Below are 57,325 nucleotides of genomic sequence, written 5' to 3'. Positions count from 1 at the left end.
GCTCTCGGATATGTTCTTTAAAGAAGAAGCAGAATATGAAGAAGATGCTAAAGAGGTATTACGAGGAGAAACAGTTCCTGAAGTACTTAGGGCATTTTCACAAGAGCTGGAGAAACTAGATCTCTTTAAGGCTGATGGAATTAAGTCAGCAATGAAGGCCGTTCAAAAATCTACTGGCCAAAAGGGGAAAAATCTCTTTATGCCAATCCGTGCAGCTGTTTCAGGGCAAACACATGGTCCAGATTTGCCTCAGGCTATTGAGCTTTTAGGAAAAGCTAAAGTTCTAAATAGAATTCAAAAACTTATTGGTTAACATTTGACCAAATATGTAATATAGTAAAGAATATATATTCTATATAAGTTAAAGTGTTGAAGAGGAAAAGTAGAATATGATGCTTTAAAAGAGAAAACCATCACCGGCTGAAAGTGGTTTAAGCCTCTCATATTTGAACATGCACCTCCGAGTCCCATTTCGAAAGAATGTCTTAAGTAGATTTGGGCGGAACCTTTCCGTTAACAGGTAGAGTGAGGCCAATATAAGCTTGAGGTATAAGCTTAATGGTCTAATCAGAGTGGAACCGCGCCAAAGCGCCTCTGTCGTTATGACAGGGGCGTTTTTTATTTTCTATAAACAAAAGGAACGACAAAGGGAGACAATTTTAGGCGATTGCAAGAGATTACTTAACAATTAAGGGGGAAATGAAAAATGTTCAAAAGGTTGAAGGAGGATATTGAAGTTGTTTTTGAACAAGATCCTGCAGCAAGAAGTTACCTAGAAGTGATCTTGACGTACTCAGGTTTACATGCAATTTGGGCTCACCGTATTGCCCATGCTTTTTTTAAACGGAAATTATACTTTCTTGCAAGGGTAATTTCTCAAATCAGCCGCTTCTTCACAGGTATTGAAATTCATCCTGGTGCAAAAATAGGCAGGAGATTTTTTATTGACCACGGCATGGGGGTCGTAATTGGGGAAACGTGTGAAATTGGTGATAATGTTACGGTGTTTCAAGGTGTGACTCTTGGAGGAACAGGGAAAGAGAAAGGTAAGCGGCATCCAACAATAAAGGACAATGCATTAATTGCAACCGGAGCTAAGGTGCTGGGCTCCATTACCATCGGAGAAAATTCAAAGATTGGTGCAGGATCTGTTGTGTTAAAGGAAGTACCGCCTAATTCAACAGTTGTTGGTGTTCCGGGCAGGGTAGTGATTCAAGACGGAAAGAAAATTACCAGAGATTTAGACCACAGTAACCTTCCTGACCCAATTGCCGATCGAATGAGAGAGATGCAGATTGAACTGAGTGATTTAAGGGAAGAGTTAAGTGAATTGAAAAAAGAAAGGACTAAAGTAAATGGCCATTCAGCTTTATAATACATTAACCCGAAGAAAAGAAGAGTTCATCCCCCTTGAAGAAGGGAAAGTAAAAATGTATGTTTGCGGCCCGACTGTCTATAATTATATTCATATTGGTAATGCACGGCCGGCTATTGTATTCGACACCGTTCGCCGCTATTTTGAGTACCGTGGATATGACATACAGTATGTATCGAATTTTACAGATGTAGATGATAAATTAATCCGTGCTGCTAATCAGCTTGGGGAAGATGTTCCGGCCATCGCAGATCGTTTTATTCAAGCGTATTTTGAAGATGTGACAGCACTAGGCTGCAAAAAAGCGGATATTCATCCGAGGGTAATGGAAAACATGGATATAATCATTGATTTTATTGCAAAGTTAATTGAAAAAGGGTTTGCATATGAATCAGAAGGTGATGTCTATTTCAGAACAAGAAGCTTTAATGAGTACGGTAAACTGTCACATCAATCCATAGATGATCTTCAGATTGGTGCAAGAATTGAAATTGGTGAAAAGAAGCAGGATGAACTGGATTTTGCATTATGGAAAGCTGCAAAAGAAGGCGAAATCTATTGGGATAGCCCTTGGGGAATAGGACGTCCAGGCTGGCATATTGAGTGCTCGGCAATGGCGAAGAAATACCTGGGTGAAACAATTGATATTCACGCTGGGGGACAGGATTTAACTTTCCCGCATCACGAAAATGAGATTGCTCAATCTGAGGCACTTACTGGAAAGACCTTTGCCCGCTACTGGATGCATAACGGATATATCAATATTGACAATGAAAAGATGTCAAAATCGCTTGGGAACTTTGTTCTTGTCCATGATATTATAAAGGCGCATAATCCACAGGTGCTGCGATTTTTTATGCTGTCAGTTCATTATCGCAATCCTATCAACTATAGTGAGGAGTTACTTGAAAGCACAAAGGCTGCCTTTGAACGCTTAACAACCTCTTATCAAAATTTAAAACATCGTAAGGAATCCAGTACGGATTTAACAAATAATAATCAGGAATGGCTAGAGAAAATAGCCGGCCAAAAAGATGAGTTTACTAAAGCGATGGATGATGACTTCAATACGGCTAAAGCGATTTCTGTTATGTTTGACCTTTCAAAGCTGGCTAACTATTATCTTTTGGAAAAGAATACAGCAGTGGAAGTAATTGATGCATTTACGAAACAATTTGAAGAGTTATTTAATGTCTTAGGGTTGACGCTAGAACAAAGTACAGAAATGTTAGATGAAGAAATTGATGCTTTGATAGAGAAGAGAATTCAGGCTAGAAAAGAACGAAATTTTCAGCTTTCTGACCAAATTAGAGATCAATTAAAGGAAATGAATATTATTTTAGAAGATACTCCACAGGGTACAAGATGGAAAAGAGGCTAATTCATGCTTGATTATCAAGAAAAGGTTAACGCTAATCAATTGAACAGTCTTGCACTTGCTTATATGGGTGACGCTGTCTATGAAATTTATGTCAGACGTCACCTCCTGCAAAGCGGGAAGGTAAAGCCAAACAGTCTTCACCGAGAGGGGACAACCTATGTATCCGCAAAGGCTCAGTGCCAGGTGCTGTTTCGAATGATGGATGAAAACCTCCTTACAGAAGAGGAGCTGGCGGTAGTTAAGCGCGGACGAAACGCTAAATCAGGTACTGTGCCAAAAAACACAGACGTCCAAACATATCATTACAGTACGGCATTTGAATCGTTACTAGGATTTTTATATTTATCTGAAAACAAGGAACGACTAGAAGAACTTATCTTAAAATCTTTTGAATATGTGGAAGAAAAGAAAGGAGGAAAAAGCGAGTGAGCGAAAATCAGGACTTTATCGTTGGAAAAAACCCAGTATTAGAAGCATTGAGATCGGAACGAGATATCAATAAAATTTTGATTGCAGAATCCTCCCAGCGAGGTCAAATGCAGTCATTAATTCAATTAGCAAAAGAAGCAAATGTTATTGTTCAATTTGTTCCAAAGAAGAAAATTGACCAGATAACAGATCAAAACCACCAAGGTGTTCTTGCCTACATTGCAGCATACCAGTATGCAGAAATAGATGATTTGTTTCAGGCTGCAGAAAAAAAGAATGAACCTCCATTCTTTTTATTATTAGATGAAATTGAAGATCCGCATAATCTGGGGTCCATTATGCGTACAGCGGATGCAGTAGGAGCACATGGAATAATCATTCCAAAAAGAAGAGCCGTCGGCTTAACGGCAACAGTCGCAAAAGCCTCAACAGGAGCCATCGAGCACATTCCGGTAGTCCGTGTGACCAATATGGCAAGAACCATTGATGAATTAAAGGAACGTGGTATCTGGATTGCCGGCACTGATGCAAGCGGAAAACAAGATTATCGTCAATTTGATGGGACGATGCCGCTGGGGCTTGTAATTGGGAGTGAAGGAAAAGGAATGGGCCGTCTTGTTAGAGATAAATGTGACTTCCTCATTAACCTGCCGATGGCTGGAAAGGTAACATCATTAAATGCTTCTGTTGCAGCAGCATTATTAATGTATGAGGTATACCGCAGGCGGCATCCTCTTGAGGGATAACAATGGATATTCTGCTTGTCGATGGATATAACATCATTGGGGCTTGGCCGGAATTAAGGGCATTAAAGGACCTTGACCTGCCTGCTGCAAGGGACCGTTTAGTAGAAAGAATGGCTGAATACCAAGCATATTCAGGTTATCGTGTGATTGTCGTCTTTGATGCTTATTATGTACAAGGAACGGAGAAGAAGTATCGGAATCATAAGGTTGAGGTTATTTTTACAAAGGAAAATGAAACGGCAGATGAGCGGATTGAGAAATTGGCCATTGCTTTAAACAATCGAAGAACACAAATTCATGTGGCGACTTCGGATTATACAGAGCAATGGGCTATTTTCGGGCAGGGAGCACTAAGGAAATCTGCGCGGGAATTACTTATAGAAATGTCTTCAATCGAAAAGGGAATCGAGAAAAAAGTGAAAAAAATTCAAGAAAAAAGACCGGTCTCAAAAATACCAATTAGCAGTGAAGTGGCAGAAATTTTTGAAAAATGGCGCAGAGGTCAAAAGTAAGCGTTGAATTCAAAAGTCACGGACAGTATAATAATACTATCTATGCTTGTACGGTGGAGGGGGATCTTAAATTGAGCACAGACTTCGGGGAAAAAAGCAACGAGCTATTTTTATCAATGGAAGACGAGGAAATTGTAGATCTAGTGCACCAAGGTAATAGTGAGGCTTTGGATTATTTAATCCACAAATATCGAAATTTTGTACGTGCAAAGGCAAGGTCCTACTTCTTAATCGGTGCAGATAAAGAAGATATTGTTCAAGAGGGTATGATTGGGCTCTATAAAGCAATCCGTGATTTCAGGGAGGACAAGCTTACCTCTTTCAAAGCATTTGCTGAATTGTGTATCACCCGGCAAATAATCACCGCAATTAAAACAGCAACAAGACAAAAGCATATTCCTTTAAATTCTTATGTGTCATTAGATAAACCTATCTATGATGAAGAATCGGACCGGACTTTAATGGATGTCCTATCTGGCGCAAAGGTTCTTGACCCTGAGGAATTAATTATTAATCAGGAAGAATTTGACCACATTGAGGTAAAAATGACAGAATTGTTGAGTGACTTAGAACGTAAGGTACTGGCATTATACCTTGATGGGCAATCCTATCAAGAGATTTCAGAAGAATTGAATCGACATGTTAAATCAATCGACAATGCCCTGCAGCGTGTCAAAAGAAAATTAGAACGGTACTTAGAAATTAGGGAATTTAGTCTCTGATTTTTGAAAACGTTGACATTCAGATGAACAGTGTTACAGATGCGGTTGACAATAATTAGGGGTCATGTTACATTTTTAAGGATATAAAAGATGGATATTGTAGGTGTCGAAATATGAGTAAAAAAGTTATTCTGGCCTGTACTGACTGTGGATCCCGCAATTATACGACCAATGCGAATCCGTTGCAATCAGAACGATTGGAATTAAAAAAATATTGCAAAACTTGCGCCACCCATACGATCCACAAAGAAACAAAGTGATTTTTATTCATACTAGCAATGTTATTCCGATAGTTGGAGGGTTACAGATATGCAACGCTTAAAGAATTTCTTCAGTGATATTTTCCGTGAAATGAGAAAAGTTAGCTGGCCAAAACGCAAGGAACTAACTCGCTATACCATTACTGTTATTACAACGGTTGCTTTTTTTGCAATCTTCTTTGGTGTAATTGATTTAGGAATTTCGGAATTGATTCGAGTTATCCTTGAATAATAAAAGGTATTTCATGGTATAATGGTGAATACTAAAACAAATTCTTGTGTAAAGCCCGTTTAACGGGTTTTTTCATTTGTCTTGGAAAAGCGAAAGCGCTTTGGCGCTTTCAGCTAGACAAACTATGTTTTCTACGAATGTACGGGGAGGGATGGACGTTTAGTCCTCTTGAATGGAAAAGAATTGGTATGTATTACATACTTACTCAGGTTATGAAAATAAGGTTAAAGCAAATCTAGAAAAACGCGTTGAATCAATGGGTATGACCGATAAAATCTTTCGTGTCGTAGTACCGGAGGAAGAAGAGACCGAACTAAAGAACGGCAAAAAGAAAGTAGTGAAGAAAAAGGTATTTCCTGGATATGTACTTGTTGAAATCGTCATGACAGATGATTCCTGGTACGTTGTCCGGAATACTCCAGGTGTAACGGGATTCGTTGGTTCTGCAGGTGCAGGTTCTAAACCAACTCCGCTTCTGCCTGAAGAAGTTGCTGTTATCCTAAAACGCATGGGTGTAGATGAGAAGCGCATTGATGTAAACTATGAAATTGGTGAGACAGTACGAGTTAAAGAAGGTCCATTTATGAACTTTACAGGAACAGTAGAAGAAATGGATAAAGACAAATCCAAACTTAAAGTTCTTGTTAATATGTTTGGCCGGGATACCCCGGTAGAACTAGAATTTACGCAGATAGAGAAGCTATAATTTCAAGAAATATTAATAGTAATTTGAAAAAAACTTGAAATCATATTTAAAAAGTGGTAATATTTCATAGGTCAGTATGTCTCATTGAGAGACAAGACTTTTGCTAAGCTCTTTATCTTTATATAAAGACAGATACCTGAGTGGGAGGGTAAAAACCCTATTACCACATCACGGACTTTAAGGAGGTGTGTCTCGTGGCTAAAAAAGTAATTAAAGTTGTTAAATTACAAATCCCTGCTGGTAAAGCAAATCCTGCACCGCCAGTTGGTCCTGCACTAGGTCAAGCCGGTGTTAATATCATGGGATTCTGTAAGGAATTTAACGCTCGTACAGCAGATCAAGCTGGATTGATCATCCCTGTTGAAATCACGGTTTTTGAAGACCGTTCATTTACATTTATTACGAAAACTCCTCCTGCTGCAGTTCTTTTGAAAGTAGCAGCTGGAATACAGTCTGGTTCTGGTGAACCAAACCGTAATAAGGTAGCAACAGTTAAGCGTAATACAGTACGCGAGATTGCGGAACAGAAAATGCCTGACCTAAACGCAGCAAGCGTTGAAGCAGCAATGCGTATGGTTGAAGGTACTGCTCGCAGCATGGGTATCACAATCGAAGATTAATCCATGTAAACTGTTTTTTGTAATGAAGGGGGTTGCGTTACTTACGCAACCTTTATTCGTGGGAGTTAGTTATTTGAACAACGTTAAAACCACAATCTAGGAGGAAATAAAAATGGCTAAAAAAGGTAAGAAGTATTTAGAAGCTGCTAAGCTTGTTGATAACACAAAAGCTTATCCAGTTACTGAAGCAATCGAACTTGCAAAACAAACAAACTATGCTAAATTTGATGCAACTCTTGAAGTGGCATTCCGTTTAGGTGTTGACCCTAAGAAAGCGGACCAACAAATTCGTGGTGCAGTTGTACTTCCAAACGGAACTGGTAAAACTCAACGCGTTTTAGTTTTCGCTAAGGGTGAAAAAGTGAAAGAAGCAGAAGCTGCTGGTGCAGATTATGTTGGCGATGCAGAATACATCAACAAAATTCAACAAGGTTGGTTTGACTTTGATGTAATCGTAGCAACTCCTGATATGATGGGTGAAGTTGGTAAGCTTGGTCGTACATTAGGACCAAAAGGTTTAATGCCAAACCCTAAAACTGGTACTGTAACATTTGATGTAACTAGAGCTATTAACGAAATTAAAGCAGGTAAAGTTGAATACCGTGTAGATAAAGCTGGAAATATCCACGTACCTATCGGTAAATCATCTTTCGAAAACGAAAAACTTGTTGAGAACTTCCAAACTGTATTCGAAACAATGTTAAAAGTTAAGCCTGCAGCTGCAAAGGGAACTTACATGAAGAACGTAACTGTTACTTCAACTATGGGCCCTGGTGTTAAGGTTGATCCATCAACTGTTAACGCTAAGTAATTTTTTACCAATTGACAATTATAGATACATTTTATATAATCTATTTTGTTGTTTAAATAAAACATTTGTACTGAAGACAGCAGGTGCGAAATATTCGCTTAATTTCCTGCCGAGGTAATGCGATAGAATTGGCTGAAAATCTTCGGCTATTGTATGCACCTCCATGTCTTACTCTTGATGTGGAGGTTTTACTTTGCCTGGTATAAATGTAGAGAATCTACAGGAGGTGTAAAGATGAGCAGCGCAATCCAACAAAAGGTTCAAATCGTTGATGAAATTACAGCTAAGTTAAAAGCCAGTGTTTCAACGATCGTAGTTGACTACCGTGGTCTTACTGTTGCTGAAGTAACTGAACTTCGTAAGCAGCTTCGTGAAGCAGGTGTCGACTTCAAAGTTTACAAAAACTCAATGGCTCGCCGTGCAGCTGATGCTGCTGAACTTTCTGAGTTAAACGCAGCATTAACTGGTCCGAACGCAATCGCGTTCAGCACAGAAGATGTAGTAGCACCTGCAAAAATTCTTAACGACTTTGCTAAAAAGCATGATGCACTAGAAATTAAAGCTGGTGTAATCGAAGGCAATGTAGCAACAGTTGAAGAGGTTAAAGCACTTGCAGAACTTCCATCACGCGAAGGCTTGCTTTCTATGCTACTCAGCGTACTACAAGCTCCAATCCGCAACCTTGCTCTTGCTACAAAAGCAGTTGCAGAACAAAAAGAAGAACAAGGCGCGTAAGTTGATCGAAAAGCGGAAGCTGGACAAACTTATCGCTTAACAAATAACGGAATGAAAACTAAGGAGGAAAATTAAAATGACTAAAGAACAAATCATTGAAGCAGTTAAATCTATGACTGTTTTAGAACTTAACGATCTAGTAAAAGCTATCGAAGAAGAATTCGGCGTAACTGCTGCTGCTCCTGTAGCAATGGTTGGCGGCGCTGCTGGTGCTGCTGTTGAAGAGCAAACTGAATTTGACGTAATCCTTGCTAGCCCTGGAGATCAAAAAATCAAGGTTATCAAAGTTGTACGTGAAATCACTGGTCTTGGTCTTAAAGAAGCAAAAGACCTTGTTGACAACACTCCAAAGCCAGTTAAAGAAGGCGTATCTAAAGAAGAAGCTGAAGAGCTTAAAGCTAAACTTGCTGAAGTTGGAGCAAACGTTGAAGTTAAGTAATAATCTTATAGAAAAGCTCGCTGTATAAGCGGGCTTTTTTTCGATATCTTAAAAGCGGCGGTGCCTAAGGTTTGCTGCTAGATATAAAGATATTTTCCTCAAGTAACCTCGATTATGAACACTCCTCAGGAGGTGAGCTTATTGTCTGAACATTACTATTCTCGTACCCAAAAGGTTGAAAGTGATCCGAAATTTTGGGACTTTACTTTAAGGAATCAGTTGTTTCGTTTTAAAACGGATAACGGAGTATTCTCAAAGAAAGAAGTAGATTATGGTTCCCGCTTATTAATAGAAGCTTTTGCTTTGCCGAATGTTGAGGGTCCTATTTTGGATGTTGGATGCGGATACGGTCCAATAGGCCTTTCGATCGCTAAGAATTTTCAAGATCGCATTGTACATATGATTGATGTAAATGAACGAGCGATTGAGTTAGCGAAGGTTAATGCCAAACAAAACGGTGTGGAGAATGTTGAAATTTATGAAAGTAATACTTTGATAAATGTGAAGCAATCAGACTTTGCTGCTATATTAACAAACCCGCCTATTAGAGCAGGGAAAAAGACAGTTCATGATATTTTTGAACAGAGTCATAAGCATTTGGTCACTCAAGGTGAACTTTGGGTGGTCATACAAAAGAAACAAGGCGCACCATCCGCTATTGAAAAATTAAAAGAACTATTTACCACGGTAGATACTATTGACAAGTCTAAAGGTTATTTTATTATTAAGGCTATAAAATAGTTGACTTGAATTTGTCAACTATGGTAGCATTATAAAATGCCATCATAATATTTACCGAATTATTCCTGAAAATACTTATTTTATAAGTATAAAACATGTTTAAGTCGGAAATGATGACAAAATAATAGTCAAAATGTGAAAATGTGGTTTTTAAGAAATAAAAACCCTTTTTCTTTTTTTGTCTAATGGAGGAACTTCCTTTGTTCCTTTCATAAGACCAAAATATATGCACTACAAAAACGCTTGATTTGAGGGGTGAATCAGTTGACAGGTCAACTAGTTCAGTATGGACGACACCGCCAACGAAGAAGTTACGCACGAATCAGTGAAGTTTTAGAATTACCAAATCTTATTGAAATCCAAACCTCTTCATATCAATGGTTTCTTGATGAGGGTTTGCGTGAAATGTTCCAGGATATTTCACCGATTGAAGACTTTACTGGTAACCTATCACTAGAATTTATTGATTACAGCCTTGGCGAACCTAAGTATTCTGTTGCGGAATCGAAAGAACGAGATGTTACATATTCTGCACCATTGCGTGTTAAAGTACGTCTTGTAAACAAAGAAACAGGCGAAGTAAAAGACCAAGATGTTTTTATGGGTGATTTCCCACTGATGACGGAAACGGGAACGTTTGTCATAAATGGGGCAGAACGTGTAATCGTTTCACAGTTAGTACGTTCACCGAGCGTTTACTTTAGTGGAAAACTCGATAAAAATGGGAAAAAAGGTTTCACAGCTACTGTCATTCCGAACCGAGGCGCTTGGCTTGAATATGAAACGGACGCCAAAGATGTCGTCTATGTCAGGATAGATCGTACTCGGAAACTGCCCGTTACGGTTCTTTTGCGTGCACTTGGGTTCGGATCTGATCAAGAAATCATTGAATTGATCGGAGACAATGAGTATATTCGAAATACTTTAGAAAAGGACAACACTGAGGGAGTAGAAAAAGCGCTTCTAGAAATTTATGAGCGTCTGCGTCCAGGTGAACCTCCAACCGTAGAAAATGCAAAGAGTTTATTGGTTTCAAGATTCTTTGATCCAAAGAGATATGACCTTGCTAACGTAGGTCGATATAAAATAAATAAAAAGCTTCATATTAAAAATCGCTTATTCAATCAGCGTCTTGCGGAATCACTTGTAGATCCTGAAACAGGTGAAATTATCGCAGAAAAGGGAACAGTATTAGATCGACGTAACCTCGATCGAATCATTCCGGCTTTAGAAAAGGATATCAACTTTAAGGGCTTTAATCCTGTTGGCGGTGTAGTAGAAGAAGAAATTATTCTTCAAGGAATTAAAATCTATGCACCAAATGAAGATGGTGAAAAGGTTATTAATGTGTTGGGCAATGCTTATGTTGCAGAGCCGATTAAAAACATTACACCTGCTGATATCATTTCTTCTATCAGTTATTTCTTTAACTTATTGCATGGTGTCGGCGATACGGATGACATCGACCATTTAGGTAACAGACGTCTTCGTTCTGTTGGTGAATTGCTGCAAAACCAGTTCCGGATTGGTTTGTCTCGTATGGAACGTGTTGTACGTGAGAGAATGTCAATTCAAGATACTGCTACAATTACACCACAGCAGTTGATTAACATTCGTCCAGTCATTGCATCAATTAAAGAGTTCTTCGGAAGCTCACAGTTATCGCAATTCATGGATCAAACGAACCCGCTTGCGGAACTAACCCATAAGCGCCGTTTATCTGCATTAGGACCTGGTGGATTAACGCGAGAACGTGCAGGGTTTGAAGTGCGTGACGTTCACTATTCCCACTATGGCCGTATGTGTCCGATTGAAACGCCAGAGGGACCGAACATTGGTTTGATCAACTCACTTTCATCATTTGCAAAAGTAAACCGTTTTGGCTTTATTGAAACTCCTTACCGACGGATTGATCCGGATACAGGGAAAGTTACAGGCCGAATTGATTACTTGACGGCTGATGAAGAAGATAACTATGTTGTAGCACAGGCGAATTCACGCCTTGGCGATGACGGTACATTTATCGATGAGGATGTTGTTGCCCGTTTCCGTGGTGAGAACACGGTAGTAAAACGTGACCGTATCGACTACATGGATGTATCTCCTAAACAGGTAGTTTCTGCAGCAACAGCTTGTATTCCGTTCTTAGAAAATGATGACTCTAACCGTGCGTTGATGGGAGCGAACATGCAGCGTCAAGCAGTTCCGCTATTGCAGCCGGAAGCACCAAGAGTTGGAACAGGAATGGAGTATGTTTCTGGTAAAGACTCAGGAGCAGCGGTTATCTGTAAGCACGAAGGAATTGTTGAGCATGTTGAGGCGCGCGAGGTTTGGGTGCGTCGAATTAATACAGTCGATGGTCAAGAAGTTAAGGGTGACCTTGATAAATATAAAATGCTGAAATTCATTCGTTCCAATCAAGGAACATGCTATAATCAGCGCCCAATTGTTGCAGTGGGTAACCACGTAACAAAAGGTGAGATTCTAGCGGATGGTCCTTCTATGGAATTGGGTGAATTAGCCTTAGGACGTAACGTTTTAGTTGGCTTTGTTAACTGGGATGGTTACAACTATGAAGATGCGATTATCATGAGTGAGCGTCTTGTAAAAGATGATGTTTACACTTCTATTCATATTGAAGAATATGAGTCAGAATCACGTGATACAAAACTTGGACCAGAAGAAATTACTCGTGACATTCCAAATGTCGGGGAAGATGCCCTCAGGAATTTAGATGAGCGTGGAATTATCCGTACTGGTGCTGAAGTTAAAGATGGTGACCTGCTAGTTGGTAAGGTAACTCCTAAGGGTGTTACTGAGCTAACTGCTGAAGAACGCCTATTGCATGCGATCTTCGGAGAAAAAGCTCGTGAAGTTCGTGATACATCACTAAGAGTACCACACGGCGGAGGCGGTATTGTCCTTGACGTGAAGGTCTTTAATCGTGAAGATGGCGATGAATTACCGCCAGGTGTCAACCAGCTGGTTCGTGTATATATTGTTCAGAAGCGTAAGATTCATGAAGGGGATAAAATGGCGGGCCGACATGGTAATAAAGGGGTTATCTCTCGTATATTACCAGAAGAAGACATGCCTTACTTACCAGATGGCACCCCGATTGATATTATGTTGAATCCTTTAGGGGTTCCTTCGCGTATGAACATCGGTCAGGTGCTTGAGCTTCATTTAGGAATGGCAGCAAGAGCTCTTGGAATTCACGTTGCTTCACCGGTATTTGATGGTGCGCGTGAGGAAGATGTTTGGGGAACAATTGAAGAAGCTGGAATGGCGAATGATGCCAAAACAGTATTATATGATGGACGTACGGGTGAACCGTTTGATAATCGTGTGTCAGTAGGTGTCATGTACATGATTAAACTTGCTCACATGGTTGACGATAAGCTTCACGCACGTTCAACTGGACCTTACTCACTTGTTACGCAGCAGCCGCTTGGCGGTAAAGCGCAGTTCGGCGGACAGCGTTTTGGTGAGATGGAAGTTTGGGCGCTTGAAGCATACGGTGCCGCATACACCCTTCAAGAAATTCTGACAGTAAAATCAGATGACGTAGTGGGTCGTGTGAAAACGTATGAAGCAATTGTAAAAGGTGAAAATGTACCGGAACCAGGAGTTCCTGAATCCTTTAAAGTATTAATAAAAGAACTTCAGAGTCTAGGAATGGATGTAAAAATCCTTTCTGGAGATGAAAAAGAAATTGAAATGCGCGATACGGAAGATGATGATGACTTACAGCAAGTCGACACATTAAACATCGTTCCAGATGCAGAAGCATTTGAATCGGAAAAGGTTGGTTCCAAGGAATAACACTTAGCTGAAAGCGCGCTAGACGCGTTTTCAGCTAATGATTGTCTAGATAGAAAGGGAGGTAGGCCCCTTGCTGGATGTAAATAATTTTGAGTATATGAAAATTGGTCTGGCATCACCAGATAAAATCCGTTCATGGTCTTTTGGAGAAGTAAAAAAGCCAGAAACCATTAACTATCGTACATTAAAGCCTGAAAAGGATGGTTTATTCTGTGAGAGGATTTTTGGTCCTACAAAGGATTGGGAATGTCATTGCGGTAAATATAAACGTGTCCGTTACAAAGGTGTAGTCTGTGACCGATGCGGTGTTGAAGTAACACGAGCAAAGGTCCGTCGTGAACGTATGGGTCATATTGAGCTTGCAGCTCCTGTTTCCCATATATGGTACTTTAAAGGAATCCCTAGCCGTATGGGACTAGTTTTAGATATGTCTCCACGTGCTTTAGAAGAAATTATTTATTTTGCTTCATATGTTGTGACGGAATCAGGAGATACAGCTCTTGATAAGAAGCAGCTTTTATCAGAAAAAGAATATCGTGCATACCGTGAAAAGTACGGAAATAAGTTCCAGGCTGCGATGGGTGCAGAAGCGATTAAAAAGCTTCTTTCTGATATCGATTTAAATAAAGAGGTAGACGCATTAAAAGAAGAATTGAAGTCTGCTCAAGGACAGCGCCGTACTCGTGCGATTAAGCGTCTTGAAGTATTGGAAGCATTCCGTAACTCAGGAAATGAACCTTCATGGATGATTCTTGATGTTCTTCCTGTAATTCCGCCAGAACTTCGTCCGATGGTGCAGTTAGATGGTGGAAGGTTCGCTACTTCTGACTTAAATGATTTATATCGCCGTGTAATCAATCGGAATAACCGTTTGAAGCGCTTGTTGGATCTTGGTGCACCTAGCATTATCGTTCAAAACGAGAAGCGGATGCTTCAAGAAGCAGTAGATGCTTTAATTGATAATGGACGCCGCGGACGTCCGGTAACAGGTCCGGGTAACCGTCCATTAAAGTCACTATCTCATATGTTAAAAGGGAAGCAAGGCCGTTTCCGTCAAAACTTACTTGGTAAGCGTGTTGACTATTCTGGCCGTTCCGTTATCGTTGTTGGTCCAAACCTAAAGATGTACCAATGCGGTCTTCCGAAAGAAATGGCTCTTGAGCTATTCAAGCCATTTGTAATGAAGGAACTTGTTGAAAAAGGATTAGCCCATAATATTAAATCTGCAAAGCGTAAGATTGAAAGAGTATCTCCTGAGGTATGGGATGTACTTGAAGATGTTATTCGTGAGCACCCAGTTTTATTAAACCGTGCCCCAACTCTTCATAGACTTGGAATTCAGGCATTTGAACCTACACTTGTTGAAGGAAGAGCGATTCGTCTTCACCCTCTTGTATGTACTGCATACAATGCGGACTTTGATGGTGACCAAATGGCTGTTCACGTTCCACTTTCATCTGAAGCGCAAGCAGAAGCTAGACTATTAATGCTGGCTGCCCAAAACATTTTGAACCCTAAAGATGGTAAGCCTGTTGTTACACCTTCTCAGGATATGGTATTAGGTAACTATTACTTAACTCTTGAAAGAGAAGGCGCTGTCGGAGAGGGTATGATTTTTAAAGATACGAACGAGGCATTAGTTGCTTATCAAAATGGCTATGTTCATCTGCATACACGTGTTGCTGTCCATGCTGGTTCTTTAGGGAATGAAACGTTAACGGAAGAACAAAACAATAAGTTACTTATCACAACTGTTGGTAAACTTATTTTTAATGAAATTCTTCCTAAGTCTTTCCCATATATCAACGAACCAACTAGACAAAACTTAGAAGTTGAAACACCAGCAAAGTATTTTGTTGAAAAAGGTGAAGATGTTAGAGCCAGAATTAAAGAAATGCCGTTAGTAGATCCGTTTAAGAAGAAAATCCTCGGTAATATCATTGCTGAAGTATTTAAGCGATTCAAAATTACTGAAACGTCTAAAATGCTTGACCGGATGAAGGACTTAGGATTTAGATACTCTACCAAAGCAGGTATTACTGTCGGGGTTGCAGATATCGTGGTTTTACCAGAAAAGCAAGAGATTCTAAAAGAAGCTCAAGCTAAAGTTGATAATGTCATGAAACAGTTCCGTCGTGGTTTAATAACAGAAGACGAACGTTATGATCGCGTCATTGCCATTTGGAGTGCTGCAAAGGATACCATTCAAGGAAAACTGATGCAGTCGTTAAATAAAACGAATCCGATTTTCATGATGAGTGATTCCGGAGCCCGTGGTAACGCATCTAACTTTACTCAGCTTGCAGGTATGCGCGGATTGATGGCCAACCCGGCTGGACGTATCATTGAATTACCAATCAAGTCAAGTTTCCGTGAAGGTCTGACAGTATTAGAGTACTTTATTTCTACACACGGTGCGCGTAAAGGTCTTGCCGATACAGCTCTGAAAACGGCAGACTCTGGTTACTTAACACGTCGTCTCGTTGACGTAGCTCAAGATGTAATCGTCCGTGAAGATGATTGTGGAACAGATCGTGGTTTATTAATCCGTTCACTTAAAGATGGTACAGAGGTTATTGAAGGCTTAGACGAACGTTTAATTGGCCGTTATGCGCGTAACGCAATTAGACATCCAGAAACAAAAGAAGTGTTGGTTCCTGAAAATGGACTTATCACTGAAGACCTTGCTGAAACAATCGTTGGTGCAGGAATCGAAGAAGTTAAAATCCGTTCTGCCTTTACATGTAATACCCGTCATGGAGTATGTAAGAAGTGTTATGGCCGTAACTTGGCTACAGGTCAGGAAGTTGAAGTTGGGGAAGCAGTTGGAATCATAGCCGCCCAATCAATTGGTGAACCTGGTACACAGTTAACGATGCGTACCTTCCATACCGGCGGTGTTGCAGGAGACGATATCACACAAGGTTTACCACGTATTCAAGAAATATTTGAAGCACGTAATCCTAAAGGGGTTGCCGTTATTTCTGAAATTGATGGTGTGGTTGTGGGTATTAATGAAGGCCGTGATCGTCAGCATGAAATTATTGTTCAGGGTGAGATTGAAACACGTACTTATAATGCTCCATATACAGCACGCTTGAAAGTTGCTGTTAACGATTCTATAGAACGTGGTCAGGAATTAACAGAAGGTTCAATTGACCCTAAAGAATTAATCAAGGTAAAAGATGTAAATGCTGTTCAGGAATACTTGCTGCGTGAAGTTCAAAAGGTTTACCGTATGCAGGGTGTTGAGATCGGAGATAAACACGTAGAAGTAATGGTTCGCCAAATGATGCGTAAGGTTCGTGTAAGTGATGCAGGGGAAACAGATGTACTGCCAGGTACACTTCTTGATATCCACCAATTCACAGATGCGAATGAAAAGGCATTGCTTAGCGGAAAGTTACCGGCTACAGGACGTCCAGTATTACTTGGTATTACCAAAGCGTCGCTTGAAACAGATTCATTCTTGTCTGCTGCATCTTTCCAAGAAACAACAAGAGTTCTTACAGATGCCGCGATTAAAGGCAAGCGCGATGAATTACTGGGACTAAAAGAAAATGTTATCATCGGTAAACTGGTTCCAGCAGGAACAGGTATGCAAAGATACCGTAAAGCTGAACCAGTATTAAGGGATACTACATCTGAAGAAACAGTAGCTATTGATTAAAAACATAAGGCGGTACTTGCTTTTAAAGCGAGTACCGCATTTTATGGAAAATTTACTCAAAAAAATAATTTTAAGTTTTGTTGACTTCTAATTTAGAAGATGTTACTATATCAAAGGTGCTCCTATTCACCTGATACTTTGGAGGATATGATAAATGTCTTATGAAAAAGTATACCAGGCAACTAAGATAGTTATAGGAACTAAACAAACAGTAAAGGCACTGAAGGATGGAACAGCAATTGAGCTGATCATTGCGGGTGATGCTGAAGCGAAAGTAACAGCTGCGGTAGTGAAACTAGCTCAGGATATGAACATCCCAATTATCTATGTGGACTCGATGAAAAGACTCGGGAAAGCATGTGGAATAGAAGTTGGTGCTTCAACTGTAGCAATTATCTGTTAAAAACTGTTTTTGTAGATAGATGTTCTGCAAGAACTTTGTTTTTGCACAAAAATGAACCACCTGGATGTGTGGACTTACAAATAACGAAGGGAGGAAACAAAACATGCCTACTATTAACCAATTAGTGCGCAAGCCTCGACAAGCAATCACTGAAAAGTCGAAGTCACCTGCGCTAAATAAGGGCTACAACAGCTTCAAAAAATCACAAACAAATGTATCTTCACCACAAAAACGCGGAGTATGTACTCGTGTTGGTACAATGACTCCAAAGAAACCGAACTCAGCGTTACGTAAATATGCACGTGTACGTTTGACAAACGGTATCGAGGTGACAGCTTACATTCCTGGTATCGGCCACAACCTTCAAGAGCACAGTGTTGTTCTTATCCGTGGAGGACGTGTAAAGGACTTACCAGGGGTACGTTATCACATCGTACGTGGTGCTCTTGATACGGCTGGTGTTAACAACCGTATGCAAGGACGTTCTAAATATGGTACTAAGAGACCAAAAGCAGCTAAGAAGTAATAACATTATAAATAGAATGCTTGTTTGAAAGGAGGAAATAATATGCCACGTAAAGGTCCTGTAGCAAAAAGAGACGTGTTACCAGATCCACTTTACAATTCAAAATTAGTTACTCGTCTAATCAACAAAATGATGGTTGACGGTAAAAGAGGTAAATCACAAGAAATTCTTTATTCTGCATTTGAAACAATCCGTGAACGTTCTGGTAAAGAACCAATGGAAGTTTTTGAAGCAGCAATGAAAAATATCATGCCAGTACTTGAGGTAAGAGCTCGCCGTGTAGGTGGAGCAAACTACCAAGTACCAGTTGAGGTACGTCCTGACCGTCGTACAACTCTAGGTCTTCGCTGGTTAGTAAACTATGCGCGTCTTCGCGGTGAAAAGACGATGGAAGAGCGTTTAGCGAACGAAATCATGGATGCAGCTAATAACAGTGGTGCATCTGTTAAGAAGCGTGAAGATACTCACAAAATGGCAGAAGCAAACAAAGCGTTTGCTCACTATCGCTGGTAGAATTACCTTTAACATAAAAACTTTCATACTAGGAAGGAGAAAGACCCATGGCAAGAGAGTTCTCCTTAGAAAACACTCGTAATATCGGCATCATGGCACACATCGATGCCGGTAAAACGACGACCACTGAGCGCGTACTTTATTACACTGGTAAGATTCATAAAATCGGTGAAACACATGAAGGTGCTTCTCAGATGGACTGGATGGAGCAAGAACAAGAACGCGGAATTACAATTACTTCCGCAGCAACAACTGCATCTTGGAAAGGTCATCGCGTAAACATCATCGATACACCAGGACACGTAGACTTCACAGTTGAAGTAGAACGTTCCCTTCGTGTACTTGATGGTGCAGTAGCGGTACTTGATGCACAGTCTGGTGTTGAACCTCAAACTGAAACAGTTTGGCGTCAAGCAACAACTTACGGTGTACCACGTGTAGTATTTGTAAACAAAATGGACAAAATCGGTGCAGACTTCTTGTATTCTGTAAGAACAATACATGACCGCCTGCAAGCGAATGCCCACCCAATTCAGCTGCCAATCGGTGCTGAAGATGAATTTTCTGCAATCATTGACCTTGTTGAAATGAACGCAGTATTCTACGGTAATGACTTAGGTACTGATATTGAAGTACGTGACATTCCTGAAGAACATCTTCCGCTTGCTGAAGAATGGCGTGAAAAGCTAGTTGAAGCAGTAGCAGAATTAGATGAAGAATTAATGGAAAAATACCTTGGCGGTGAAGAAATCACTAAAGAAGAGCTAAAAGCAGCTATTCGTAAAGGTACTGTTAATGTTGAATTCTATCCTGTAATTTGTGGATCAGCATTCAAAAACAAAGGTGTTCAGTTAATGTTAGACGCAGTTATTGATTATCTTCCGTCTCCACTTGATGTACCTGCAATTAAAGGTCATGCAATTGATGATGAAGAAGAAGTTATTGAACGTCATTCAAGTGACGAAGAGCCATTCTCAGCTCTTGCGTTTAAAGTTATGACTGACCCTTACGTTGGTAAATTAACGTTCTTCCGTGTTTACTCTGGTACTTTAGAGTCTGGATCATATGTTCAGAACTCAACTAAAGGCAAGCGTGAACGTATCGGACGTATCCTGCAAATGCACGCAAACAGCCGTCAAGAAATCTCTAAGGTTTTTGCTGGTGACATCGCTGCTGCTGTAGGTCTAAAAGATACTACTACTGGTGATACTTTATGTGATGACAAGAACCTTGTTATCCTAGAGTCTATGCAATTCCCAGAGCCAGTAATCCAACTTTCTGTTGAACCTAAATCTAAAGCTGACCAAGATAAAATGACAACTGCACTACAAAAACTTCAAGAAGAAGATCCAACATTCCGTGCGCATACTGACCAGGAAACTGGACAAGTAATTATCGCTGGTATGGGGGAACTTCACCTTGATATTATTGTTGACCGTATGCGTCGTGAATTTAAGGTTGAAGCAAACGTTGGTGCTCCACAGGTTGCTTACCGTGAAACTTTCCGTGCTTCTGCACAAGTTGAAGGTAAGTTTGCTCGTCAATCTGGTGGACGTGGACAGTATGGACACGTTTGGATTGAGTTTGCACCGAACGAAGAAGGTAAAGGTTTCGAATTTGAAAATGGTATCGTTGGTGGGGTAGTACCACGTGAATACATTCCAGCTGTTCAAGCGGGTCTTGAAGATGCGTTAGAACGCGGAGTACTTGCTGGTTACCCTCTAGTTGATATTAAAGCAAGATTATTTGATGGATCTTACCATGATGTTGACTCATCTGAAATGGCGTTTAAGATTGCTGCTTCAATGGCACTTAAAAACGCGGCGTCAAAATGTAAGCCTGTTATCCTAGAGCCTATGATGAGGGTTGAAGTTGTAATCCCTGAAGAGTACCTAGGAGATATTATGGGCCAAATTACTGCACGTCGTGGACGCGTTGAAGGTATGGAAGCTCGTGGTAATGCACAGGTAGTTCGTGCACAAGTTCCACTTTCAGAAATGTTTGGTTATGCAACTGCACTTCGTTCTAGCACACAAGGTCGTGGAGTATTCTCTATGCACTTTGATCACTATGAAGAAGTACCAAAATCAGTTTCTGAAGAAATTATCAAAAAAAATAAAGGTGAATAATTGATTTTCACCTTTTAATAAAGTATAACTACTTATGTAACAATGGAAACTGTGAAATTGGGACAACCCCAGTTTACAGTTTCCTAAAATATACTTAACTTTCATATATTAAAGGAGGATTATCCTAATGGGTAAAGCTAAATTCGACCGTTCAAAGCCACACGTTAACATTGGTACAATTGGTCACGTTGACCACGGTAAAACAACTTTAACAGCTGCAATCACTTCTGTACTAGCTAAGTCTGGTAAAGCAGAAGCTCGTGCATATGATCAAATTGATGGTGCTCCAGAAGAAAAAGAGCGTGGAATCACAATCTCAACTGCACACGTTGAGTATGAAACTGACAACCGTCACTACGCACACGTTGACTGCCCAGGACACGCTGACTATGTTAAGAACATGATCACTGGTGCAGCTCAAATGGACGGCGGTATCCTAGTTGTTTCTGCAACTGATGGTCCAATGCCACAAACTCGTGAGCACATTCTTCTTTCTCGCCAAGTAGGTGTACCTTACCTTGTTGTATTCATGAACAAGTGTGACATGGTTGATGACGAAGAACTTCTTGAATTAGTAGAAATGGAAATTCGTGACCTATTAAGCGAATACGATTTCCCTGGCGATGACACTCCAGTTATCAAAGGTTCTGCTCTTAAAGCTTTAGAAGGCGACGCAGCATGGGAAGAAAAAATCTTTGAACTTATGGCTGCTGTTGATGAGTGGATTCCACAACCAACTCGTGACACTGATAAGCCTTTCATGATGCCAGTTGAGGATGTATTCTCAATCACAGGTCGTGGAACAGTTGCTACAGGACGTGTTGAGCGTGGTGTAGTAAGAGTTGGTGACGTAGTTGAAATCGTAGGTTTCACTGAAGAACCAAAATCTACTACTGTAACAGGTGTAGAAATGTTCCGTAAGCTTCTTGACTTTGCTGAAGCTGGAGACAACATCGGTGCACTTCTTCGTGGTGTAGCACGTGAAGAAATCGAGCGTGGACAAGTTTTGGCTAAGCCAAAATCAATCACTCCACACACAAAGTTTAAAGCACAAGTTTACGTTTTATCAAAAGAAGAAGGTGGACGTCACACTCCATTCTTCTCAAACTACCGTCCACAATTCTATTTCCGTACTTCTGACATTACTGGTATTTGTAATCTTCCAGAAGGCGTAGAAATGGTTATGCCTGGTGACCACATCGAAATGACTGTTGAGCTTATCGCTCCAGTTGCAATCGAAGAAGGTACTAAGTTCTCTATCCGTGAAGGCGGACGTACTGTAGGTTCAGGTTCAATCACAACTATCACTGAATAATTAAATTCAGTTATATTAGAAAGCAGGGGGATTACGATCCTCCTGCTTTTTTTACGTTCGGAACTTAGATAACTGTCTAGCTGCAGCGCCTAGGGGCTCGGGTCATAAGCCGATCCGGCAAGAAGGTAAAGAACGACCTTCTCGCCGGCTCGTCTTTTGCCTGTCGCCCCTGGTCAAGGCGCTTCCGCTTTTCCGTGTTTCTTCTATATAATAGAACTCATATAATTTTCAGTTAATAAAGCGATATTATAGGTTATTTCTGGAGAATAATATTTTCTATTGTAATTGTATAGACTGGTCGCTATAATAATAAAAGTGTGCTGGACGTAACAAAAAAGAAATTAATAAAATATGTTGCGTTCGCCTAATGTTTTATGTATAATAGACAATGTTGGTCTTTGACTGCGATGATGTGAAAGGTTGCTGACACACCCGGCCGCTTTGCCATGGCGAGTGTGTGGGAAATTTTCACTGAGAATGTCTATTTTTAAAATAGGCGAATAAAGGAGGGAAAATAATGGCAAAACAAAAGATTCGTATCCGTTTAAAAGCTTATGATCACAGAATTCTTGATCAGTCAGCAGAAAAAATCGTTGAAACAGCAAAGCGTTCAGGTGCAGCCGTTTCTGGTCCGATTCCACTACCGACTGAAAAATCAGTGTACACAATCCTACGTGCGGTGCATAAATACAAAGATTCTCGTGAACAGTTCGAAATGAGAACACATAAGCGTCTAATCGACATCGTTAACCCAACTCCACAAACAGTTGATGCGTTAATGCGTTTAGACTTACCATCTGGTGTTGATATCGAAATTAAACTTTAGTAAAAATAAATGAACAAATTCCATAGGAGGTGTGACTTAAATGACCAAAGGAATCTTAGGAAGAAAGATTGGTATGACTCAAGTATTTGCAGAAAACGGCAACTTAATTCCAGTTACTGTAGTTGAAGCAGCTCAAAACGTAGTTCTTCAAAAGAAATCAATCGAAAGCGACGGTTACGAAGCTGTTCAAGTTGGTTTTGAAGATAAGCGTGAAAAGTTAGCTAACAAACCAGAAAAAGGGCATGTTGCTAAAGCAAACACTAATCCTAAGCGCTTCGTTCGCGAATTCCGCGGAGCAGACGTAACAGGATATGAAGTTGGTCAAGAAGTCAAAGTTGATATTTTCGCTGCAGGCGATGTAGTAGATGTTACAGGAATCTCAAAGGGTAAAGGTTTCCAAGGTGTAATCAAGCGCCACGGACAATCACGCGGCCCAATGGCTCACGGTTCACGTTATCACCGTCGTCCAGGTTCAATGGGACCTGTTGCTCCAAACCGCGTATTCAAAGGTAAATTATTACCAGGACGTATGGGTGGAGAACAAATTACTGTTCAAAATCTTGAAATCATTAAGGTAGATGTTGAACGTAACTTACTATTAATTAAAGGTAACGTTCCAGGACCTAAAAAAGGTTTATTAAAGATTAAAAGTGCGGTAAAAGCGTAATATCTTCATAAGAAAGGAGGAGCAAAAGAATGCCTAAAGTTTCATTATTTAACCAAAACGGATCACAAGTTGGTGAAATCGAACTTAATGAATCAGTATTTGGTATCGAGCCTAACCAACACGTGTTATTCGAAGCGATTGTTATGCAAAGAGCTTCTTTACGTCAAGGAACTCATAAAGTAAAAGTTCGTTCTGAAGTACGCGGCGGTGGACGTAAACCATGGCGTCAAAAAGGAACAGGTCGTGCTCGTCAAGGGTCAATCCGTTCTCCACAATGGCGCGGAGGTGGTACTGTATTCGGTCCAACACCACGCAGCTACAGCTACAAATTACCTAAAAAAGTACGTCGCTTAGCGATTAAATCTGCACTTTCTTCTAAAGTTTTAGAAGAAAATGTATTAGTATTAGAAAGCCTAGCTTTCGATGCTCCAAAAACAAAGGATTTCAAAACAGTGTTAGGTGGACTTTCTGTTGAGAAGAAAGCACTTATCGTAACTGCTGACCTTGATGAAAACGTAGCATTATCTGCTCGTAATATTCCTGGTGTAACAGTAGTAACAGCTGATGGAATCAACGTGTTAGACGTTGTAAATCATGACAAGTTGATCATGACTAAAGCAGCGGTTGAAAAAGTAGAGGAGGTGCTTGCATAATGGATGCACGCGATATCATTAAGCGCCCCGTTATCACTGAACGTTCTACTGACCTAATGGCTGAAAAGAAATATACATTTGAAGTTGATGTGAGAGCTAACAAAACTCAAGTTAAAGATGCAATTGTTGAAATCTTTGGCGTAGAAGTTGAAAAAGTTAACATCATGAACTATAAAGGTAAATTCAAGCGCATGGGTAAATTCGGTGGTTACACAAACAAACGTCGTAAAGCAATTGTAAAACTAACTGCTGATAGCAAAGAAATCGAATTCTTTGAAGCATAATAAAAACTAACAAGAAGAGGAGGGAATAAAATGGCGATTAAAAAGTACAAACCTACCTCTAATGGTCGTCGCGGAATGACAGTTTCTGATTTCGCTGAAATCACAACTAGCACTCCAGAAAAATCTCTATTAGCTCCATTAAAGAGAAAAGGCGGCCGTAATAACCAAGGTAAGTTAACTGTTCGTCATCAAGGTGGCGGCCATAAGCGTTCATACCGTATCATTGACTTTAAACGTAACAAAGATGGCATTCCTGGACGCGTTGCCACTATCGAGTACGATCCAAACCGTTCCGCAAACATTGCACTAATCAATTATGTAGATGGTGAAAAGCGTTATATCCTAGCTCCTAAAAACCTAGTAGTAGGTATGGAAGTAATGTCCGGCCCTGAGGCAGATATTAAGGTAGGAAATGCATTACCACTAGCAAATATCCCTGTTGGTACTGTGGTACACAACATTGAATTAAAACCTGGTAAAGGCGGACAATTAGTACGTTCAGCTGGTACATCAGCTCAGGTTCTAGGTAAAGAAGGTAAATACGTATTAGTACGTTTAAATTCTGGTGAAGTTCGAATGATTCTTGCTGAGTGCCGTGCAACAATCGGTCAAGTAGGTAATGAGCAGCACGAACTTATCAACATCGGTAAAGCAGGACGCTCTCGCTGGTTAGGCAAACGCCCAACAGTACGAGGATCTGTAATGAACCCTAACGATCACCCACACGGTGGTGGTGAAGGACGTTCACCAATCGGACGTAAATCACCTATGTCTCCATGGGGTAAACCAACTCTTGGATTCAAAACTCGTAAGAAAAAGAACAAATCCGACAAGTTTATTGTACGTCGTCGTAAAAAATAACGGGGTTGAACTACGGTTCAAAGAACGAGCCGTAGAACAATCACGAAGGGAGGTTCATCCATGGGTCGCAGCCTAAAAAAAGGACCATTTGTTGATGATCATTTAATGGTTAAGATCGAAAAGTTAAATGAAACTGAAGGTAAGCAAGTTGTAAAAACTTGGTCACGTCGTTCTACGATCTTCCCACAATTTATTGGCCACACTATAGCTGTTTATGATGGTCGCAAACATGTGCCTGTATATGTTACTGAAGACATGGTAGGACACAAGCTTGGAGAATTCGCTCCAACACGTGCTTACAAAGGCCATGGTAATGATGATAAGAAAACCAGACGTTAAGAGAGGAGGGCAAAGAAATGCAAGCTAAAGCTGTTGCAAGAACAGTTCGTATTGCTCCTCGTAAAGCACGTTTAGTCGTAGATTTAATTCGAGGAAAGCAAGTTGGTGAAGCGGTGTCGATTTTAAATCACACTCCAAAGTTTGCTTCTCCAATCGTTGAAAAAGTATTAAAATCTGCTATGGCAAATGCCGAGCACAATTATGAAATGGACGTTAATAGCTTGGTAGTAACTCAAGCTTTTGTAGATGAAGGACCAACGTTGAAACGTTTCCGTCCACGCGCAATGGGCCGTGCTAGCCAAATTAACAAGCGCACTAGCCACATCACAATCGTTCTATCAGAAAAGAAGGAGGGATAATCTGTGGGTCAAAAAGTAAATCCAGTCGGTTTGCGTATCGGTATCATCAAAGATTGGGAATCTAAATGGTACGCAGGTAAAGACTTCGCTGATCTTTTACACGAAGACCTTAAAATTCGTGAGTACATCACGAAGCGTTTGAAGGATGCTTCTGTATCTAAAGTTGAAATCGAACGTGCTGCTAACCGTGTGAATGTAACAGTTCATACTGCTAAGCCTGGAATGGTTATCGGTAAAGGCGGTACTGAAGTTGAAGCACTTCGTAAAGCTTTAAATCAATTAACTGGCAAAAGAGTTCACATCAATATCCTTGAAATCAAGAGAGCTGACGTTGATGCGAAACTAGTAGCTGAAAATATTGCTCGTCAATTAGAAAACCGTGTATCTTTCCGTCGTGCACAAAAACAAGCAATCCAACGTGCAATGCGTGCAGGCGCTAAAGGTATTAAAACAATGGTATCAGGTCGTCTAGGCGGTGCAGATATCGCTCGTTCTGAACACTACAGCGAAGGAACTGTTCCACTTCACACACTTCGTGCTGATATTGACTATGCTCATGCTGAAGCAGATACTACTTATGGTAAGCTTGGCATAAAAGTATGGATCTATAAGGGAGAAGTCCTTCCTACTAAGAAGAAATCTGCGGAAGGAGGCAAATAATATGTTATTGCCAAAACGCGTTAAATATCGCCGTCAACACCGTGGAAAAATGCGTGGTAACGCAAAAGGCGGAACTGAAGTAACTTTCGGTGAGTTCGGCTTACAAGCAACTGAAGCATCTTGGATCACAAACCGCCAAATCGAATCTGCCCGTATTGCAATGACTCGTTACATGAAACGTGGCGGTAAAGTTTGGATTAAAATTTTCCCACATAAGCCTTATACTGCAAAACCTCTAGAGGTGCGGATGGGTTCTGGTAAAGGGGCGCCTGAAGGTTGGGTAGCTGTTGTTAAACCAGGAAAAGTTATGTTTGAAATCGCTGGTGTTTCTGAAGAAGTAGCACGTGAAGCACTGCGTCTTGCTATGCACAAACTTCCAGTTAAATGTAAGTTTGTAAAACGTGAAGAAATTGGTGGTGAATCAAATGAGAGCTAATGAAATTAAAGACCTTACCACTGCCGAAATTGAACAAAAAGTTAAATCTTTAAAAGAAGAGCTTTTCAACCTTCGCTTCCAACTAGCGACTGGTCAACTTGAAAATACAGCTCGCATTCGTGAAGTACGTAAAGCGATTGCTCGCATGAAAACTGTGATTCGTGAGAGAGAAATCAGCGTTAACAAGTAATAATTGAGAGGAGGTTCACATAATGAGTGAACGTAATCAACGCAAAGTTTACACTGGACGCGTTGTTTCAGACAAAATGGATAAAACCATTACTGTACTAGTTGAAACTTACAAAAAGCATCCTCTTTACGGTAAACGCGTTAAGTACTCTAAAAAGTTCAAGGCTCATGATGAGCAAAATGAAGCGAAAATCGGCGATATCGTACGTATCATGGAAACTCGTCCGCTTTCAGCTACTAAGCGTTTCCGTTTAGTTGAAGTTACAGAAAAAGCAGTTATTATTTAATTGTTCGGATAAGCATCATTCCGAAGGGAGGTTACACACATGATTCAACAAGAATCACGTTTAAAAGTTGCTGATAACTCTGGTGCTCGTGAGGTACTTACCATTAAAGTTCTTGGTGGTTCTGGCCGCAAAACTGCGGGTATCGGTGATGTTATCGTTTGTACAGTGAAACAAGCAACACCTGGTGGCGTTGTTAAAAAGGGTGACGTTGTTAAAGCCGTAATCGTTCGTACGAAAAGCGGTGCTCGCCGACCTGATGGATCATACATTCGTTTTGATGAAAACGCATGTGTAATTATCAAGGATGATAAGAGCCCACGTGGAACTCGTATCTTCGGACCAGTTGCTCGTGAACTTCGCGATAACAACTTTATGAAAATCGTTTCCTTGGCTCCAGAAGTACTATAATTTAAATTCAATTGCCTTTAAGGAGGTGCTTACGAATGCATGTTAAAAAAGGTGACAAAGTAAGAGTTATCTCCGGTAAGGATAAGGGCAAAACAGGAGTAATCCTAGCAGCCTATCCTAAAGATAGCCGTGTACTAGTAGAAGGTGTAAACATCGTGAAAAAACACTCAAAACCTTCTCAAGTGAATCCACAAGGCGGAATTATGAGCTTTGAGGCACCAATTCATGTATCAAACGTTATGCCTATCGACCCTAAGTCTGGCAACCCAACTCGTGTAGGTTACACAACGGTTGATGGCAAAAAGGTACGCGTAGCAAAATCCGGTGAAGTATTAGATAAATAGTCTAAATTTTAGAAGGGAGGTACTATAAGTGAACCGCCTAAAAGAAAAATTTGTTAAAGAAGTTACACCTGCTCTTATGAGCAAGTTCAACTATAAATCAGTAATGCAAGTTCCTCAACTTGAGAAAATTGTTATTAACATGGGTGTTGGTGACGCAGTAGCAAATGCTAAGGCATTAGATAATGCTGTGGAAGAACTAGCTACTATTACAGGACAAAAGCCTGTAGTAACTCGTGCTAAGAAATCAATTGCAGGCTTCCGTCTTCGTGAAGGTATGCCGATCGGTGCAAAAGTTACACTTCGCGGTGAACGTATGTATCAATTCTTGGATAAATTAGTTTCTGTTTCTTTACCTCGTGTTCGTGACTTCCGTGGTGTTTCTAAGAAATCATTCGATGGTCGCGGTAACTACACATTAGGTGTTAAAGAACAATTAATCTTCCCTGAAATTGATTACGATAAAGTAAGCAAGGTTCGTGGTATGGATATTGTTATCGTAACGACTGCTAACACTGATGAAGAAGCACGCGAACTGTTAACTCAATTTGGAATGCCATTCCAAAAGTAATCGTTAAATAATGGAGGCGAAAACGTGGCTAAAAAGTCAATGATTGCGAAACAAAAGCGCACGCCTAAATATGCAGTACAAGAGTATACACGCTGCGAACGTTGTGGCCGTCCACACTCTGTATACCGTAAATTTAAGCTTTGTCGTATTTGTTTCCGCGAATTAGCGTACAAAGGACAAATTCCTGGTGTTAAAAAAGCTAGCTGGTAAAACCCAAGTCTGGGAAGGAGGTAAAAATAATGGTCATGACAGATCCGATTGCTGATATGCTTACTCGCATTCGTAATGCGAATATGGTGCGTCACGAAAAGTTAGAAGTGCCTGCTTCTAATATCAAGAAGGAAATCGCTGAAATCTTAAAGCGTGAAGGCTTCGTTCGTGATGTAGAATTTATCGAAGACAACAAACAAGGTATTATCCGTATTTTCTTAAAGTACGGTTCAAATAACGAACGTGTTATCACTGGTCTTAAGCGCATAAGCAAGCCTGGACTTAGAGTTTATGCAAAATCTAATGAGGTGCCACGTGTCCTTAATGGTCTTGGTATCGCACTAGTATCAACTTCAAATGGTGTTATAACTGATAAAGAAGCTCGTGCTAAACAAGTGGGCGGAGAAGTATTAGCTTACGTTTGGTAATATAGTTTCTCGAATGAATGGAGGTGCACTAAATGTCTCGCGTAGGAAAAAAACCTATTGAAATCCCTGCAGGAGTTACGGTTACATTAAATAACAATACCGTTACTGTTAAAGGACCAAAAGGCGAACTTACTCGCTCTTTTAATCCAGATATCGAAATTAAAATCGAAGAAAACCTAGTAACAATCACACGTCCATCTGATGTGAAAGAACATCGCGCATTGCACGGTACTACTCGTGCGTTAATCGCGAACATGGTTGAAGGTGTTTCTAAGGGCTTCGAAAGAAGATTAGAATTAATCGGGGTTGGATACCGTGCTCAGAAGCAAGGTAACAAGCTTGTATTGAACGTTGGATATTCTCACCCAGTTGAGATCGAACCAGAAAGCGGCCTTGAAGTAGAAGTACCTGCTAACACAAAGATTACGATCAAAGGTACTGACAAGGAACGTGTTGGTGCATTAGCAGCAAATATCCGCCAAGTTCGTCCTCCAGAGCCGTACAAAGGCAAAGGAATTCGTTACGAAGGTGAATTTGTTCGTCGTAAAGAAGGTAAAACTGGTAAGTAATGCCGCATAGGTAAACGAAAGGAGTGACGTAAATGATTACGAAGCTTGACAAAAATGCTAGTCGCAAGAAGAGACATGCTCGTGTTCGTGCGAAACTTAGCGGTACTGCAGCTCGTCCACGTTTAAACGTGTTTCGTTCTAATAAGCATATTTATGCTCAATTAATCGATGATATGAGTGGAGTAACTTTAGCAAGTGCTTCTACTATTGAAAAAGATTTTAACCTTGAATCTACAAGCAATGTTGAAGCTGCTAAGTTGGTCGGAGAATTAGTCGCTAAACGTGCGGTAGAAAAAGGAATCACTGCAGTTGTATTTGACCGTGGAGGATACCTTTACCATGGACGTATTCAAGCGTTAGCAGATGCTGCACGTGAAAACGGCCTACAATTTTAATAGACAAAGGAGGGACACATATAATGATACGTCGTATTGATCCAAACAAACTTGAACTAGAAGAACGCGTTGTAACGGTAAACCGTGTAGCGAAAGTTGTTAAGGGTGGCCGTCGTTTTCGCTTCTCTGCTCTAGTAGTAGTTGGTGATAAAAACGGTCATGTAGGTTTCGGTACTGGTAAAGCTCAAGAAGTACCAGATGCGATTCGTAAAGCAATCGAAGATGCGAAGAAGAACTTAATCGAAGTACCAATGGTTGGAACTACAGTTCCTCACCAAGTAATTGGACGATTTGGTGCTGGAGAAATTCTTCTAAAGCCTGCTTCTGAAGGTACAGGAGTTATTGCTGGTGGTCCAGTCCGTGCTGTTCTTGAATTAGGCGGGGTAGGAGATATCCTTTCTAAATCCCTAGGAACTAACACTCCAATTAATATGGTACGTGCAACGATTGATGGTTTAAAACAATTAAAGCGTGCTGAAGACGTAGCAAAGTTACGTGGTAAATCAGTAGAAGAACTGCTAGGATAAGGAGGGAAATCAAATGGCAAACAAACTATTAATTACCCTCAACAAGAGCGTTATTGGTCGCCCTGGTGACCAACGCGCGACAGTTACTGCTCTAGGTTTACGTAAATTAAATCAAACAGTTGAGCACCAAGATAATGCTGCTATTCGCGGTATGATTACAAAAGTTGCTCACCTTGTAACAGTTAAAGAACAATAATTAATTGTTTTCTTTCATAAGGAGGTGCCAATATGAAACTTCATGAACTAAAGCCTGCTGAAGGTTCTCGTAAAGAACGTAAACGTTTAGGACGCGGTATCGGTTCTGGTCAAGGTAAGACTGCTGGTAAAGGTCATAAAGGTCAAAATGCTCGTTCCGGCGGTGGTGTCCGTCTAGGTTTCGAGGGTGGTCAAACACCTTTATTCCGTCGTTTGCCAAAACGTGGTTTTACTAATATCAGCCGTAAAGAATTCGCAATTGTAAACCTTGATGTTCTTAATCAGTTTGAAGAGGGTACAGAAGTTACTCCAGAACTTCTAATTGAAACTGGTGTTGTTAAGAACGAAAAAGCAGGAATTAAGATTCTTGCAAAAGGGAACGTAGAGAAAAAACTTACTGTAAAAGCTCATAAATTCTCCTCTACCGCCAAAGAAGCAATTGAAGCTGTAGGTGGAACTACTGAGGTGATCTAATGTTCCGTACAATCTCCAATTTTATGCGCGTGGCTGAAATTAGAAGAAAGATAATCTTTACTCTTTTAATGTTAATCGTATTTCGACTAGGCAGTTTTATTCCTGTTCCTAATGTAAATGCTGAAATTTTGGCAGCACAAGATAAATTAAGTGTATTTGGGATCTTAAATACCTTTGGCGGTGGAGCGTTGCAAAACTTCTCCATTCTTGCTATGGGTATTATGCCTTACATCACTGCTTCCATTATTATTCAGCTTTTACAAATGGATGTAGTTCCGAAATTTACGGAATGGTCAAAGCAGGGAGATGCTGGACGTCGGAAATTAGCTCAGTTTACTCGATATTTCACAATTGTCCTTGGCTTTATTCAAGCCCTGGGTATGTCCTACGGGTTTAATAGTATGGCGAGCGGGCAATTGATTCAGAATCCTGGAGTTGGTACTTACTTATTAATTGCAGTAGTTTTAACTGCTGGTACTGCATTTCTGATGTGGTTAGGTGAGCAAATTACCGAGAAGGGTGTTGGAAATGGTATTTCCATCATTATCTTTGCAGGTATCGTTGCTAGTATCCCTAATACCGTTAATCAGATCTATGTACAGCAGTTTGAAAATGCTGGTGAGCAGCTATTCCTGCGTATCGTTACGGTTTTATTGATTGTTTTAGCAGTCATTGCAATCGTTGTGGGAACAGTGTTCATCCAACAAGCGATAAGAAAAATACCAATTCAATATGCAAAACAACGTTCAATCAATGGGCGTAACGCAGGTGCCGGGCAATCTACTCATATGCCGTTAAAAGTAAATGCAGCAGGTGTTATCCCTGTTATCTTTGCAGTTTCCTTTATTGTAACTCCAAGAACAATTGCTTCCTTCTTTCCAACGAATGATGTAACTCTTTGGATTACAAGGGTATTTGATTATTCCCATCCAATCGGAATGACTTTATATGCTGCACTGATTATCGCTTTCACGTATTTTTATGCTTTTATTCAAGTTAATCCTGAGCAGGCAGCTGAGAACTTGCAAAAGCAAAGCGGCTATATTCCAGGAATTAGACCAGGTAAAAGTACACAGGAATACTTAACACGCGTATTATACCGTTTAACCTTTGTTGGCGCGCTCTTCCTAACGGTGATTTCGATACTGCCAATTGTCTTTATCGAAATCGGTAATTTACCGCAATCCGCTCAAATTGGTGGAACAAGTCTTCTAATCGTTGTCGGTGTTGCACTTGATACGATGAAACAGCTTGAAGCGCAGCTAGTTAAACGTCATTATAAAGGCTTTATTAAATAATAGGTTTTGGGGACTTAAGTTCCCTGAAACCATAAATAGCACGAGGGGGAACACGTGTGAATTTAGTATTAATGGGGCTTCCGGGTGCCGGAAAAGGTACTCAAGCCGAACAAATCGTCGAACAATACGGCATCCCTCATATCTCTACAGGAGATATGTTCCGTGCAGCGATGAAAGAAGGAACAGAACTAGGTTTAGAAGCTAAGTCTTTCATGGACAAAGGCGCACTTGTTCCTGATGAAGTAACAATCGGCATTGTTCGTGAACGGTTAAGTAAAGATGACTGTAAAAATGGTTTTTTACTTGATGGCTTTCCTAGAACGGTACCTCAAGCAGAAGCATTGGAAAGTCTATTATCTGATCTGGAAAAAAAGATTGATTATGTAATCAATATAAATGTTGATAAAAGTATTTTAATGGATCGTTTGACTGGCCGTCGTATTTGTAAAGAATGCGGATCAACGTATCATTTAGTATTTAATCCTCCGACGAAAGAAGGAGTATGCGATAAATGTGGTGGAGAACTCTACCAACGTGCTGATGATAATGCTGAAACTGTTCAAAATAGATTAGACGTTAATATCAAACAACAAGAACCATTGCTTACTTTCTATGAAACAAAAGGTTACCTTCGTACAATTGATGGACAGCAGGACATTAATAAAGTATTTGCTGATATCAAGCAATTACTTAGGGACTTACGTTAATGGCCATTAGTTTAATCGTAGGTCGACTCTCGAACATCTCTTCAATAAACTTCAAAAGTATGTGGATGTAAATGGCTTTTCTATTGTACTGAGTATGTAGGACCGAGAGTTGGGCAAGACTTACATGTGGAAATTATTATTCCATTTAATGTAGTATTTACTTGCGGACAGAAGAAGAACATTATGTTAATATTAAAAGGTTGCTATTTGTTTTGTACGAAAGAAAAGTGTTTGCTTTACATTTTCGAATGTAATAGATGAAATGAGAAGGGAGACGAATTAATGGCCAAAGATGATGTAATTGAAATTGAAGGTAAAGTATTAGAAACTTTGCCAAATGCAATGTTTAAGGTAGAATTAGAAAATGGTCATACCGTGCTAGCTCATGTTTCTGGTAAAATCCGAATGCACTTCATTCGCATCCTTCCGGGTGACAAAGTTACTGTCGAGCTTTCTCCATATGACTTAACACGCGGAAGAATTACTTACCGCTTTAAATAATTGCTTGCACTCCGTATTACTAAGGAGGTTAGGATAATGAAAGTAAGACCATCTGTTAAACCGATCTGCGAAAAGTGCAAAGTTATCCGTAGACGCGGTAAAGTCATGGTTATCTGTGAAAACCCTAAACATAAACAAAAACAAGGTTAATCTTGAAGGAGGTGCGCTCATTTATGGCACGTATTGCTGGTGTAGATATTCCACGTGAAAAACGTGTAGTTATCTCTTTAACTTACATTTATGGTATTGGTAAAAATACTGCACAAAAAGTATTAGCTGAAGCTGGTGTTTCTGAAGATACTCGAGTGCGTGATTTAACTGAAGACGAACTAAACAAAATCCGTGAGATCATCGACAAATTAAAAGTTGAAGGTGACCTTCGCCGTGAAATTTCTCTTAACATTAAGCGTTTAATGGAGATTGGCTGCTACCGCGGATTACGTCATCGTCGTGGTTTACCGGTTCGTGGACAAAACACGAAAAACAACGCTCGTACACGCAAAGGTCCTCGTAAGACTGTTGCGAACAAGAAGAAGTAATCGGCAAAGGAGGTTATTTAAATGGCACGTAAAACTAATACACGTAAACGTCGTGTTAAAAAGAATATTGAATCAGGTATTGCACATATCCGTTCAACATTTAACAATACAATCGTAACAATTACTGATGTTCATGGTAATGCTATTTCTTGGTCTAGTGCTGGTGCGCTTGGATTTAGAGGTTCTCGTAAATCTACACCATTCGCTGCTCAAATGGCTGCTGAAACTGCTGCTAAGACATCAATTGAACACGGTATGAAAACTCTAGAAGTTACAGTTAAAGGACCAGGTGCTGGTCGTGAGGCTGCTATTCGTGCGCTGCAAGCTGCAGGTCTTGAAGTAACTGCAATTAAAGACGTTACTCCAGTTCCTCATAACGGATGCCGTCCACCAAAACGCCGTCGTGTTTAATTTTTCTGTATAGAATTTGTATCATGCGTCTATAATGGGATATGATACTTAAATTATGTAGTTCATACAGAAGATTTATTCCAGTTGTTGTGCACAAAACGGGAACGTATACATGGGGGAATTTCGATTAGGTAATTCACTAGTCGAGGTTTCGACGTTTTGAAGGAGGGTTATTTGATGATCGAAATAGAAAAACCAAAAATCGAAACGGTTGAGATCAACGATGATGCCAAGTACGGAAAGTTCGTCGTAGAACCACTTGAGCGTGGATATGGTACCACTTTGGGTAACTCCTTACGTCGTATCCTATTATCTTCACTCCCAGGTGCCGCTGTTACATCGATTCAGGTCGATGGGGTACTTCATGAGTTCTCAACAATTGAAGGCGTCGTAGAGGATGTAACATCCATCATTTTAAACATTAAAAAATTAGCTTTAAAAATCTACTCTGATGAAGAGAAAACTCTTGAGATTGATGTTCAAGGTGAAGGCCCAGTTAAAGCTGCAAACATTACACACGATAGTGATGTTGAAATTTTAAATCCAGACCTTCATATTGCTACATTAGCTTCAAGTGGACATCTTCGCATGCGATTAACAGCTAAGCGTGGTCGTGGATACACTCCTGCTGAGCAAAATAAGCGTGAAGATCAGCCAATTGGTGTTATTCCAATTGATTCTATCTTTACACCAGTTTCTCGTGTGTCATATCAGATAGAAAATACTCGTGTGGGTCAAATGACAAACTATGATAAGCTAACGCTTGATGTTTGGACAGATGGAAGCACAGGGCCAAAGGAAGCTATAGCTCTTGGTTCGAAAATTTTAACCGAGCATTTAAATATCTTTGTTGGTTTAACTGATGAAGCTCAAAATGCTGAGATTATGATCGAAAAAGAAGAGGATCAGAAAGAAAAAGTCCTTGAAATGACGATCGAAGAACTTGATTTATCAGTTCGTTCATATAACTGCTTAAAGCGTGCTGGAATCAACACTGTTCAGGAATTAGCTAATAAGACTGAAGAAGATATGATGAAAGTTCGTAACTTAGGCCGTAAATCACTTGAAGAAGTGAAGGCTAAACTAGAAGAGCTTGGGTTAGGCTTACGTAAAGACGATTAACATCATCTCTATTTTTAACTAATCCGTTTAATGACTTCAACAAAGGAGGGAACCCTTCATGGCATACAGAAAGTTAGGACGCACAAGTGCACAGCGTAAAGCTATGCTACGTGATTTAACTACAGATTTAATTATCAATGAGCGCATTGAAACAACAGAAACTCGCGCGAAGGAACTTCGTGGTACTGTTGAGAAAATGATCACTTTAGGTAAACGTGGTGACTTACATGCTCGTCGTCAAGCTGCTTCTTACGTTCGTAATGAAGTTGCTGATGCTGAAAAAGGTACAGATGCACTACAAAAACTTTTCACTGATATCGCTCCACGCTACTCAGAGCGTCAAGGTGGATACACTCGTATTATGAAACTTGGACCACGCCGCGGCGATGGTGCACCAATGGTAATTATCGAGTTAGTTTAATAACGAAAACAGACAACAAGGGCGCTGGACAGTTTAGTTACAAACTTGTTCTTGAGCCCTTTTTCTGTATAAAATCTAATAATTTACGAACCAAGCCAAAAAGAGTGTTATGATGAGCGTGACCTTGATATTTCAAGGATATAAAGGAAGATTGTACTTTCCTTTGAAGGATAACTGAATTTCTCTTATCTTTTTCACGTCTCGTCTAGCTCATGCACCTCCTCCAATTTCTTTTTAGAAATCCCGTTTACGCGCGGCAGATTAATTCGCTAGCTGCCCTGGGGTGAGGTGCAGGCTTTTTTTGTATTTACAAGCTTAGCCTTAGCAATGTTAGTATAGATGAGACGAGAGGAGTGGATTGGGATGAGAAAGACTGTAGTAGCGTTAAAGAATGTTTCTTTTCAATATGAAAATCAAAACAGCTACGCGCTTAAGGATATAAGCTTTGACATATTTGAAGGAGAATGGTTAGCAATTGTTGGTCATAATGGTTCAGGGAAATCTACGACGGCAAAGCTATTGAATGGATTACAATTCCCTCAAGAGGGGATGATTTCGGTCTGTGGGATTGAATTAAATGAAGAATCCATTTGGGACATTAGAAAGAAACTAGGGATGGTTTTTCAGAACCCTGATAATCAGTTTGTGGGTACGACTGTTCAGGATGATGTGGCTTTTGGTTTAGAAAACCATGGAATCCCAAGGGATGATATGATCTTTAGAGTAGAGGACTCGTTAAAAAAGGTTAAAATGGATCAATTTCTTAATCAAGAGCCGCACCATCTGTCTGGAGGACAAAAGCAGCGTGTTGCAATTGCTAGTGTGCTTGCTTTGCGGCCATCAATCATTATACTAGACGAAGCCACTTCAATGCTCGATCCGAAAGGACGAGGTGAAGTTTTAGAGACTGTACGTACATTGAAGAATGAGCAGTCTCTTACTGTCATCTCCATCACTCATGATTTAGAAGAAGCAGCAAAAGCCGATAGAATTATTGTGATGAACCAAGGGGAGGTTTACCGTGAGGGTACGCCTGAGGAAATATTCTCAATGGATGATGAATTGGTTCATTTAGGTCTTGATATACCTTTTTCAATTAAAATGAGTAATGCTTTTCGTCAAAGAGGAATTGATTTATCAAAGCACTATTTATCGGAAGAAGAGTTGGTGAATGAGCTATGGACATTTCGCTCCAAAATATAGAGTATCGTTATCAAGCAAACACGCCTTTTGAACGTTTGGCTATTAAAGATGTGTCTATTAACATCCCAACAGGAACATACATGGCGTTAATAGGTCATACGGGTTCGGGGAAATCTACTGTATTACAGCATTTAAATGCGCTTCTTTTACCTACAGAGGGCTCTGTAATCATTGGCACCCATGAAATTAAAGCAAAGCAAAAAAATAAGAATTTAAGACAGATCAGACAAAAGGTAGGAATTGTTTTTCAGTTTCCTGAGCACCAGCTATTTGAGGAAACTGTCGAAAAGGATATTATTTTCGGACCTATGAATTTCGGTATTTCTGAAAATGTTGCCAAAGAGAGGGCAAGGCTTGCTTTAAAGCAAGTAGGACTAGGTGAGGAAATTTTAGTAAAATCACCATTTGATTTATCAGGCGGACAAATGCGCCGTGTTGCCATTGCTGGAGTTTTAGCAATGGAACCTGATTGTCTTGTTTTAGATGAGCCTACAGCAGGTCTAGATCCTCGAGGACGAAAAGAAATTATGGATATGTTCTACTCACTCCACAAACAAAGAAATTTGTCTACCATATTAGTAACGCATAGTATGGAGGATGCAGCAAGATACGCTGATCAAATTGTGATTATGCAAGAAGGACAAGTTGTAAAACAAGGAACACCTGTTGAAATATTCTCCTCCGTTACTGAACTGCTAGAAATGGGATTAGATGTACCGGAAGTAGTGCGTTTTCAACGAAGTCTAGAAGAAAAGCTGGGGCTCGAGTTAGAGAAAACTTACCTTTCCATTGAGGAGTTATCAACGGCAGTTGCCAGAGTGTTAAGAGGTGCACCGGTATGATGGAAAAAATGATCATTGGGAGATATGTTCCCGCAGATAGTTTGGTTCATCGCCTGGATCCTAGGTCTAAGCTCATTATTGTTTTCTTATTTGTATGTATTATCTTCCTTGCAAATAATTTCTTAACTTATGTTCTTATTGGAATTTATACTTTTTTAATGCTTGCTCTATCTCGTATTCCTATCCGGTTCCTATATGCAGGTTTAAAACCTGTACTCTGGTTAGTACTATTTACGTTGCTGCTCCAGGTTTTTTTCACAAAAGAAGGCACTCTCTTATATGAGCTGGGTCCGATTAAGATATATGAGGAAGGTGTCAGACAGGGTATCTTTATTTCAATGAGGTTTTTCTTCTTAATATTAATGACCAGTCTGCTCACCCTAACAACAACACCTATCGAAATAACCGATGGGTTAGAAACGCTATTACACCCATTAAAAAAGGTCCGGTTCCCTGTACATGAAATGGCCTTAATGATGTCGATTTCCCTGCGTTTTATACCCACATTGATGCAGGAAACGGATAAAATTATGAAAGCTCAAATTGCACGCGGAGTGGAGTTTTCAAGCGGACCTGTTAAAGAAAGAATCAAAGCAGTTATTCCTTTACTTATTCCCCTATTCGTTAGTTCTTTTAAGCGTGCTGAGGAGCTTGCGATTGCGATGGAAGCGAGAGGCTACCGCGGCGGCGAGGGCAGGACAAAATATCGTCTCTTAAGCTGGAATAAGTCTGATACACTGCAGCTTTTAATTCTGGTAATCTTAACAATATTATTAATCTTATTTCGATCATAATGGAGCTAAGTGATGATACGCTATAAATGTATTATTTCATATGATGGTTCTGGATTCTCTGGATATCAAGTTCAGCCAAAGAAACGAACCGTACAAAGTGTAATAGAAGCTGTATTAACCAAAATGCATAAGGGCAGCCCTGTCAAAATCTCAGCCTCTGGAAGAACAGATGCCGGGGTCCATGCAAAAGGGCAGGTCATACATTTTGATTCCCATTTGCCGCTTCCTGAAGAAAAATGGGAGCTGGCCTTAAACTCCATGCTGCCTGAGGACATTTCTGTGTTGTCGGTTGAAAGAGCTGACCCTGCCTTTCACGCTCGATTTGATGCAAAGGGGAAGGAATATCGTTATTATTTGGATCTATCACCAAAAAGGGACCCTTTCCAAAGGCATTATGCCTATCATCATCCCTATCCTTTAAATATTGAAGCTATGAGAGAAGCAACTGTATATTTATTAGGAACACATGATTTTTCTAGTTTTTGTTCAGCCCGTACAGAGGTAGAGGATAAGGTCAGAACAATTGAAACCATTGAGATTCTGCAGGACGAATATCGTATAAGCTTCACTTTCATCGGAAATGGGTTTTTATATAATATGGTGAGAATTTTAGTAGGAACACTGTTAGAGGTTGGCACTGGGAACCGGCAGCCAGAGGAGATGGTGGAGATTCTCGGGAAAAAAGACCGCCGCTTTGCTGGAAAAACCGCACCAGGACAAGGTTTGTATCTTTGGCAGGTATTTTATTAAATAAAAGTTTCTTAACAACACAACCTGGTGTAACATTTTCTTGACTTTTAGCTCTAAAGAACTTATTATATTATATGGTTGTGTTTTTAATCCCACGATAAAGCCCCGGAAAGTCTTCATCGTGATTGAAAATATATGAACTTAAAACTTGACGCACAATGGTCTTACCGTTTATTCCCGGAACAGAATGAACGATAACGGCTTATGATGGTGCGAAAAATAATCTTTATGGATTTAATTTAGGAGGGAAATTCATGCGTACAACGTTTATGGCTAACGCCAACAATATCGAGCGTAAATGGTACGTGATTGATGCTGAAGGCAAAACTCTTGGTCGTCTTGCTTCTGAAGTAGCTTCAATCTTACGTGGTAAAAATAAACCAACTTTTACACCACATGTTGACACTGGTGATAATGTTATCATTCTTAACGCTTCTAAAGTTGAATTAACTGGTAAGAAATTAACTGACAAAATCTACTACCGTCACACTATGCACCCAGGTGGTTTAAAGACTAGAACTGCTCTTGAAATGCGTACAAACTATGCTGAGAAAATGATCGAGCTTGCTGTTAAAGGTATGCTTCCAAAGAATTCTCTTGGCCGTCAACAGTTCAAAAAATTACACGTATATGCTGGCGCAGAACATCCGCACCAAGCACAAAAACCTGAAGTTTACGAACTTCGCGGTTAATAAAGAGGGAGGGAAAAAACTATGGCACAAGTTCAATATATTGGTACTGGTCGTCGTAAGAGCTCTGTCGCACGCGTGCGCTTAGTTCCAGGTACAGGTAAAATCACAATTAACGGACGTGACATCGAAGAATATATCCCATTTGCAGCTTTACGTATGGTTGTTAACCAACCATTAGTAGCTACTGAAACAACAGGCAGCTACGATGTTCTTGTAAACGTAAGCGGCGGTGGATACACTGGTCAAGCTGGCGCAATCCGCCACGGTATTGCTCGCGCATTACTTCAAGCTGACCCTGAATTCCGTCCAACATTAAAGCGTGCAGGTCTATTAACTCGTGACCCACGTATGAAAGAACGTAAGAAATACGGACTTAAAGGCGCTCGTCGTGCACCTCAGTTCTCAAAGCGTTAATTATCAGCACTTCAAAGGCTCTCAACCATTTTGGTTGGGGGTCTTTTTTGTGCCAGAAAAGGGTTTGTGACCACATTTTGACCACTAAAATTTTTTGACCACAAATCATAGCTCGATATACCGTTGGAACTTTGTAGCTGTCTGTTCTTTTAGAGTATTTGTGACGTGTGTATAAATGTTCATCGTCATCTTAACGTCAGTATGACCTAATCGTTCCTGAACTTCTTTTATACTTGCACCCGCTTCGAATAAAAGTGAAGCATGAGTATGACGTAACCCATGAATTGTTATGGGATGTAGATTGTGTTTTTTAATAACTATATTCAGCTTTTCATTTGGATAAGCCAAGCGAATTGGAGTGCCATCTTCACGAGTAAATGCTATGTTTCCATTATCAATGGTATTCTTGATAGCCATGTTCGCTTCCCTTTGCCTTATACGCCACTTCTTAAGTAAAGATAGGGTTTTAGGGTCTAGGCTAATTAATCGTTTTGATTCCTTAGTTTTTGGAGTTTGTATGATAAACTTCCCTTTGTTATAAAATAGTGTCTTCCATAAGCGTAAGGACCCAGCCTCAAAGTCAATATCTTCCCATGTTAGTGCTAATAGTTCACCCTTACGAGCCCCTGTATAAATAAGAAGGTGAAATAGAACATAATCGCGGTAAGATAATTCATTTTTTGTTAATTCTAAGAAATGTTTTATCTCTTCCTTCGTCCAATAGTTACGCTTATCCACCTCTGAATGCTCACTAAGTAGCTCATTTGGCTGTTTTGGAATACTTACATGTTCCATTGGGTTCTTTGTAATTAAGTCCATTTTAAGGGCGTATTTAAATACTTGGTTTGCTTGAATCTTGATGTCGTTAACAGAAGCGATGTTTGTTGCAATTTCATTTATCATTCTTTGACAATATGCTTTTGTTATGTCTTTAATTTTTAATTTCCCAAAGCGTGGCAGGATATGTGATTTAAATTTGGATTCTATTGTTGCTATGGTACTCGTTTTAATGGTTTGGGAGTGGTTTGTAAACCATTCTTCAAATATATCTTGATAAGTAAAGTTATTATTGTTAATCAATAAGCCATTTACTAATTCCTGTTCTAGCTTGGCTGCCGCGGTTTGTGCCTCCTTCTTAGTTTTAAACCCTCTACGAGTGGTTGTTTGCCTTTTCCCTGTTTGTGGGTTAATACCAGTATCCATCTTAAATAACCATAATTGACCTTGCTTTGTTGAGTATTTTTGAAATGATGCCATAATTCCACCTCATTATTAGTTTAGATTATTGCATAATAATTACATGTTACTTTGATTCCGAAAATCTCGGTAAAATTGTTCTTTAATTTCTATAGTGGTTAAATGTTTTATTTTTGTGGTGATTTCGTTAACCATTTTTTCAATGATATTTTTACTAGTAGAAGGATTCTCATTACAAAGATCATCTAATGCTTTCATTTTATTTCTTCTATCATTTGACCTTACAGCATCATTGCACTGTATAGAGCAATAAGTTCGATCGGACCGAGTAGGTCTAAAGTAAGCTTTACAGGATGATCTTGAACAAATTTGTAATCCTGCTCCTTTAACTAAGCCTTCAGCTGTTATTGTATAAATTAAACCGTAGAGGGAATTAGCGAAGGTCCCCATTTCAAAACCGCTGTAGTCATCGTTAGAAGTTATCCTAGTTTGGTTGTAAAGAATAATACAATCCAGATTTGCTGCTATTTTGGTATGTATCTTATTCTTTTCAGCGGTGGTTATAGTATCCAGATTCTTTATATACTTATGCCATATATCGAGATAGCCTATTAAATCATGATAATGTTTAATAGCTTTCTGGATAAGGAATAATGGCTCCCGTTTTCTGCCTCGCTTCGATCGGAATAAATCTATGAATTGTAGCCCCTTACGTTCTTCAAATGATACTTGTTCGAAATATTTCACTTTATCCAGACCTAAAAGCCCCCAAGTTTTTACAAATGATAATACATCCTTAGCGCTAGATGGATTTAAATTTGCCATTGCTACATGAGCAGAATCTAATTGGTTTTCCATTCTTGTGCGTGGAGTCTTACTAATACCCTTATAACTTAATGGCTCATAATAGTGGACCTCGGTTAATGTGTTTTTTGAACTCTGCTCTTCAATAAATGTTATCCCGTCCTCGTCAACAAAATCATAATCAAAATGTGGCTTTCTAAATAATTGTTCTTGGTTGTTAATAATAAAACCCAAAATTCACCCTCCTAAAATCACTATTTAGTCACGAGGAAAACGTGACTAGTTGTTGTTAAACTTAAGTTACAACATTGAGAACAACAAATCAAGTAGCAATGTAGTTTTTTAATTAAAGGAGGAAGCATGTTGAAGAGAACTGAAAACATGGAAATTCGTAATCTTATTAAAACGATAGGATATGCACAGTGGGAAGTAGGAGAATTATTAGGATTTGGAGAGAGTCCGTTTTCCAGACTGCTTCGAAAAGAATTGAAGCCTGAGCAAAAGAACTTATTGATAAAAAGAATTAATGAAATTGGGGTGCGAAAATGATCCTATCATTAGAACTGCCTAAAGGTTTTTTGTTGATAAGTCGGGAGGAATTAAAGGAAACCATGATTGAAGTCATGGAACAATATCAACATGAATTTTTGGAAGATGAAATATGGACTATTAAGGAGACTGCTGGATTTTTAAAAGTCAGTGTACCGACAGTGCGTTCCATGATAGTGAATAAAGAAATTCCGTACTTTCAAAAAGGGCAAATAATTCGGTTGAATCGTTCACAGGTAGTGGAATGGATGAAAACCAATCAAAACGTTAAATGAATATGGCTGCAATTATGAAGATTATTTCTTATAAGGAGTGAGATAGCTATTGACCAGTATTATATCGGTGATCCCTCAATATTTAAGGACAAAAGAATGAGTTATAAAGAAAAGTTGGTATATACAGCATTATGCTCATTTAGAAACTATGAAACAAATGCTTGCTATCCTTCTTTGCCGAAACTAACCGAAATGACAAGAATCTCAAAAAAAAGCGTTATTGCAGCTATTGACAACCTTAGTGCAGCTGGATATATAGAAAAAACAGCTAGGAAGAAAAAGGATGGCGGTAATACCTCCAACCTTTATTTATTAGTCAAATTTATAGCCACATCTTGTATAGAAGAAATACAAGGGGGTGTGAATATTACTACCAAGGATAGTGTAGATGAGAAACCAAGGGGTGTGAAGGAGAGCGCCCCTAACAATAATACCTCTAATAATAATAATTTAATAAGTAGTGGTAGTTTCAGTTCTGATGATAAAAAGGTGATACTCAGTTTTTATTCGCAAAATTTTGGACCCCTTACTCCGTATATTAAGGAGCAATTGGAACAATGGTTGGATAATGTAGGACAGGATCTGGTAATAGCAGCAATGAAACGTGCTCTTGTTAATCAGAAGCCCTGGAACTACGCAGAAGGTATTATGAGAAATTGGTTAGGTAACAATTTGCTTACTTTAGACAAAATAGAAACAGCAGAAAAACAGTTTCAATTGAAAAGACAAAATAAGAATGGGGATAAACAACATGAAAAAAGTAACAGAAATAGTATTGCAAGATCAGGAGAATTTGATAACTATAAACAGCGACTTGAGCAGACAAAAAAAAATAAACCGCATTTCATTAAATAAGTGCTCAAAATGTAATGATACAGGTTGGATTTTATATTCTAAAGAAGTGAATGGAAGGGGCTATCAATTTGGTCGAGAATGTGAATGTGTACCTACTCTGAGATTAGAACAGCGTTATAAAAATGCAATGATACCTATAGAATTTACAGAGTGTAGATTTGATAATTACGAAAGAAGAGCGGGAATACAGAATAAAATGTTTACGAACATGAACCAATATATAAAAGAATTTAATAAATTAGATGGCAACTGTAATAGCTTTGGTTTTATAGCTACTTTTGGTGAACAACAATTAAAGGAATTATCACACACTGACCGTTCTGAAGCGTTATCCAACCATAATTCATATGGATTGGGAAAGACACATTTACAAGCCGCGGCAGCTACAGTTCTTATGAATAAAGGTTATAGTGTATGGATGGTCAGTGATACGACTTTAATGAACACTCTCGCTAAAGCAAAAGCACTGAATGATAATGGTGAAACTTTTAATCGTGAATTTAGTAAGGCAATCCAGGTCGATTTCCTTATTTGGGATGATTTGGGTAAAACTAAATACTCTGAGACCAAAGAAGAATTGTATTACAACATAATAAACGAACGATATAAGGCAAAAAAACCAATTATATTTAGTAGTAATGAAGATTCCAATACTTTACGAAGCAAGATTGGTTTTGCGGCGGGTAGTCGATTATTAGGAATGAGTAAGCGATTTTTAATCGAATGCGAAGGAGATGATTATCGAATCAAATAAAATATTTGGATTTTATGAGAATGGAATGGGGTGTGTTAAATAGTGGATTCTACCATGGTCCTAAGCGACAAGCAGAAAAAATTCGTAGAAATATACTTTGAGCTTAACAACGGCACAAAAGCGGCTATAATGGCTGGATATGGGGAAAAGGGTGCCCATGCGGAAGCTTCCAGGCAGTTGAAAAATGTTAAAGTTAGGGGATATTTGGAAGAACTTCAAAAGGAACGTCGGGTGCGCATTCAGAACCGCCTTGCAACGATTGCAGAGAAAGCAGTAGAAATGTTGTTTGATCTTGCAGTGAATGGTGAATCCGAAAATGTACGTTTAAGTGCCATCAAGGATATTCTTGATCGCAGCGGTTATAAGGCAACTGATAAAATAGAACAAAAGAATGAACATAGTGGAAAAATAACTTTTGGATTCATAGACCCTGCTGCGGTAGATTCTTGAATTTTTGTTATAACGATATAAAGAGGAGGGAATAACAGTCATAATTATTGTTATTCTCTCTATTTTTTTAGCAATAATTATTGTAGCTAAAGTCCTATGCCGTGATACAATTATAGTTGGAAAATAAAAGGGAGAAACGATATAGCGTTCCACAACCTTAGTTTGATAAATGGGGAATAGGATATGCAAATATATCCCCTGCTATTCAGGGATTTGCGATTAAATTGTGTAATTATTAAGTAAAATAGCAATAAATATATTTATCAATTTACATTATTTGTATCCACATTATAAGGAGTGATAACATGTTAGGATTGCAGTTGCGCAAAGAGTTTAGAGGAAGGATTCTTAAGGGGACCGCAATTGATTTTAAAGATGAGATACAAAGTAGTCGAATAGAAGAGTTTTTAGATATTACATATCCTTCAAATGACCTACTAAAAATGCTGGAATCCGTCAATCAAGAAGAATCTCGTCCTGTGGTATTGTTAGGAGAACGCGGACAAGGTAAGTCGCACTTACTTACTACATTGTTCCACGCATTTGAGCATCCAGCAGAAGTAAGGCAGTGGCTGGATCGGTGGGCTACACGCCTGGCACGGCCTGAAATCAGAAATATAAATTTGAGAGATGGTATGTTTGTCGTAGCCGAAAGCCTACAGCGTCAAAATTATAAGTACCTATGGGACATCCTACTTGATTATCACCCGCATGGGACATTTATAAGAGGAAAATGGGAAGGACAGGGAGATCGGAAGACAGATGTTCTTGGCTATGATTTAGTCGTGGAAATGCTTGAAAAACAGCCCACTGCTATAATATTTGATGAGTTCCAGACATGGTACGACTCTTTAACAAATACAAAACAATTCCCGTGGCGGCAATGGGCTTTTAATTTTATTCAAATTCTATCCGAAATCGCAAAAGATCGCCCTGACTTGCTTGTGTTGGTAGTTTCTGTACGTAATGGACAAACAGATGCCTACCAGCAAATTCATCGTGTGAATCCTACTTTAATCGATTTTAAAGGTCATTACGTGAAACGAGACCGGAAACGACTATTATTACACCGGTTGTTTGAAAATAGGATGCACATTAGTGAGCAAGATGTTATTCAGCTAATTAATGTACATATGAAGGAGTTCTTCCGTTTACAACAGATACCGGAGTCAGAGCAGGAAGCAATGACTGAAGACTTTATTGAAACATGGCCATTCAGCCCACAGTTGCTTCATTTGTTGGAAGATCAAATTTTAATTTCCACAGATGCGCAGGAAACACGCGATTTAATTAAAATTCTTGCAAACCTGTTCAAACAACAGGTGGATTCACCATGTATCATTACACCTGCATCATTTTCTATTGAGAATGAACGTGGTGGCATTACAGCTTTAATTGATTCGGTTTCAAATGAATATCACAAAGAGCTACGTGACCGTGCACAGCGAAATTTGGAAGCCGTACGGGAAGCTGTCAAGGATAGGGAGCAGATTCCACATGTCGAGCGAATTATTAGCGCTCTTTGGCTGCGCTCTCTTGCAATGGATAAGCTGTCCGGCGCTGAACGTAATACCTTACTGTCTGATATTACTCAAGAAAGATCGCTTGATGGAAACACGTTCCTTCTGGAAATGAACCTCATTGTTAGCAACAGCTTTAACATACATGAAATTGGTGAAAAACTGCTGTTTAAGCAAGAAGAAAACCCACAGGCAAAGCTCCTAGCCTTTGCCCGAAATGATAAGGTATTTAATGACGGTTCTGATAAGGCAAGATTGGCAAAGGAAATTGCCTATGTGCTCAGTGGACCGGGAGAATTAGCAGCGAAATATCGTGTCATTGTACTGCAACGGGATTGGCAGATTGACCCTTGGAAGGACCTTAATGAGACAGAGCATCCAGGCAGATGGGACAACCGTATTCCTGTCGTTGTGGTGCCAGAATATACGGACCGAATGGAGGAAGTTTTAGGAAAGTGGCTCAGTAAGCACATTACCGTGAAAAGAAACACCGTTCGTTTCCTTCTTCCAAAGGTGGGAACATATAATTTATACAGAAATACTGAACTTCTGCTACTAGCACGGGCTGCCTTGAAAGCAGATGAATGGAAGCAAGGGGAACCGGAGTACAGACCATTAGCAAAGCAGTATCAAGACAAGCTACGTGCACAACTGGAGGTGCTGTTTGATCGATTTGCTGTACTGGATGAATGGAATTTCAGCACCCCGGAAGACTGTTTATTTAACATTGAAGCTCATCAAGCAAAAGGCAGTGCAATATTGGATGCGGTTCAGGACGTGGTTCGTAATTCCCTGTTTGAACCGGAAGAATTTCAAGAACTGGTGAGACAGAAAGCTCAAAGAAACGAATCTATAGATAGGTTATTAAGCGAACTTCAGGAGCCGCGTGCTGGGGGAAATCCTTGCATACCGTGGATTGGAGAAGCGGAAATAAAGGACAAACTACTCCGTTTATGCGCCAAAGGCCTAATTGCCATTAATGTACGGGATATGAACACCCTAACACAGTTGGCTGGGGAAACCGAGGAGCAAACATGGAATCGAATTAAAGGGCAACTTGGGACAGGTAACCACTTGAAGGAAACATATCTTTCTCTTCCTTCTCCAGTCCCAACCACCTCACAGGTAGATTCAAAAGGTGGCACACAACCACCTCACCTGCCTATCGGGGGAAATACGCCTACTTGGGGTGGAGAAGGACAAGGGGCAGGAATAACACCTCAACAGCCAGGGAGCGGACAACAAAGTGGAGAAAGCCCGATTCCTACAAATTTATTCGGTGGTGACACTAGAACACCAAGTATAAAAAGTTATAGTGCGCCGGCCACCTCTTCACTAAACCTTATGGGGAAGACAGAAAGCTGGGGAATTAATTCCGGCTCCACCCTTCGCAATGTAATCTTTAAGGTAGACAAGATGACGGGGGCCCAAATTCAGAAGCTATTGCAAAATCTACCAGATGGTTTGACATATGAATTGAACTTGGATAAGGAGGATTAATAATGATTTCGGTAGATACTCTACAAGAAATTATCGCAGCTCCCGACCAGGGTGCTTGGGACCATATCACGAGTTATCTATATAATTTATACTCCGCTCCGTTTGCGGAATCAGTTGTACATGAGATCTTGCACCGGGAAAAGCATATGAGTTATTTGGAAACTTTGTTAGCCGGCTCTAGTTGGAACCTATGGGATAGCTTTGAGAGTATTGTCCCGAAAACAAGTGACCAGCTTATTGAACACTGGAATCAAAAAGCGAATGGTAAGGCAATTTTCATTATTGACGGTTTGTCTCTGCGTGAATTACCTTTCATACTGGAAGGTGCAGCACAGCGGGGGTACCGCATCCATCAATCGCGCATTACAGCTTCTAGTCTACCAAGTGAGACGACTTTTTTTGCCAAGAGCCTGGGATTCCCCCAACGATCCGCACTGGAAAACAACCAAGCAGGCACACGCCACTTATTTCCAAGTGCAAAAACTGATTGTTTGGATTTACCATGGAGCGACTGCATCTCCCGCATTACACCGGACTCAAATTGGGTGCTGTGGCATGCTTGGTTTGACAAGTGGATTCATGAATATAGTGCACCTGGAAAAGGTTTGCGCCAATTGATTACTAAGAGTGAAGTGGAGTTTTCCTCTGATAGTTTTTGGGGGCTAGTCGACAAGCTTGCGCAAGGTAGACAAGTCTACATTACTAGTGACCACGGTTATGCTGCTACCGGTGATTTTTATAATGTAACAGACAAACAAGCTAACTATTTAAAAGAAACCTATAAAAGCCAGCGATATGCAAAGGCGGATTTAAGAAAGGCTGGATGGATGCCTCCTATTGATATTGCGCTTACTTCGGAGCATGGCTCTTATTCATATGTACTTGGCCGACGGAAATGGCGCAGCGGTGGTGGTTATCCAACACTCGCTCATGGAGGTATGTCACTTATGGAGACACTTGTGCCGTTTTTAGAAATATCGAAATAATAAGGAGAAGACTATGGCAAAAGCAAAAACAAAAAAGCAAATTATTGACGAGAGAATAACGAAAGCGGTCGGGGCAGGAAAAGAGGTTAGCTTTGAGACTGTCGATTTTTCTGACCAAAATCGTCCCAAAACTGTGTTGGAAGTAGACTTTCCTATTCTTCCGGTAAACCAGGTAGCTGCTATAGAAGGTAACGCAGGTAAACCTATTTATCAAATGTCGAAATGGTGGGCCCGCCGCCGCTCCAGCGTATTCCGTTCGATGTTATTAGCTGGTGCTATGAAAGCACCAGAAGACCCGATTGAGGCAGCAAAAAGTGTTTGGGATGTTTACTATGCTAATCATCAAAAGAAAGGTACATTCAGCCATTTGAAAGTGGCAGACGTGTTTATGGGTGGTGGTACAACGTTAGTAGAGGGAACCCGTCTTGGCATGCAAATGTATGGAAATGATTTGAACCCTGTTGCTTGGTTAGTTGTAAAAAATGAAATGACTGCTGTGGACATTAGCGAGGTTAAACAAGCTTTTAACCATATCGAACAAGAGCTAAAACCGCAAATCATGCCGTACTATTCATGTAATTGTCCGCGGGGACATAAGGGGAAATGGTTAAAATTCTCTGATACTACCGCTCCATCGAAGCCTTATTACGACGAACCTGCTTTTATTAAGCCTTCAGAGAAACAACTAAAAGACTTTGAACATTCCATTCGCACATTTGAGGGGTGGTCAGCCTGGTATCAACATCATGATTACCATTTTGAGGTTATGCCAGAGGACTTTAATCCATTTATACTCACAGCAGAAGAAAAAGCATATTATCGTTATTGGGGACCAGAGATTATTTATACTTTCTGGGCGAAACATGGTCCTTGTATCTCTTCAGACTGTAATCACAGAACGCCCTTACTCTCGACACCTCAGATTGCTAACAAAGAATTGTCTGTAAAGACATGGACTGATTATCATTGCAAGCATTGTGGGGAATTGTTTGATGTCGAAACGCAGGAAGCAAGAATCGCCCCAGCTGTTCCCTTCGTTGTCGCGGAAAGTGAAAAGCCTTATGCCCTAGTAAACAGGGAACAAAGTTTTGCTTGTCCATCCTGTCATCAAACTACCAGTATTAGGATATTTGAAAATATTAAGCCTAAGAATAAAAAGATTCAACTTTCTTTATTTGTTCACCCAGACTGGATGAAAGGCAGCAACCTTTCAAAAGGGGGAACTGTTACAAGTATTATTGAGGATACAGCACAGTGGAACAAAGATCGTTCCAATACTCTCCGCTATATCGAAGTTAGAGGAACTGTTCCGGAAACAATTACATGCCCAGAGACACGAACGACATTCAGTTCCAATCAGGGCAATATACCAAAGCGCTCAACCTTTACCTGTCAATCTGATACTTGCGGTAGGGAGCAGGATGTTCTAGCTTCAATACGTGAGACAGGAGAAACTGGCCCAGTCTCCATGTATGTACAGCAATGTTACTGCCCGGAGTGTGACCTAAACAATGAGGTTTACGGAGGTCGATTCTTTGCAAAGCCTAATATCGATCAGTTCAATGCAGCAAATATAGAGTGGGATGCAAGAAGTAAGGGGGATTTGCAGTTATACTGGCCTAAAAGTGAATTACCGTATGGGTTTATGACTCATAAACTGAACGGCGGTATCCCGAATCATGGCTTTACTCATTGGTGGAAAATGTTTAATGCAAAGCAACTACTTATTCACACACAGCTTTTAAAGCTAATTGAAGAAATTCCTTCTTCTGTTGATATCAAGGATATGCTTATGGGAATGTTCCAACAATATTTGCGGAATCAGAATATGTTTTGTTTTTGGAATCCCCAACGGGATACACCAGAACCTATGTTTAGTAATAATAATTACCATCCTAAGTCGACGGTTGTAGAAAACAATGTATTTGGAGGAATGGGTAGAGGTAATTTAGTGTCTAGCTTTGAAGCAACAATTAAAGGTCTAGAGTGGGCTGCTAATCCTTTTGAATTGGTTTCTAAAGACTACCTAAGTACACAACAGGAGGAATTAGCAAAAGAGATTTCAGGTAAGAGCCATAAAGTATACCCAAATGATCCAGTAATGCCAGCAAAGAGGATTGATAATGGCTCATCTACTGATCTAGAAAAAATTGATACTGAATCACTTGACTTGGTTATAACAGACCCACCATTTGGTGGATTGCTTCATTACTCCGAATTAGCTGACTTTTTTTACGTTTGGCTGCGTTTAGGATTAAAAGGACGCTATGAGGACAAGTTTTCATCTGAATATACTTTAAAGTCTCTAGAGGCTGTTTCAAATTCTGCTAGACACCCAGAGGACCCAGATGGGTTTTACAGAAGGTTACTAACTCAAGTATGGAAAGAATCCTACAGGATGCTTAAGCCAGGTGGAATCCTTTCTTTCACATTCCATCACAGTGCAGATGAACCTTGGATAGATGTTTTAGAGAGTCTCTTTGAAGCCGGTTTTTACTTGGAAGCAACCTATCCTATCCGCAGTGATGAGACGAAAGGTGAGTCTGGACAGTTTGGTTCAAGAACAATTGAATATGATATTATCCATGTCTGTAGAAAACGAACGGAAGAGCCACAATCTATCAGCTGGGCAAGGCTGCGTAAAAGAATGCTGCGTGATATTCGTCAACTTGAGGAAATTTTGGCAAATCATGTTGCATCCGGCTTGAGTGAATCCGATGCACAGGTTATTCGGAAGGGGAAGGCTTTAGAATACTTCTCAAAGCACTATGGAAAAGTGTACGTAGAGGAGGGACGTCAATTCACAGTTAAAGAAGCTTTAATAGGAATTAACCAAATTATTAATCATGAGAAAGATAGTACTGTTGAACCACCTCCTGTTGAGGCAGAAGTAATGACTGACCTCTTCCTTCGTATTTTTACAAAGACTGTCTCTGTTCCTCGTAACGAAATGCAAAACTACCTACGTGGAACAGGAACTTCAGCCAGTGACTTTGAAGTAAAGAACTGGTGCTATGAGAGTAATAAAACATTTTATATGGTAGATCCTCTTTCATTCTCAAGAGAATGGAAAGGAAAGCAACGTAAGGGGTTGTCGTATGATTTAGATCAAACATTATTTTTTATTGGGGCATGTTTTAAAAATAGCAATATTAATGTACATGATACATTATCGAATCCTAGTTTTAGTTTGCATCCAGCTGTAGTCCCTTTGCTAGGCTGGTTCACTCGAAATGGTGGAACCTCAGAGATTGTCCAGGCTGCAATTACAGCGTTTCAACTGTGTGCTTCTTGGCAATCCAAGAATGTAACAAAACAACAGAAGCAACTTGAGCTATTCGGTATGGACGAGGAGGAGTAACAATGGCTTCGATTATTTCAGTGGACACATGGAAACGTAGTGGAATCTCTCTGCTGTGGGATCCAGCTGAAGTGGGGGAAATTGTGATGTTAGATGATATTGTCAGCATAAGACAGTATATGCATTTATATCAGACCGAATGGCCGGAGGATTTGCCCTCCCTTTACGGAGATGTACTTGTTGTGGCCGGACTCGACACAGTCATGGATTTGTTAGCGCCTGATGACTTAGTGTATTGGTTTGAATCAAAATTGTACCCGTCTCTTTTGTCGTTTCAAAGTATGTACGAAGGGCAGTGTGCGCTCATCTTTTGGTTACCGGATTCACAAAAACGCATCGAATTGAAGACAGACGGTATTTTCTATTGGAAGTGTATCGGTACATATCAAGGAGAGGAAATTCCGTTAAGCACTTGTCTTTGGAATGGTGCGGCAATAAATGCTCAATTGATAACCAAAAATTCAAAAGTGTTCGATGTAAAGGATAAAGGGTGTATAGGAATCTTCCACCGTAGAATCTCGTAGGTAGGTGAGAGAATGGACATTACAATTGGTCAACGTGTCTATCATGAAGAACATGGGGAAGGTGTTATTATCAGCCTCCCCAACAATGGATTTGTACCAGTATTCTTTAGCGCTGGTGAGCGTCGTGTGTCGCTTAATTCATTGTCGTCAGTACTCAGCCGTTCCGAAACGATCATCAGGCAAATACAGTCAGGGGAGGACAGGGCAAAGCGGTCATGGCTAGCTTATCAGGCATATAAACTACCGCTTCTGGACAATGCTGCCGCATTAACATCGGCACGAATTGATCTACTACCGCACCAAGTGGTACTGACCCATCGGATTGCAACTGATTCTCCGCGACGCTTCCTCATTGCTGATGAAGTAGGTTTGGGGAAGACAATAGAAACAGCACTGATTTTACGAGAACTAGCAAGTCGAGGGGAGTTGCAACGCGCGTTGATGATTGTTCCGGCGGGCTTAGTAAACAACTGGCACCGGGAGCTAAATGAAGTTTTTAACTTAGATTTTGAGGTGTTTGGCAGTGAAGGAGACGTAACGGACCGCCGTTCTAATGCCTTCGCCAAGCATAACCGCCTGATTGCTAGTGTAGACACCTTGAAAAGGAAACCACGCCTGAAGAAACTGAAAGAAGCGCCAATCTGGGACTTGGTTGTATTCGATGAAGCACATCATTTAACAGCTTACCGCAGCGGTGGAAAGGTAAAAAAGACGGAGAACTATAAGTTAGCTGAAGTCATGCGGGATATTTCTCGAGATTTGATTTTGCTGTCAGCCACACCACACCAAGGTGATAACTTCCGGTTTTGGATGCTTGTGCAGCTTTTGAACCCAGGATTGTTCCGAAATGTAGATGAGATGCTTATGCACCGGCATAGACTCAATGAAATAGTGTTTCGTCGGACAAAAGCAGATGCCTGCCGACCGGATGGTACTGCCTTGTTTGCCCGAAGATCTGTTCAAACAGAATCCTTTATCATGTCGGATTTAGAGCGGGAGTTTTATGGTGAACTAATTGATTATTTAGCAGACGGGTTTGCACTAGCAAAACGGCAGGGAAACAAAGGACATGCACTCGGATTTGTTATGACTATTTTTCAAAAAATTGCTGCCTCTAGTTTTGCTGCAGTTAGGCGAACACTTCGACGTCGCCTTCTCGCATTGACTGTACAAGAAGGCTTATTACATGACAGTAATCTTGACATTGAGGCTCGAGAACAAACCTTCGCGGAGGCTCGGCAAATGATTCGAGAGGAATATGGGCTAGGGGATGACCGGATGTCAGACATAGAAGTTGACCATATTCTTGCTGAATATAAACGAAAGATAGCTAGGAAAATGGACGAAGAAGAAGCACGGGCAGTTTCGAATGAAGGTGCGAGTGAGACGGACTTAAGTACTGCTGAAGATATGGTAATCGGTTCGGTTGCCATCGCTTTGCCGGAGGAACGATTTCGCATTCTTCGGCTCCTACAAGCCTTCCCATACGGGCAAGAGACCAAGGTGCAAAAATTGTTGCACGCGTTAGGAGTGTTGTGGGGTAACAATCCGAATGAGAAAATAGTCATTTTTGCCACTTATTTAGGTACTGTAGAAATGCTAGCAGAGGAAATAGAAAGGGATTATCCAGGTCAAGGGGTGACGGTGCTAAAAGGTGGTGATCATGGAGCGAAAGTCGCCTCGGAGAAACGCTTCCGGCGTGCAGATGGCCCAAAGGTGCTCATCTCCACTGCAGCTGGTCGTGAAGGGATTAACCTCCAATTTTCGCGAGTCCTATTTAATTTTGACTTACCTTGGAACCCAATGGATGTTGAGCAGCGTATTGGGCGAATTCACCGTTATGGCCAGAAGCATACAGCACAAGTTTATAATCTTGTACTCTCTGATACGATTGAGGGGAAAATCTACTTGCTGTTGGATGAAAAGCTAAAAGAGATTGCTCGAACACTTGGCAAAGTCGATGAGTTTGGGAATGTGGCGGAGGACCTACAGTCCCAAATTCTTGGACAGTTGTCTGAGCGACTAAACTATGAATCACTCTACAAAAATGCTTTAGAAGATCCAGAATTGAAAAGGACTAAGTATGAGCTTGAAGTAGCGCTTTCCAATTCTTTAGAGGCACGGAAAGCAGTTACAGAACTATTCCAAGACCTAGATCGCTTTAGTTTGGATGAGTATGCCCCATTTACAAATGTAGGGTCTGATTTGCAACAGCTTGAGACGTTTTTAGAGGAAGCAGTTCTGCAGGATGGAGGGAAATTTAAGAAGCGAGGAGAAAATCTCCTCGAAATTCAAACATCCGTTTCACCTCCTATGTTATTTACAACCGAAAGAGAAGTTTCCTTGGCTAATGAGCAAATTGATTTATTAGGATTAGACCACCCTTTTATTCAGGATTATCTACAAAAATATCAGAATTTGCCTCCGGCAGAGCTAGGTATTAGCGTGAAGAGTATGGATGGACCAGCAGGTGTGCTCTCTCTATGGCATGTTGAGGTGCAAGGAGAAAAACGGGAAACAAAATCACAGGTCCTGGCCTTATCTACTGATTCCAAGGGAAGTCGAATTCCACAATGGGAGCGTAATCCGAAATCTCTTTTTTTCTTGCCCTCATCACGTATAGATAGTGATTTGGATAATACATACTTACTACATGAAGTTCTCGAACCTATGTTACACCGAGAACTTCTATATCGGGGTATTCTTAGTGAAGAGCAGGATTATAAAGCAGATCTAATTGGATTTATTGAAGTTATTCCATCATGATTATTCAATTCTCCGATTAGAAAATTTTCTGATTTTTAAATTATAAGTTCCAAGGACCTTTAACCAGATTGGTTGAGGGTCTTTTTATTTAAAATTGCTGAATAAGTGAACATCAAAGGATTACAAAGTAGGGTGTTCTACAATGAAAAGATTCATTATTTTTTATTACTCTTGTGCATTTTAGGTATAAAAATAAATGTTTTTAAAAAAATGTTGACGGATATACATATCATTTGTTATATTATTATTTGTTGCTGAGGTGGCGAAGTTAATTTTAATAAATTATTAATCTCTCTTTCGCTAATTAAAGTGATATGTTGT

69 protein-coding genes and 2 other annotated features (1 of these 71 cut by a window edge) are annotated in these 57,325 nt (G+C 40.1%); of the genes, 67 read left to right on the top strand and 2 right to left on the bottom strand.

All coding sequences use genetic code 11. The features are described from left to right. The 57 genes from gltX to rpsI form a co-directional block, all read left to right on the top strand. Positions 1-313 carry the 3' portion of a glutamate--tRNA ligase gene (gltX, locus tag SFC47_RS23355; protein ID WP_411256960.1) on the top strand. The gene continues 1,145 nt to the left of window position 1, outside the view, so only the last 313 of its 1,458 coding nucleotides appear in the window; its start codon lies off the left edge, out of view; it ends in the stop codon at positions 311-313. 47 nt (positions 314-360) lie between these two features. Then, positions 361-599, top strand: a binding site (T-box leader). Between the two features lie 107 nt (positions 600-706). Further along, on the top strand, positions 707-1,375 hold the full coding sequence (gene cysE, locus SFC47_RS23350; RefSeq protein ID WP_411256950.1) for a serine O-acetyltransferase: 669 nt from the start codon (positions 707-709) through the stop codon (positions 1,373-1,375). After that, positions 1,356-2,756, top strand: coding sequence for a cysteine--tRNA ligase (cysS, locus tag SFC47_RS23345; protein ID WP_411256949.1), 1,401 nt, complete (start codon positions 1,356-1,358; stop codon positions 2,754-2,756). Before cysE ends, cysS begins: the two co-directional genes overlap by 20 nt. A 3-nt stretch (positions 2,757-2,759) precedes the next feature. After that, complete coding sequence (locus tag SFC47_RS23340) at positions 2,760-3,185, top strand: Mini-ribonuclease 3 (protein ID WP_411256948.1); 426 nt, start codon at positions 2,760-2,762, stop codon at positions 3,183-3,185. Then, positions 3,182-3,931 (top strand): 23S rRNA (guanosine(2251)-2'-O)-methyltransferase RlmB, encoded by a 750-nt coding sequence (rlmB, locus tag SFC47_RS23335; protein WP_411256947.1) that lies wholly within the window; start codon positions 3,182-3,184, stop codon positions 3,929-3,931. The genes SFC47_RS23340 and rlmB overlap by 4 nt, the downstream gene beginning before the upstream one ends. Before the next feature lie 2 nt (positions 3,932-3,933). After that, a complete protein-coding gene (locus SFC47_RS23330; protein ID WP_411256946.1) occupies positions 3,934-4,443 on the top strand; it encodes an NYN domain-containing protein in 510 nt (169 codons plus the stop codon). A 71-nt stretch (positions 4,444-4,514) separates the two neighbouring features. Beyond that, positions 4,515-5,165, top strand: a complete 651-nt coding sequence (gene sigH, locus SFC47_RS23325) for an RNA polymerase sporulation sigma factor SigH (RefSeq protein WP_411256945.1) — start codon at positions 4,515-4,517, stop codon at positions 5,163-5,165. Positions 5,166-5,278: 113 nt separating this feature from the next. Then, positions 5,279-5,425, top strand: coding sequence for a 50S ribosomal protein L33 (gene rpmG, locus SFC47_RS23320; RefSeq protein ID WP_411256944.1), 147 nt, complete (start codon positions 5,279-5,281; stop codon positions 5,423-5,425). Positions 5,426-5,474: 49 nt separating this feature from the next. Next, positions 5,475-5,657, top strand: coding sequence for a preprotein translocase subunit SecE (secE, locus tag SFC47_RS23315; protein ID WP_335513279.1), 183 nt, complete (start codon positions 5,475-5,477; stop codon positions 5,655-5,657). 172 nt (positions 5,658-5,829) lie between these two features. Next, positions 5,830-6,363: a transcription termination/antitermination protein NusG gene (gene nusG, locus SFC47_RS23310; protein WP_411256943.1), complete on the top strand. Its 534-nt coding sequence runs from the start codon at positions 5,830-5,832 to the stop codon at positions 6,361-6,363. 194 nt (positions 6,364-6,557) lie between these two features. Next, positions 6,558-6,983, top strand: coding sequence for a 50S ribosomal protein L11 (gene rplK, locus SFC47_RS23305; protein ID WP_139185721.1), 426 nt, complete (start codon positions 6,558-6,560; stop codon positions 6,981-6,983). 112 nt (positions 6,984-7,095) lie between these two features. Continuing rightward, positions 7,096-7,794: a 50S ribosomal protein L1 gene (gene rplA / locus SFC47_RS23300; RefSeq protein WP_411256942.1), complete on the top strand. Its 699-nt coding sequence runs from the start codon at positions 7,096-7,098 to the stop codon at positions 7,792-7,794. Between the two features lie 52 nt (positions 7,795-7,846). Then, positions 7,847-7,995: a sequence feature (ribosomal protein L10 leader region), on the top strand. A 33-nt stretch (positions 7,996-8,028) separates the two neighbouring features. Continuing rightward, the gene (gene rplJ / locus SFC47_RS23295; RefSeq protein WP_411256941.1) at positions 8,029-8,529 is read left to right on the top strand and encodes a 50S ribosomal protein L10; all 501 of its coding nucleotides are present in this window, start codon (positions 8,029-8,031) and stop codon (positions 8,527-8,529) included. 76 nt (positions 8,530-8,605) lie between these two features. Beyond that, a complete protein-coding gene (rplL, locus tag SFC47_RS23290; RefSeq protein ID WP_411256940.1) occupies positions 8,606-8,968 on the top strand; it encodes a 50S ribosomal protein L7/L12 in 363 nt (120 codons plus the stop codon). Positions 8,969-9,109: 141 nt separating this feature from the next. Continuing rightward, entirely contained in the window at positions 9,110-9,709 is a 600-nt protein-coding gene (locus SFC47_RS23285) for a class I SAM-dependent methyltransferase (protein ID WP_411256939.1), read from the top strand. Between the two features lie 264 nt (positions 9,710-9,973). After that, positions 9,974-13,534 carry a DNA-directed RNA polymerase subunit beta gene (rpoB, locus tag SFC47_RS23280; protein ID WP_411256938.1) on the top strand — a complete coding sequence of 1,187 codons (3,561 nt, stop codon included), beginning with the start codon at positions 9,974-9,976 and terminating at the stop codon, positions 13,532-13,534. A gap of 70 nt (positions 13,535-13,604) precedes the next feature. Further along, the gene (rpoC, locus tag SFC47_RS23275) at positions 13,605-17,204 is read left to right on the top strand and encodes a DNA-directed RNA polymerase subunit beta' (RefSeq protein ID WP_411256937.1); all 3,600 of its coding nucleotides are present in this window, start codon (positions 13,605-13,607) and stop codon (positions 17,202-17,204) included. 154 nt (positions 17,205-17,358) lie between these two features. Next, positions 17,359-17,607: a 50S ribosomal protein L7ae-like protein gene (locus SFC47_RS23270; protein ID WP_411256936.1), complete on the top strand. Its 249-nt coding sequence runs from the start codon at positions 17,359-17,361 to the stop codon at positions 17,605-17,607. Positions 17,608-17,710: 103 nt separating this feature from the next. Then, positions 17,711-18,133: a 30S ribosomal protein S12 gene (rpsL, locus tag SFC47_RS23265; protein ID WP_026574083.1), complete on the top strand. Its 423-nt coding sequence runs from the start codon at positions 17,711-17,713 to the stop codon at positions 18,131-18,133. 42 nt (positions 18,134-18,175) lie between these two features. Further along, positions 18,176-18,646, top strand: coding sequence for a 30S ribosomal protein S7 (rpsG, locus tag SFC47_RS23260; protein ID WP_411256935.1), 471 nt, complete (start codon positions 18,176-18,178; stop codon positions 18,644-18,646). A 47-nt stretch (positions 18,647-18,693) separates the two neighbouring features. Next, on the top strand, positions 18,694-20,775 hold the full coding sequence (gene fusA, locus SFC47_RS23255; RefSeq protein WP_411256934.1) for an elongation factor G: 2,082 nt from the start codon (positions 18,694-18,696) through the stop codon (positions 20,773-20,775). Positions 20,776-20,902: 127 nt separating this feature from the next. Further along, on the top strand, positions 20,903-22,090 hold the full coding sequence (tuf, locus tag SFC47_RS23250; RefSeq protein ID WP_411256933.1) for an elongation factor Tu: 1,188 nt from the start codon (positions 20,903-20,905) through the stop codon (positions 22,088-22,090). Between the two features lie 517 nt (positions 22,091-22,607). Beyond that, complete coding sequence (gene rpsJ, locus SFC47_RS23245; protein WP_007085291.1) at positions 22,608-22,916, top strand: 30S ribosomal protein S10; 309 nt, start codon at positions 22,608-22,610, stop codon at positions 22,914-22,916. Positions 22,917-22,956: 40 nt separating this feature from the next. Next, positions 22,957-23,583 (top strand): 50S ribosomal protein L3, encoded by a 627-nt coding sequence (gene rplC / locus SFC47_RS23240; protein WP_411256932.1) that lies wholly within the window; start codon positions 22,957-22,959, stop codon positions 23,581-23,583. Between the two features lie 29 nt (positions 23,584-23,612). After that, the gene (gene rplD, locus SFC47_RS23235; protein ID WP_179161260.1) at positions 23,613-24,236 is read left to right on the top strand and encodes a 50S ribosomal protein L4; all 624 of its coding nucleotides are present in this window, start codon (positions 23,613-23,615) and stop codon (positions 24,234-24,236) included. After that, positions 24,236-24,520, top strand: a complete 285-nt coding sequence (gene rplW, locus SFC47_RS23230; protein ID WP_034676080.1) for a 50S ribosomal protein L23 — start codon at positions 24,236-24,238, stop codon at positions 24,518-24,520. Before rplD ends, rplW begins: the two co-directional genes overlap by 1 nt. A 30-nt stretch (positions 24,521-24,550) precedes the next feature. Continuing rightward, entirely contained in the window at positions 24,551-25,381 is an 831-nt protein-coding gene (gene rplB / locus SFC47_RS23225; RefSeq protein ID WP_034676082.1) for a 50S ribosomal protein L2, read from the top strand. 60 nt (positions 25,382-25,441) lie between these two features. After that, the gene (rpsS, locus tag SFC47_RS23220) at positions 25,442-25,720 is read left to right on the top strand and encodes a 30S ribosomal protein S19 (RefSeq protein WP_026574091.1); all 279 of its coding nucleotides are present in this window, start codon (positions 25,442-25,444) and stop codon (positions 25,718-25,720) included. A gap of 17 nt (positions 25,721-25,737) precedes the next feature. Next, on the top strand, positions 25,738-26,079 hold the full coding sequence (gene rplV / locus SFC47_RS23215; RefSeq protein WP_034676086.1) for a 50S ribosomal protein L22: 342 nt from the start codon (positions 25,738-25,740) through the stop codon (positions 26,077-26,079). 3 nt (positions 26,080-26,082) lie between these two features. Continuing rightward, on the top strand, positions 26,083-26,739 hold the full coding sequence (gene rpsC, locus SFC47_RS23210; RefSeq protein WP_411256931.1) for a 30S ribosomal protein S3: 657 nt from the start codon (positions 26,083-26,085) through the stop codon (positions 26,737-26,739). Position 26,740: 1 nt separating this feature from the next. Further along, the gene (gene rplP, locus SFC47_RS23205) at positions 26,741-27,175 is read left to right on the top strand and encodes a 50S ribosomal protein L16 (protein WP_411256930.1); all 435 of its coding nucleotides are present in this window, start codon (positions 26,741-26,743) and stop codon (positions 27,173-27,175) included. After that, on the top strand, positions 27,165-27,365 hold the full coding sequence (gene rpmC / locus SFC47_RS23200; protein ID WP_034676094.1) for a 50S ribosomal protein L29: 201 nt from the start codon (positions 27,165-27,167) through the stop codon (positions 27,363-27,365). Before rplP ends, rpmC begins: the two co-directional genes overlap by 11 nt. 22 nt (positions 27,366-27,387) lie before the next feature. Then, positions 27,388-27,651 carry a 30S ribosomal protein S17 gene (rpsQ, locus tag SFC47_RS23195; protein WP_034676097.1) on the top strand — a complete coding sequence of 88 codons (264 nt, stop codon included), beginning with the start codon at positions 27,388-27,390 and terminating at the stop codon, positions 27,649-27,651. Positions 27,652-27,690: 39 nt separating this feature from the next. Beyond that, on the top strand, positions 27,691-28,059 hold the full coding sequence (gene rplN / locus SFC47_RS23190) for a 50S ribosomal protein L14 (protein WP_034676100.1): 369 nt from the start codon (positions 27,691-27,693) through the stop codon (positions 28,057-28,059). Positions 28,060-28,094: 35 nt separating this feature from the next. Beyond that, on the top strand, positions 28,095-28,403 hold the full coding sequence (rplX, locus tag SFC47_RS23185) for a 50S ribosomal protein L24 (protein WP_179161257.1): 309 nt from the start codon (positions 28,095-28,097) through the stop codon (positions 28,401-28,403). A 28-nt stretch (positions 28,404-28,431) separates the two neighbouring features. After that, positions 28,432-28,971: a 50S ribosomal protein L5 gene (gene rplE / locus SFC47_RS23180; protein ID WP_411256929.1), complete on the top strand. Its 540-nt coding sequence runs from the start codon at positions 28,432-28,434 to the stop codon at positions 28,969-28,971. 24 nt (positions 28,972-28,995) lie between these two features. Further along, on the top strand, positions 28,996-29,181 hold the full coding sequence (locus SFC47_RS23175) for a type Z 30S ribosomal protein S14 (protein WP_034676107.1): 186 nt from the start codon (positions 28,996-28,998) through the stop codon (positions 29,179-29,181). Positions 29,182-29,210: 29 nt separating this feature from the next. Next, positions 29,211-29,609: a 30S ribosomal protein S8 gene (gene rpsH / locus SFC47_RS23170; protein WP_411256928.1), complete on the top strand. Its 399-nt coding sequence runs from the start codon at positions 29,211-29,213 to the stop codon at positions 29,607-29,609. A gap of 32 nt (positions 29,610-29,641) precedes the next feature. Continuing rightward, positions 29,642-30,178 (top strand): 50S ribosomal protein L6, encoded by a 537-nt coding sequence (rplF, locus tag SFC47_RS23165; protein WP_411256927.1) that lies wholly within the window; start codon positions 29,642-29,644, stop codon positions 30,176-30,178. 32 nt (positions 30,179-30,210) lie between these two features. Continuing rightward, positions 30,211-30,573 carry a 50S ribosomal protein L18 gene (gene rplR / locus SFC47_RS23160; protein WP_411256926.1) on the top strand — a complete coding sequence of 121 codons (363 nt, stop codon included), beginning with the start codon at positions 30,211-30,213 and terminating at the stop codon, positions 30,571-30,573. 26 nt (positions 30,574-30,599) lie between these two features. Further along, positions 30,600-31,100 (top strand): 30S ribosomal protein S5, encoded by a 501-nt coding sequence (gene rpsE, locus SFC47_RS23155; RefSeq protein ID WP_081954368.1) that lies wholly within the window; start codon positions 30,600-30,602, stop codon positions 31,098-31,100. A gap of 13 nt (positions 31,101-31,113) precedes the next feature. Next, the gene (gene rpmD, locus SFC47_RS23150) at positions 31,114-31,296 is read left to right on the top strand and encodes a 50S ribosomal protein L30 (protein ID WP_090767659.1); all 183 of its coding nucleotides are present in this window, start codon (positions 31,114-31,116) and stop codon (positions 31,294-31,296) included. A 32-nt stretch (positions 31,297-31,328) separates the two neighbouring features. After that, complete coding sequence (gene rplO / locus SFC47_RS23145; protein ID WP_045516516.1) at positions 31,329-31,769, top strand: 50S ribosomal protein L15; 441 nt, start codon at positions 31,329-31,331, stop codon at positions 31,767-31,769. Further along, positions 31,769-33,067, top strand: coding sequence for a preprotein translocase subunit SecY (gene secY / locus SFC47_RS23140; protein WP_411256925.1), 1,299 nt, complete (start codon positions 31,769-31,771; stop codon positions 33,065-33,067). Before rplO ends, secY begins: the two co-directional genes overlap by 1 nt. 56 nt (positions 33,068-33,123) lie before the next feature. Beyond that, complete coding sequence (locus SFC47_RS23135) at positions 33,124-33,774, top strand: adenylate kinase (RefSeq protein WP_411256924.1); 651 nt, start codon at positions 33,124-33,126, stop codon at positions 33,772-33,774. A gap of 282 nt (positions 33,775-34,056) precedes the next feature. Then, the gene (gene infA, locus SFC47_RS23130) at positions 34,057-34,275 is read left to right on the top strand and encodes a translation initiation factor IF-1 (protein WP_034676129.1); all 219 of its coding nucleotides are present in this window, start codon (positions 34,057-34,059) and stop codon (positions 34,273-34,275) included. Between the two features lie 36 nt (positions 34,276-34,311). Next, positions 34,312-34,425, top strand: coding sequence for a 50S ribosomal protein L36 (gene rpmJ, locus SFC47_RS23125; RefSeq protein WP_000868344.1), 114 nt, complete (start codon positions 34,312-34,314; stop codon positions 34,423-34,425). A 23-nt stretch (positions 34,426-34,448) separates the two neighbouring features. Next, positions 34,449-34,814, top strand: coding sequence for a 30S ribosomal protein S13 (gene rpsM, locus SFC47_RS23120; protein ID WP_090833491.1), 366 nt, complete (start codon positions 34,449-34,451; stop codon positions 34,812-34,814). Between the two features lie 21 nt (positions 34,815-34,835). After that, positions 34,836-35,225, top strand: coding sequence for a 30S ribosomal protein S11 (gene rpsK / locus SFC47_RS23115; protein ID WP_024027886.1), 390 nt, complete (start codon positions 34,836-34,838; stop codon positions 35,223-35,225). A gap of 177 nt (positions 35,226-35,402) precedes the next feature. After that, on the top strand, positions 35,403-36,347 hold the full coding sequence (locus tag SFC47_RS23110) for a DNA-directed RNA polymerase subunit alpha (protein WP_034676137.1): 945 nt from the start codon (positions 35,403-35,405) through the stop codon (positions 36,345-36,347). A 58-nt stretch (positions 36,348-36,405) separates the two neighbouring features. Then, the gene (rplQ, locus tag SFC47_RS23105; protein WP_045516505.1) at positions 36,406-36,768 is read left to right on the top strand and encodes a 50S ribosomal protein L17; all 363 of its coding nucleotides are present in this window, start codon (positions 36,406-36,408) and stop codon (positions 36,766-36,768) included. A gap of 363 nt (positions 36,769-37,131) precedes the next feature. Next, positions 37,132-37,971: an energy-coupling factor ABC transporter ATP-binding protein gene (locus SFC47_RS23100; protein ID WP_411256923.1), complete on the top strand. Its 840-nt coding sequence runs from the start codon at positions 37,132-37,134 to the stop codon at positions 37,969-37,971. Then, positions 37,947-38,813: an energy-coupling factor ABC transporter ATP-binding protein gene (locus SFC47_RS23095; protein ID WP_411256922.1), complete on the top strand. Its 867-nt coding sequence runs from the start codon at positions 37,947-37,949 to the stop codon at positions 38,811-38,813. The genes SFC47_RS23100 and SFC47_RS23095 overlap by 25 nt, the downstream gene beginning before the upstream one ends. Continuing rightward, on the top strand, positions 38,810-39,607 hold the full coding sequence (locus SFC47_RS23090; RefSeq protein ID WP_411256921.1) for an energy-coupling factor transporter transmembrane component T family protein: 798 nt from the start codon (positions 38,810-38,812) through the stop codon (positions 39,605-39,607). The genes SFC47_RS23095 and SFC47_RS23090 overlap by 4 nt, the downstream gene beginning before the upstream one ends. A 12-nt stretch (positions 39,608-39,619) precedes the next feature. Then, entirely contained in the window at positions 39,620-40,357 is a 738-nt protein-coding gene (truA, locus tag SFC47_RS23085; RefSeq protein WP_411256920.1) for a tRNA pseudouridine(38-40) synthase TruA, read from the top strand. 254 nt (positions 40,358-40,611) lie between these two features. After that, positions 40,612-41,049, top strand: coding sequence for a 50S ribosomal protein L13 (gene rplM / locus SFC47_RS23080; protein ID WP_192654890.1), 438 nt, complete (start codon positions 40,612-40,614; stop codon positions 41,047-41,049). A 21-nt stretch (positions 41,050-41,070) separates the two neighbouring features. Next, a complete protein-coding gene (rpsI, locus tag SFC47_RS23075; RefSeq protein WP_411256919.1) occupies positions 41,071-41,463 on the top strand; it encodes a 30S ribosomal protein S9 in 393 nt (130 codons plus the stop codon). Positions 41,464-41,568: 105 nt separating this feature from the next. On the opposite strand, the gene SFC47_RS23070 is transcribed toward rpsI, so the two are convergent. After that, on the bottom strand, positions 41,569-42,720 hold the full coding sequence (locus SFC47_RS23070; RefSeq protein WP_411256918.1) for a site-specific integrase: 1,152 nt from the start codon (positions 42,718-42,720) through the stop codon (positions 41,569-41,571). 39 nt (positions 42,721-42,759) lie between these two features. After that, a complete protein-coding gene (locus SFC47_RS23065) occupies positions 42,760-43,698 on the bottom strand; it encodes a hypothetical protein (RefSeq protein ID WP_411256917.1) in 939 nt (312 codons plus the stop codon). A 126-nt stretch (positions 43,699-43,824) separates the two neighbouring features. Here SFC47_RS23065 and SFC47_RS23060 point away from each other — a divergent pair, with 126 nt between their 5' ends. The 10 genes from SFC47_RS23060 to SFC47_RS23015 all read left to right on the top strand — a co-directional run bounded on the left by SFC47_RS23060 (position 43,825) and on the right by SFC47_RS23015 (position 57,004). Continuing rightward, entirely contained in the window at positions 43,825-44,013 is a 189-nt protein-coding gene (locus SFC47_RS23060; RefSeq protein WP_411256916.1) for a hypothetical protein, read from the top strand. Between the two features lie 29 nt (positions 44,014-44,042). Further along, positions 44,043-44,288 carry a helix-turn-helix domain-containing protein gene (locus SFC47_RS23055; RefSeq protein WP_411256915.1) on the top strand — a complete coding sequence of 82 codons (246 nt, stop codon included), beginning with the start codon at positions 44,043-44,045 and terminating at the stop codon, positions 44,286-44,288. A 96-nt stretch (positions 44,289-44,384) separates the two neighbouring features. Continuing rightward, positions 44,385-45,143 carry a DnaD domain protein gene (locus SFC47_RS23050; RefSeq protein ID WP_411256914.1) on the top strand — a complete coding sequence of 253 codons (759 nt, stop codon included), beginning with the start codon at positions 44,385-44,387 and terminating at the stop codon, positions 45,141-45,143. Beyond that, positions 45,040-45,897: an ATP-binding protein gene (locus SFC47_RS23045; protein ID WP_411256913.1), complete on the top strand. Its 858-nt coding sequence runs from the start codon at positions 45,040-45,042 to the stop codon at positions 45,895-45,897. Before SFC47_RS23050 ends, SFC47_RS23045 begins: the two co-directional genes overlap by 104 nt. Positions 45,898-45,939: 42 nt before the next feature. Beyond that, on the top strand, positions 45,940-46,347 hold the full coding sequence (locus SFC47_RS23040) for a terminase small subunit (RefSeq protein WP_411256912.1): 408 nt from the start codon (positions 45,940-45,942) through the stop codon (positions 46,345-46,347). A gap of 305 nt (positions 46,348-46,652) precedes the next feature. Beyond that, positions 46,653-49,367, top strand: a complete 2,715-nt coding sequence (locus SFC47_RS23035; RefSeq protein ID WP_411256911.1) for a DUF499 family protein — start codon at positions 46,653-46,655, stop codon at positions 49,365-49,367. Between the two features lie 2 nt (positions 49,368-49,369). Further along, positions 49,370-50,353 (top strand): hypothetical protein, encoded by a 984-nt coding sequence (locus tag SFC47_RS23030; protein WP_411256910.1) that lies wholly within the window; start codon positions 49,370-49,372, stop codon positions 50,351-50,353. Between the two features lie 13 nt (positions 50,354-50,366). Further along, complete coding sequence (locus tag SFC47_RS23025; RefSeq protein ID WP_411256909.1) at positions 50,367-53,714, top strand: DUF1156 domain-containing protein; 3,348 nt, start codon at positions 50,367-50,369, stop codon at positions 53,712-53,714. A gap of 20 nt (positions 53,715-53,734) precedes the next feature. After that, a complete protein-coding gene (locus SFC47_RS23020) occupies positions 53,735-54,238 on the top strand; it encodes a hypothetical protein (RefSeq protein ID WP_411256908.1) in 504 nt (167 codons plus the stop codon). A gap of 12 nt (positions 54,239-54,250) precedes the next feature. Beyond that, complete coding sequence (locus tag SFC47_RS23015) at positions 54,251-57,004, top strand: DEAD/DEAH box helicase (RefSeq protein ID WP_411256907.1); 2,754 nt, start codon at positions 54,251-54,253, stop codon at positions 57,002-57,004. Positions 57,005-57,325: the final 321 nt, after the last annotated feature.

It is taken from the genome of Neobacillus niacini, from assembly GCF_046591715.1.
GTDB lineage: Bacteria > Bacillota > Bacilli > Bacillales > Cytobacillaceae > Neobacillus > Neobacillus niacini_L.
This window is presented reverse-complemented; position numbering and strand designations above follow the sequence as displayed.

Bases quoted from the DNA above. Each gene is read 5' to 3' on its own strand.
- rplO (WP_045516516.1), top strand. From the start codon at position 31,329: ATGAAACTTCATGAACTAAAGCCTGCTGAAGGTTCTCGTAAAGAACGT.
- rpmD (WP_090767659.1), top strand. From the start codon at position 31,114: ATGGCAAACAAACTATTAATTACCCTCAACAAGAGCGTTATTGGTCGC.
- SFC47_RS23340 (WP_411256948.1), top strand. From the start codon at position 2,760: ATGCTTGATTATCAAGAAAAGGTTAACGCTAATCAATTGAACAGTCTT.
- SFC47_RS23060 (WP_411256916.1), top strand. From the start codon at position 43,825: ATGTTGAAGAGAACTGAAAACATGGAAATTCGTAATCTTATTAAAACG.
- infA (WP_034676129.1), top strand. From the start codon at position 34,057: ATGGCCAAAGATGATGTAATTGAAATTGAAGGTAAAGTATTAGAAACT.
- cysS (WP_411256949.1), top strand. From the start codon at position 1,356: ATGGCCATTCAGCTTTATAATACATTAACCCGAAGAAAAGAAGAGTTC.
- tuf (WP_411256933.1), top strand. From the start codon at position 20,903: ATGGGTAAAGCTAAATTCGACCGTTCAAAGCCACACGTTAACATTGGT.
- rpsG (WP_411256935.1), top strand. From the start codon at position 18,176: ATGCCACGTAAAGGTCCTGTAGCAAAAAGAGACGTGTTACCAGATCCA.
- SFC47_RS23100 (WP_411256923.1), top strand. From the start codon at position 37,132: ATGAGAAAGACTGTAGTAGCGTTAAAGAATGTTTCTTTTCAATATGAA.
- rplR (WP_411256926.1), top strand. From the start codon at position 30,211: ATGATTACGAAGCTTGACAAAAATGCTAGTCGCAAGAAGAGACATGCT.
- rplF (WP_411256927.1), top strand. From the start codon at position 29,642: ATGTCTCGCGTAGGAAAAAAACCTATTGAAATCCCTGCAGGAGTTACG.
- rplL (WP_411256940.1), top strand. From the start codon at position 8,606: ATGACTAAAGAACAAATCATTGAAGCAGTTAAATCTATGACTGTTTTA.
- fusA (WP_411256934.1), top strand. From the start codon at position 18,694: ATGGCAAGAGAGTTCTCCTTAGAAAACACTCGTAATATCGGCATCATG.
- SFC47_RS23090 (WP_411256921.1), top strand. From the start codon at position 38,810: ATGATGGAAAAAATGATCATTGGGAGATATGTTCCCGCAGATAGTTTG.
- rplV (WP_034676086.1), top strand. From the start codon at position 25,738: ATGCAAGCTAAAGCTGTTGCAAGAACAGTTCGTATTGCTCCTCGTAAA.
- rpsQ (WP_034676097.1), top strand. From the start codon at position 27,388: ATGAGTGAACGTAATCAACGCAAAGTTTACACTGGACGCGTTGTTTCA.
- rplC (WP_411256932.1), top strand. From the start codon at position 22,957: ATGACCAAAGGAATCTTAGGAAGAAAGATTGGTATGACTCAAGTATTT.
- rplW (WP_034676080.1), top strand. From the start codon at position 24,236: ATGGATGCACGCGATATCATTAAGCGCCCCGTTATCACTGAACGTTCT.
- rplB (WP_034676082.1), top strand. From the start codon at position 24,551: ATGGCGATTAAAAAGTACAAACCTACCTCTAATGGTCGTCGCGGAATG.
- SFC47_RS23030 (WP_411256910.1), top strand. From the start codon at position 49,370: ATGATTTCGGTAGATACTCTACAAGAAATTATCGCAGCTCCCGACCAG.
- SFC47_RS23330 (WP_411256946.1), top strand. From the start codon at position 3,934: ATGGATATTCTGCTTGTCGATGGATATAACATCATTGGGGCTTGGCCG.
- rpsH (WP_411256928.1), top strand. From the start codon at position 29,211: ATGGTCATGACAGATCCGATTGCTGATATGCTTACTCGCATTCGTAAT.
- rplQ (WP_045516505.1), top strand. From the start codon at position 36,406: ATGGCATACAGAAAGTTAGGACGCACAAGTGCACAGCGTAAAGCTATG.
- rplJ (WP_411256941.1), top strand. From the start codon at position 8,029: ATGAGCAGCGCAATCCAACAAAAGGTTCAAATCGTTGATGAAATTACA.
- rplD (WP_179161260.1), top strand. From the start codon at position 23,613: ATGCCTAAAGTTTCATTATTTAACCAAAACGGATCACAAGTTGGTGAA.
- rpsJ (WP_007085291.1), top strand. From the start codon at position 22,608: ATGGCAAAACAAAAGATTCGTATCCGTTTAAAAGCTTATGATCACAGA.
- SFC47_RS23095 (WP_411256922.1), top strand. From the start codon at position 37,947: ATGGACATTTCGCTCCAAAATATAGAGTATCGTTATCAAGCAAACACG.
- secY (WP_411256925.1), top strand. From the start codon at position 31,769: ATGTTCCGTACAATCTCCAATTTTATGCGCGTGGCTGAAATTAGAAGA.
- SFC47_RS23070 (WP_411256918.1), bottom strand. From the start codon at position 42,720: ATGGCATCATTTCAAAAATACTCAACAAAGCAAGGTCAATTATGGTTA.
- SFC47_RS23045 (WP_411256913.1), top strand. From the start codon at position 45,040: ATGAAAAAAGTAACAGAAATAGTATTGCAAGATCAGGAGAATTTGATA.
- nusG (WP_411256943.1), top strand. From the start codon at position 5,830: ATGGAAAAGAATTGGTATGTATTACATACTTACTCAGGTTATGAAAAT.
- SFC47_RS23025 (WP_411256909.1), top strand. From the start codon at position 50,367: ATGGCAAAAGCAAAAACAAAAAAGCAAATTATTGACGAGAGAATAACG.
- rpmJ (WP_000868344.1), top strand. From the start codon at position 34,312: ATGAAAGTAAGACCATCTGTTAAACCGATCTGCGAAAAGTGCAAAGTT.
- SFC47_RS23110 (WP_034676137.1), top strand. From the start codon at position 35,403: ATGATCGAAATAGAAAAACCAAAAATCGAAACGGTTGAGATCAACGAT.
- rpsI (WP_411256919.1), top strand. From the start codon at position 41,071: ATGGCACAAGTTCAATATATTGGTACTGGTCGTCGTAAGAGCTCTGTC.
- rplA (WP_411256942.1), top strand. From the start codon at position 7,096: ATGGCTAAAAAAGGTAAGAAGTATTTAGAAGCTGCTAAGCTTGTTGAT.
- rplX (WP_179161257.1), top strand. From the start codon at position 28,095: ATGCATGTTAAAAAAGGTGACAAAGTAAGAGTTATCTCCGGTAAGGAT.
- rpmC (WP_034676094.1), top strand. From the start codon at position 27,165: ATGAGAGCTAATGAAATTAAAGACCTTACCACTGCCGAAATTGAACAA.
- rplM (WP_192654890.1), top strand. From the start codon at position 40,612: ATGCGTACAACGTTTATGGCTAACGCCAACAATATCGAGCGTAAATGG.
- secE (WP_335513279.1), top strand. From the start codon at position 5,475: ATGCAACGCTTAAAGAATTTCTTCAGTGATATTTTCCGTGAAATGAGA.
- rplP (WP_411256930.1), top strand. From the start codon at position 26,741: ATGTTATTGCCAAAACGCGTTAAATATCGCCGTCAACACCGTGGAAAA.
- truA (WP_411256920.1), top strand. From the start codon at position 39,620: ATGATACGCTATAAATGTATTATTTCATATGATGGTTCTGGATTCTCT.
- SFC47_RS23015 (WP_411256907.1), top strand. From the start codon at position 54,251: ATGGACATTACAATTGGTCAACGTGTCTATCATGAAGAACATGGGGAA.
- SFC47_RS23050 (WP_411256914.1), top strand. From the start codon at position 44,385: ATGAGTTATAAAGAAAAGTTGGTATATACAGCATTATGCTCATTTAGA.
- rpsS (WP_026574091.1), top strand. From the start codon at position 25,442: ATGGGTCGCAGCCTAAAAAAAGGACCATTTGTTGATGATCATTTAATG.
- SFC47_RS23035 (WP_411256911.1), top strand. From the start codon at position 46,653: ATGTTAGGATTGCAGTTGCGCAAAGAGTTTAGAGGAAGGATTCTTAAG.
- rpsM (WP_090833491.1), top strand. From the start codon at position 34,449: ATGGCACGTATTGCTGGTGTAGATATTCCACGTGAAAAACGTGTAGTT.
- rpsK (WP_024027886.1), top strand. From the start codon at position 34,836: ATGGCACGTAAAACTAATACACGTAAACGTCGTGTTAAAAAGAATATT.
- cysE (WP_411256950.1), top strand. From the start codon at position 707: ATGTTCAAAAGGTTGAAGGAGGATATTGAAGTTGTTTTTGAACAAGAT.
- SFC47_RS23270 (WP_411256936.1), top strand. From the start codon at position 17,359: ATGTCTTATGAAAAAGTATACCAGGCAACTAAGATAGTTATAGGAACT.
- rpsL (WP_026574083.1), top strand. From the start codon at position 17,711: ATGCCTACTATTAACCAATTAGTGCGCAAGCCTCGACAAGCAATCACT.
- rpmG (WP_411256944.1), top strand. From the start codon at position 5,279: ATGAGTAAAAAAGTTATTCTGGCCTGTACTGACTGTGGATCCCGCAAT.
- rplN (WP_034676100.1), top strand. From the start codon at position 27,691: ATGATTCAACAAGAATCACGTTTAAAAGTTGCTGATAACTCTGGTGCT.